54 protein-coding genes and 1 pseudogene (1 of these 55 cut by a window edge) are annotated in these 55,591 nt (G+C 69.8%); 28 read left to right on the top strand and 27 right to left on the bottom strand.

Annotated elements, in window-relative coordinates; all coding sequences use genetic code 11:
- The first annotated feature begins 4 nt into the window (after positions 1–4).
- Positions 5–796, top strand: a pseudogene (locus tag G5B31_RS00005) (IS5 family transposase).
- 793 nt (positions 797–1,589) lie between these two features.
- Here the strand turns inward: G5B31_RS00005 and G5B31_RS00010 are convergent.
- The 6 genes from G5B31_RS00010 to leuB all read right to left on the bottom strand — a co-directional run bounded on the left by G5B31_RS00010 (position 1,590) and on the right by leuB (position 7,224).
- On the bottom strand, positions 1,590–2,033 hold the full coding sequence (locus tag G5B31_RS00010; RefSeq protein WP_165012560.1) for a hypothetical protein: 444 nt from the start codon (positions 2,031–2,033) through the stop codon (positions 1,590–1,592).
- 11 nt (positions 2,034–2,044) lie between these two features.
- Entirely contained in the window at positions 2,045–2,860 is an 816-nt protein-coding gene (locus G5B31_RS00015; RefSeq protein WP_165012562.1) for a hypothetical protein, read from the bottom strand.
- Positions 2,857–3,633: a polysaccharide biosynthesis/export family protein gene (locus tag G5B31_RS00020; RefSeq protein ID WP_346763871.1), complete on the bottom strand. Its 777-nt coding sequence runs from the start codon at positions 3,631–3,633 to the stop codon at positions 2,857–2,859. Before G5B31_RS00020 ends, G5B31_RS00015 begins: the two co-directional genes overlap by 4 nt.
- Positions 3,634–4,127: 494 nt before the next feature.
- Positions 4,128–5,078: a DMT family transporter gene (locus G5B31_RS00025; RefSeq protein ID WP_165012566.1), complete on the bottom strand. Its 951-nt coding sequence runs from the start codon at positions 5,076–5,078 to the stop codon at positions 4,128–4,130.
- A gap of 95 nt (positions 5,079–5,173) precedes the next feature.
- Entirely contained in the window at positions 5,174–6,058 is an 885-nt protein-coding gene (locus tag G5B31_RS00030; RefSeq protein WP_165012568.1) for a DMT family transporter, read from the bottom strand.
- 59 nt (positions 6,059–6,117) lie between these two features.
- On the bottom strand, positions 6,118–7,224 hold the full coding sequence (gene leuB / locus G5B31_RS00035; RefSeq protein ID WP_165012570.1) for a 3-isopropylmalate dehydrogenase: 1,107 nt from the start codon (positions 7,222–7,224) through the stop codon (positions 6,118–6,120).
- A gap of 177 nt (positions 7,225–7,401) precedes the next feature.
- Here leuB and chrA point away from each other — a divergent pair, with 177 nt between their 5' ends.
- On the top strand, positions 7,402–8,613 hold the full coding sequence (gene chrA, locus G5B31_RS00040) for a chromate efflux transporter (protein WP_165012572.1): 1,212 nt from the start codon (positions 7,402–7,404) through the stop codon (positions 8,611–8,613).
- Here the strand turns inward: chrA and G5B31_RS00045 are convergent.
- The 5 genes from G5B31_RS00045 to leuC all read right to left on the bottom strand — a co-directional run bounded on the left by G5B31_RS00045 (position 8,605) and on the right by leuC (position 13,336).
- Complete coding sequence (locus tag G5B31_RS00045) at positions 8,605–9,648, bottom strand: endonuclease/exonuclease/phosphatase family protein (protein ID WP_205911796.1); 1,044 nt, start codon at positions 9,646–9,648, stop codon at positions 8,605–8,607. The two genes, chrA and G5B31_RS00045, sit on opposite strands and share 9 nt — an antisense overlap.
- Positions 9,645–10,469, bottom strand: coding sequence for a hypothetical protein (locus tag G5B31_RS00050; protein WP_165012576.1), 825 nt, complete (start codon positions 10,467–10,469; stop codon positions 9,645–9,647). Before G5B31_RS00050 ends, G5B31_RS00045 begins: the two co-directional genes overlap by 4 nt.
- 428 nt (positions 10,470–10,897) lie before the next feature.
- Positions 10,898–11,503, bottom strand: a complete 606-nt coding sequence (gene leuD / locus G5B31_RS00055; RefSeq protein ID WP_165012578.1) for a 3-isopropylmalate dehydratase small subunit — start codon at positions 11,501–11,503, stop codon at positions 10,898–10,900.
- A gap of 30 nt (positions 11,504–11,533) precedes the next feature.
- Positions 11,534–11,914, bottom strand: a complete 381-nt coding sequence (locus G5B31_RS00060) for a hypothetical protein (protein ID WP_165012580.1) — start codon at positions 11,912–11,914, stop codon at positions 11,534–11,536.
- 3 nt (positions 11,915–11,917) lie between these two features.
- The gene (leuC, locus tag G5B31_RS00065; RefSeq protein ID WP_165012582.1) at positions 11,918–13,336 is read right to left on the bottom strand and encodes a 3-isopropylmalate dehydratase large subunit; all 1,419 of its coding nucleotides are present in this window, start codon (positions 13,334–13,336) and stop codon (positions 11,918–11,920) included.
- A 620-nt stretch (positions 13,337–13,956) separates the two neighbouring features.
- On the opposite strand from leuC, the gene rsfS reads away from it, so the two are divergent.
- Together rsfS and rlmH are read left to right on the top strand one after the other, a co-directional pair.
- Positions 13,957–14,400 (top strand): ribosome silencing factor, encoded by a 444-nt coding sequence (rsfS, locus tag G5B31_RS00070; RefSeq protein WP_165012584.1) that lies wholly within the window; start codon positions 13,957–13,959, stop codon positions 14,398–14,400.
- Entirely contained in the window at positions 14,400–14,870 is a 471-nt protein-coding gene (gene rlmH, locus G5B31_RS00075) for a 23S rRNA (pseudouridine(1915)-N(3))-methyltransferase RlmH (protein ID WP_165012586.1), read from the top strand. The genes rsfS and rlmH overlap by 1 nt, the downstream gene beginning before the upstream one ends.
- 29 nt (positions 14,871–14,899) lie before the next feature.
- Here the strand turns inward: rlmH and G5B31_RS00080 are convergent, their stop codons facing one another.
- On the bottom strand, positions 14,900–16,825 hold the full coding sequence (locus G5B31_RS00080; protein WP_165012587.1) for a lytic transglycosylase domain-containing protein: 1,926 nt from the start codon (positions 16,823–16,825) through the stop codon (positions 14,900–14,902).
- A 165-nt stretch (positions 16,826–16,990) separates the two neighbouring features.
- Between G5B31_RS00080 and dapA the strand changes: the two genes are divergently transcribed.
- The 7 genes from dapA (at position 16,991) to gdhA (ending at position 24,194) form a co-directional block, all read left to right on the top strand.
- Entirely contained in the window at positions 16,991–17,866 is an 876-nt protein-coding gene (gene dapA / locus G5B31_RS00085; RefSeq protein ID WP_165012588.1) for a 4-hydroxy-tetrahydrodipicolinate synthase, read from the top strand.
- Positions 17,863–18,738, top strand: a complete 876-nt coding sequence (locus tag G5B31_RS00090) for a DMT family transporter (RefSeq protein WP_276616091.1) — start codon at positions 17,863–17,865, stop codon at positions 18,736–18,738. The genes dapA and G5B31_RS00090 overlap by 4 nt, the downstream gene beginning before the upstream one ends.
- 312 nt (positions 18,739–19,050) lie before the next feature.
- Positions 19,051–19,524 carry an SsrA-binding protein SmpB gene (smpB, locus tag G5B31_RS00095; RefSeq protein WP_165012590.1) on the top strand — a complete coding sequence of 158 codons (474 nt, stop codon included), beginning with the start codon at positions 19,051–19,053 and terminating at the stop codon, positions 19,522–19,524.
- Positions 19,525–19,937: 413 nt separating this feature from the next.
- Entirely contained in the window at positions 19,938–20,210 is a 273-nt protein-coding gene (locus G5B31_RS00100) for a hypothetical protein (RefSeq protein ID WP_165012591.1), read from the top strand.
- A 124-nt stretch (positions 20,211–20,334) separates the two neighbouring features.
- Entirely contained in the window at positions 20,335–21,201 is an 867-nt protein-coding gene (gene sseA, locus G5B31_RS00105; RefSeq protein ID WP_165012592.1) for a 3-mercaptopyruvate sulfurtransferase, read from the top strand.
- A gap of 9 nt (positions 21,202–21,210) precedes the next feature.
- Positions 21,211–22,389: an amino acid aminotransferase gene (locus G5B31_RS00110; RefSeq protein ID WP_165013698.1), complete on the top strand. Its 1,179-nt coding sequence runs from the start codon at positions 21,211–21,213 to the stop codon at positions 22,387–22,389.
- Between the two features lie 443 nt (positions 22,390–22,832).
- Positions 22,833–24,194, top strand: coding sequence for an NADP-specific glutamate dehydrogenase (gene gdhA / locus G5B31_RS00115; RefSeq protein WP_165013699.1), 1,362 nt, complete (start codon positions 22,833–22,835; stop codon positions 24,192–24,194).
- Between the two features lie 297 nt (positions 24,195–24,491).
- Here gdhA and G5B31_RS00120 read toward each other — a convergent pair whose 3' ends face one another.
- Together G5B31_RS00120 and G5B31_RS00125 are read right to left on the bottom strand one after the other, a co-directional pair.
- Complete coding sequence (locus tag G5B31_RS00120; RefSeq protein WP_165013701.1) at positions 24,492–25,817, bottom strand: ammonium transporter; 1,326 nt, start codon at positions 25,815–25,817, stop codon at positions 24,492–24,494.
- A gap of 22 nt (positions 25,818–25,839) precedes the next feature.
- On the bottom strand, positions 25,840–26,178 hold the full coding sequence (locus G5B31_RS00125) for a P-II family nitrogen regulator (protein ID WP_165012593.1): 339 nt from the start codon (positions 26,176–26,178) through the stop codon (positions 25,840–25,842).
- A 275-nt stretch (positions 26,179–26,453) separates the two neighbouring features.
- Between G5B31_RS00125 and G5B31_RS00130 the strand changes: the two genes are divergently transcribed.
- Positions 26,454–28,661, top strand: a complete 2,208-nt coding sequence (locus G5B31_RS00130) for a transglycosylase domain-containing protein (RefSeq protein ID WP_165012594.1) — start codon at positions 26,454–26,456, stop codon at positions 28,659–28,661.
- 292 nt (positions 28,662–28,953) lie between these two features.
- Here the strand turns inward: G5B31_RS00130 and G5B31_RS00135 are convergent, their stop codons facing one another.
- Complete coding sequence (locus tag G5B31_RS00135) at positions 28,954–29,556, bottom strand: phospholipid-binding protein MlaC (RefSeq protein ID WP_165012595.1); 603 nt, start codon at positions 29,554–29,556, stop codon at positions 28,954–28,956.
- The gene (locus G5B31_RS00140) at positions 29,546–30,259 is read right to left on the bottom strand and encodes a VacJ family lipoprotein (RefSeq protein WP_165012597.1); all 714 of its coding nucleotides are present in this window, start codon (positions 30,257–30,259) and stop codon (positions 29,546–29,548) included. The genes G5B31_RS00135 and G5B31_RS00140 overlap by 11 nt, the downstream gene beginning before the upstream one ends.
- Before the next feature lie 264 nt (positions 30,260–30,523).
- On the opposite strand from G5B31_RS00140, the gene G5B31_RS00145 reads away from it, so the two are divergent.
- From G5B31_RS00145 to G5B31_RS00175, 7 genes are all read left to right on the top strand, one after another.
- The gene (locus tag G5B31_RS00145; protein WP_165012599.1) at positions 30,524–32,260 is read left to right on the top strand and encodes a type I secretion system permease/ATPase; all 1,737 of its coding nucleotides are present in this window, start codon (positions 30,524–30,526) and stop codon (positions 32,258–32,260) included.
- Positions 32,257–33,558 (top strand): HlyD family type I secretion periplasmic adaptor subunit, encoded by a 1,302-nt coding sequence (locus G5B31_RS00150; protein ID WP_165012601.1) that lies wholly within the window; start codon positions 32,257–32,259, stop codon positions 33,556–33,558. Before G5B31_RS00145 ends, G5B31_RS00150 begins: the two co-directional genes overlap by 4 nt.
- Positions 33,559–33,914: 356 nt before the next feature.
- Positions 33,915–34,376, top strand: coding sequence for a RidA family protein (locus tag G5B31_RS00155; RefSeq protein WP_165012603.1), 462 nt, complete (start codon positions 33,915–33,917; stop codon positions 34,374–34,376).
- A complete protein-coding gene (locus G5B31_RS00160; RefSeq protein ID WP_165012605.1) occupies positions 34,376–35,146 on the top strand; it encodes a glycerophosphodiester phosphodiesterase family protein in 771 nt (256 codons plus the stop codon). Before G5B31_RS00155 ends, G5B31_RS00160 begins: the two co-directional genes overlap by 1 nt.
- 7 nt (positions 35,147–35,153) lie before the next feature.
- Entirely contained in the window at positions 35,154–36,308 is a 1,155-nt protein-coding gene (locus G5B31_RS00165; RefSeq protein WP_165012607.1) for a GNAT family N-acetyltransferase, read from the top strand.
- Between the two features lie 68 nt (positions 36,309–36,376).
- A complete protein-coding gene (locus G5B31_RS00170) occupies positions 36,377–36,985 on the top strand; it encodes a glutathione S-transferase family protein (RefSeq protein WP_165012609.1) in 609 nt (202 codons plus the stop codon).
- Positions 36,982–37,347: a 4a-hydroxytetrahydrobiopterin dehydratase gene (locus G5B31_RS00175; RefSeq protein WP_165012611.1), complete on the top strand. Its 366-nt coding sequence runs from the start codon at positions 36,982–36,984 to the stop codon at positions 37,345–37,347. The genes G5B31_RS00170 and G5B31_RS00175 overlap by 4 nt, the downstream gene beginning before the upstream one ends.
- Before the next feature lie 273 nt (positions 37,348–37,620).
- Here the strand turns inward: G5B31_RS00175 and G5B31_RS00180 are convergent, their stop codons facing one another.
- Entirely contained in the window at positions 37,621–38,109 is a 489-nt protein-coding gene (locus G5B31_RS00180) for a peroxiredoxin (RefSeq protein ID WP_165012613.1), read from the bottom strand.
- A gap of 89 nt (positions 38,110–38,198) precedes the next feature.
- Between G5B31_RS00180 and G5B31_RS00185 the strand changes: the two genes are divergently transcribed.
- From G5B31_RS00185 to G5B31_RS00200, 4 genes are all read left to right on the top strand, one after another.
- Positions 38,199–39,401 carry an NAD(P)/FAD-dependent oxidoreductase gene (locus G5B31_RS00185; protein ID WP_165012615.1) on the top strand — a complete coding sequence of 401 codons (1,203 nt, stop codon included), beginning with the start codon at positions 38,199–38,201 and terminating at the stop codon, positions 39,399–39,401.
- Positions 39,398–39,961: a 16S rRNA (guanine(966)-N(2))-methyltransferase RsmD gene (gene rsmD / locus G5B31_RS00190; protein ID WP_165012617.1), complete on the top strand. Its 564-nt coding sequence runs from the start codon at positions 39,398–39,400 to the stop codon at positions 39,959–39,961. The genes G5B31_RS00185 and rsmD overlap by 4 nt, the downstream gene beginning before the upstream one ends.
- Positions 39,958–40,620 carry an HAD family phosphatase gene (locus G5B31_RS00195; RefSeq protein WP_165012619.1) on the top strand — a complete coding sequence of 221 codons (663 nt, stop codon included), beginning with the start codon at positions 39,958–39,960 and terminating at the stop codon, positions 40,618–40,620. Before rsmD ends, G5B31_RS00195 begins: the two co-directional genes overlap by 4 nt.
- Positions 40,621–40,751: 131 nt before the next feature.
- A complete protein-coding gene (locus G5B31_RS00200) occupies positions 40,752–42,770 on the top strand; it encodes an NADPH-dependent 2,4-dienoyl-CoA reductase (protein ID WP_165012621.1) in 2,019 nt (672 codons plus the stop codon).
- Positions 42,771–42,830: 60 nt separating this feature from the next.
- Here the strand turns inward: G5B31_RS00200 and G5B31_RS00205 are convergent, their stop codons facing one another.
- Both G5B31_RS00205 and G5B31_RS00210 read right to left on the bottom strand, forming a co-directional pair.
- Positions 42,831–43,088: an EF-hand domain-containing protein gene (locus G5B31_RS00205; RefSeq protein ID WP_165012623.1), complete on the bottom strand. Its 258-nt coding sequence runs from the start codon at positions 43,086–43,088 to the stop codon at positions 42,831–42,833.
- 276 nt (positions 43,089–43,364) lie between these two features.
- Positions 43,365–43,661 (bottom strand): hypothetical protein, encoded by a 297-nt coding sequence (locus G5B31_RS00210; protein WP_165012625.1) that lies wholly within the window; start codon positions 43,659–43,661, stop codon positions 43,365–43,367.
- A 295-nt stretch (positions 43,662–43,956) separates the two neighbouring features.
- Here G5B31_RS00210 and G5B31_RS00215 point away from each other — a divergent pair, with 295 nt between their 5' ends.
- On the top strand, positions 43,957–44,862 hold the full coding sequence (locus G5B31_RS00215) for a LysR family transcriptional regulator (RefSeq protein WP_165012627.1): 906 nt from the start codon (positions 43,957–43,959) through the stop codon (positions 44,860–44,862).
- 73 nt (positions 44,863–44,935) lie between these two features.
- Here G5B31_RS00215 and G5B31_RS00220 read toward each other — a convergent pair whose 3' ends face one another.
- Genes G5B31_RS00220 through G5B31_RS00230 form a run of 3 tightly spaced genes read right to left on the bottom strand, consistent with a single transcriptional unit; the run spans position 44,936 to position 47,329 of the window.
- Positions 44,936–45,871: an OmpA family protein gene (locus G5B31_RS00220; RefSeq protein ID WP_346763863.1), complete on the bottom strand. Its 936-nt coding sequence runs from the start codon at positions 45,869–45,871 to the stop codon at positions 44,936–44,938.
- Positions 45,872–45,890: 19 nt separating this feature from the next.
- Positions 45,891–46,598: a GNAT family N-acetyltransferase gene (locus tag G5B31_RS00225; RefSeq protein WP_394352109.1), complete on the bottom strand. Its 708-nt coding sequence runs from the start codon at positions 46,596–46,598 to the stop codon at positions 45,891–45,893.
- Between the two features lie 2 nt (positions 46,599–46,600).
- The gene (locus G5B31_RS00230; RefSeq protein ID WP_165012631.1) at positions 46,601–47,329 is read right to left on the bottom strand and encodes a molybdopterin-binding protein; all 729 of its coding nucleotides are present in this window, start codon (positions 47,327–47,329) and stop codon (positions 46,601–46,603) included.
- A gap of 116 nt (positions 47,330–47,445) precedes the next feature.
- On the opposite strand from G5B31_RS00230, the gene map reads away from it, so the two are divergent.
- The 3 genes from map (at position 47,446) to G5B31_RS00245 (ending at position 50,307) form a co-directional block, all read left to right on the top strand.
- Positions 47,446–48,255, top strand: a complete 810-nt coding sequence (map, locus tag G5B31_RS00235; RefSeq protein WP_165012633.1) for a type I methionyl aminopeptidase — start codon at positions 47,446–47,448, stop codon at positions 48,253–48,255.
- Between the two features lie 214 nt (positions 48,256–48,469).
- On the top strand, positions 48,470–49,258 hold the full coding sequence (locus G5B31_RS00240) for a ThuA domain-containing protein (protein ID WP_165012635.1): 789 nt from the start codon (positions 48,470–48,472) through the stop codon (positions 49,256–49,258).
- Positions 49,255–50,307, top strand: coding sequence for a Gfo/Idh/MocA family protein (locus G5B31_RS00245; RefSeq protein ID WP_165012637.1), 1,053 nt, complete (start codon positions 49,255–49,257; stop codon positions 50,305–50,307). Before G5B31_RS00240 ends, G5B31_RS00245 begins: the two co-directional genes overlap by 4 nt.
- Positions 50,308–50,573: 266 nt before the next feature.
- Here G5B31_RS00245 and G5B31_RS00250 read toward each other — a convergent pair whose 3' ends face one another.
- The 4 genes from G5B31_RS00250 to G5B31_RS00265 form a co-directional block, all read right to left on the bottom strand.
- Complete coding sequence (locus G5B31_RS00250; RefSeq protein WP_240904221.1) at positions 50,574–50,948, bottom strand: hypothetical protein; 375 nt, start codon at positions 50,946–50,948, stop codon at positions 50,574–50,576.
- A 17-nt stretch (positions 50,949–50,965) separates the two neighbouring features.
- Positions 50,966–51,739: a DUF6478 family protein gene (locus G5B31_RS00255; protein ID WP_205911756.1), complete on the bottom strand. Its 774-nt coding sequence runs from the start codon at positions 51,737–51,739 to the stop codon at positions 50,966–50,968.
- Positions 51,740–51,863: 124 nt separating this feature from the next.
- Positions 51,864–52,436 (bottom strand): hypothetical protein, encoded by a 573-nt coding sequence (locus G5B31_RS00260; RefSeq protein WP_165012641.1) that lies wholly within the window; start codon positions 52,434–52,436, stop codon positions 51,864–51,866.
- Positions 52,437–52,513: 77 nt separating this feature from the next.
- Entirely contained in the window at positions 52,514–52,651 is a 138-nt protein-coding gene (locus tag G5B31_RS00265; RefSeq protein WP_165012643.1) for a hypothetical protein, read from the bottom strand.
- A gap of 167 nt (positions 52,652–52,818) precedes the next feature.
- Here G5B31_RS00265 and pheT point away from each other — a divergent pair, with 167 nt between their 5' ends.
- Positions 52,819–55,239 (top strand): phenylalanine--tRNA ligase subunit beta, encoded by a 2,421-nt coding sequence (gene pheT / locus G5B31_RS00270; RefSeq protein ID WP_165012645.1) that lies wholly within the window; start codon positions 52,819–52,821, stop codon positions 55,237–55,239.
- Positions 55,240–55,303: 64 nt separating this feature from the next.
- Here pheT and G5B31_RS21440 read toward each other — a convergent pair whose 3' ends face one another.
- Positions 55,304–55,591, bottom strand: partial view of a Hint domain-containing protein gene (locus tag G5B31_RS21440; protein ID WP_165012647.1) — the final stretch only. Its footprint extends 2,379 nt past the window's final position; 288 of the gene's 2,667 nt are visible here — the last part of the coding sequence; the start codon falls outside the window, past its right edge — the gene reads right to left on this strand; the stop codon is at positions 55,304–55,306.

Raw genomic sequence — 55,591 nt, forward strand, 5'->3', positions numbered from 1 at the left:
GATCATGTCGGCAGGGTTTTGGCTTTCGGACCAGGCATGGGCGGCGATTGAGCCGCTGTTGCCGAAGAACCAGCCGGGGGCGCGGCGGGTGGATGACCGCCGCGTCATCAGCGGCATCATTCACGTGCTGCGGATCGGGTGCCGTTGGGAAGATTGCCCGCCCGCCTACGGCCCTTCGACGACGATCTACAATCGCTTCAACCGCTGGAGCCATCGCGGCCTTTGGGGGCGCATCTTCGCCACCCTCGCGGCCCAGTCGGAGCTACCCGGGGATCTAAGCATCGACTCGACCGCCGTGCGCGCCCACCGCTCCGCTCACGGCGGAAAAGGGGGGCGCAAGTTCAGGCCATCGGGCGCTCGCGTGGCGGGCCGACCACCAAAATCCACGCCCTGACAGATAGTTGCGGGCGGGCGGTGGCCTTTGCCCTTAGCCCGGGGAACCATGCCGACATCTCGGAAGCCCCCGCGCTTCTGGACAAATCACCCGCGCCTACCCGCCTTCTGGCCGACAAGGGCTATGACGCGAATAGCCTGCGTGACCGCCTTGCGGCAACTGAAACAGAGGCCGTCATCCCCTCGACCAGATCGCGCAAAACGCCTATCCCCTACGATACCGAGGCATATCGCGACAGGAATCTGATCGAGCGCGTTCGCCTGTTCTCTCGAACCGGTGGCGTTCACAGGCTCACTCTGCCGACTCAAAGACTGGCGGCGCATCGCAACCCGCTACGACAAACTCGCCATCAACTTCGCATCAGCCGTCGCAATCGCAGCAACCGTCATCTGGTGGACTTGATTGAGTCTGGAGCCTAGGCGGTGACGGGCTGCTGGTCCCGGATTATCGGTTCAACGACAGGATGGCTGGCTTTGCCCGAACGACGCTCGACGCCTTCGTCACGGAATGGTGTGAAGTCGGCAAGATGCCTCGAAAGCGAAGAGAAGTGGATCATACACCCATTTCGATCGTTGCACGCGCGAACAGGGTGCGGGTTTCGCGTCTTCTGATGGCCGCCAGGGTTGTCGGGAAGGGCTTGTATCTGGATCGCAGGAAATGTGGTTTGGCGGGGGTCTTCGTCGAAAATTCCGATGCTGTGACATTGGTGAAATGCGCCGGATCCTTGTCTGGTCTCGAAGGGGCAGATCCAACTGCAGTTCGATGTGACGCGGATCACGCTGCCTGATGGCTTGATCATCACCGGTCAGTCGAGCTTCCTGATCAACGGCGTACTGCGGAAGGGTCGCCAATACGGCGCTGGCGATGGATGTGGACGGCTATCGGATCGTCGAGGCGGTTATTATGGATGACACGGGCAGCCGGGTGAAACCTGCCGCCCCATGGCCGGGGCTCATGCGTCTGAGAACCGGCTGGAAATCTGGCGAGGGAAGACCGAGATGGCTACATCGTGCTGGAACGGTCGTGCGGTGATACGTTAGATTGGAAATCTGGCAGCAGAACCGTTCTGAATTGCGAAGGAAATCCTCACGCGATCGCGGGCCTCGGCCAGGGATTCGGGCAAGTCGAACACCCGGCGGTAGAGTTTAAGCCGTGTGGTCCTCTCGACACGAGCCGGAGGATCGTTTCGTGGCAGTCAACTGCGTTGGGTGGCCACCGGAGGCCGGGGCGTGACGGCGCGGTCGAATGTGGGACGGTCTACCGGCAAGAGGCGGGGGGCTTCGCCGGACTCGCGATCCGTTGCGGAGCGGAGCGGGGGATGGATGACGGTAAGGATCTCGCCCCGGTGGGACATGCCCCAAAGCAGGCGATGCGGTTTCCCGGAGAGGATGTCGAACGCATAGGTGACGCGGAGCGGACGGAAGTCGCCAGGGGCCAGCCTCTCGCCGGCGTCTTCGGCCACGGGGAAGGGCAGGCAGGAGAAGGCGAAGCGGCTGCGCAACCGGCGCAGCGAGCTTTTCTCGTGGATATCGACGCGGAATTGGCCGAAATGACCGGTCAGCCGGAAGGCCGCATCGGCGGTCTGCTCGGGAAGTCCGGCGAGAGTCGCGTCCGGTTTGCCGGGGAGGGAGATGCCCATAGGACAGACCTCTATTGCAGGGCGGACAGGCCCAGGCGGGCCGTCATCAGAAGGCCGCGGGGCCCGGCGGCGGTTTCGGCATCGGTTGCATGACGAAACTCCACCGGCCTGAACGGCAGCCGCAGCATTTGCCCGTTCCGCGCCAGAAGAAGCTGCGTCAGCGGCTCGAATGGGAACTGGCCGTAAAGCGGCGGGGGTGCGGGGCCGTCGCCCGGCACCGGCAGCGGCACGACGGCCCGCCCGGCGAATACCGTCAGGGAGTCGCAATCGCCCGGCCTGTCGAAGGTGAGGGGGGGTCTTTCCTCCGGCCCGGTCAGGACCGGCAGCGACAGGGCGTCTTCCCAGGGGAGCGTGGCCACGGCGAGCAGTGGCCTTCGCCCGTGGTCCCCGGCGGCCCGGCACAGCATGAAGGCGGTATAGGTGGTGATCTTGCCGTCGCGCAGAAGGATGGTGGTCGGGTCGACCACGACCGCGACGGACCCGCGGCAACGCCGGAGGGCCATATGGATCAGGCCATCCCATCCTTCTTCCCCGCCCGCAGCAGGATGGACCAGAAGCGCCGTGCGGATATGGCGCCCCTTCCGGGCCTGATGGGTCCTGACGAACTGCCGCAGCCTGTCGGCCAGCACCGGCCCGGCGGCGAAGCCTTCGGCTGAGACCATGATGATGCGGGTGGCCCCCGCCAGAATGGCCTCTTCGGCGGCCCATTCGATCAGGGCGCGGTCATGGAACCGCGCCATCTCCGGTATACCTCTCACCTCTCCGGTGCCGGGCTTGCCGAGGGGCAGGACGACATCCAGCCCGTCCTGACGGGACGGCCCGCTCATTTGCCCATCGCATTCACGTCGTCGGCCGACGTTGCGACGCCGGTAACGGTGGCGATGACCTTCTGGGCGTTGCGGATCGGCGCCTCGCTGACATAGACGGTGTCGGCATGGCGCATCCGGAAGGTGCGGGCGGCGAAGATGCCGGCCGGGGTGGAAAGGTCGAAGCGGATGACCAGCCTTTCCGTGTCCACCCCGCCCCGTTCGGTGGAGCGGAAGACGAAGACGCCTTTCGCATTGGCGATGTTGCCGTTCAGGCCGCCGGCATCGCCCAGCAGGTCGATCAGCCGGTAGTCGTGGCGCGGCACGGGAATGCGGGTCTGGCCGCCGGTGGCGCCGAGGACGGTGATGGTGCGGTCGTCCCGGATAAAGGTGATGCGGTCGCCGGGGCGCAACGCGATGTCTTGGACCGGATCGGCGACGATCAGCGACAGGCGCGCCTCGCCGCTGGTCCGGCCACGATCAACGCGGATGACCGTCTCTTCCAGCGGTGCGGCCACCCCGCCCGCCCGCGCCAGCATAGCTGTAAGGCGCATGGTATCGACTTCGATCGGGTAGACGCCCTGCGCGGTGACCGCCCCCAGCAGGCTGATGCTTGCGCCCGATCCCGGCACGCGCTCCAGTGTGATCTGCGGGTTGGGGGTCTGGGGCTCCAATGCGGTCAGGATGTTCAGGCGCACCTGCTCGATGCTGCGGCCGGAGGCGCGGATATGGCCGACATAAGGCACGAAGATTTCGCCCGACTGCAATACCTGCAGCTGCGGTATCTGGAATATCCGGTTTCCGGTGGTGGCGAAGAGACGCGGTAGTGATACGGGACGGGCTACCGTTCACTGCGGCAACAATCATTTCTGCTTAAGTCCTAGTAAGTATAGGCGGCTTTTGCGCCGATAGTTACAAGATCAGAGGCCGAATGATCACGGTTGCGGGACGCAGCTCATTATGAGCGGCGGCGGCGACATTAACGGGCCACGCATCCAATCAGCTTCTCGGCAACTTCTTAGCCCAAAATAGGTGGCTTTTGCTGAAAGCGGGCCCCGAGGCCCATGCAGCTTCCGGGCATCCCGTCCACCCTTATTGGGCCGGAAGCAGCGGCCCCAGAAGTCCGACCTCTTCCTCCCTTCCGGCCGGAAGCGGGCCCCGAGGCCCATCCGACTTCCAGGCGCCCCGTCTCCCCTCCCTCGGCTGAAAGCAGCGGACCCGGAGATCAGGCTTCCACCCTCCCTCCAGCCGGAAGCGGCCCCCCGAAGCCGACCCAACCTCCGCCCCCCTACCCTTCCCTCTGCCGGAAGCGGCGGGCCCAGAGGCCGGTGCGGGGGAGGGTGCCGACGTCCAGCCGCGAGCGGTTCTCCAACACCGGGCGGTTCTTCGACACTTTGCCCTCGCGCAGCACGATGTAGATGCCGCTGGCGATGATCACTCCGGCGCCGACCGCCGTCCAGCGGTCGATCTCCTCGGAGAACAGCAGCCAGCCGTAGAACACCGCCCAGAGGATCTGCGAATACTGCATCGGCGCGACGATCACCGCCGGCGCGGCGCGGTAGGCCAGGATCAGCAGGAAGGCGCCGCACATGCCGAGGACGGCGACCACGCCGTTCAGCGCCAGATGCTCCACCGGCATCGGCCGGTAGACGAAGGGCATCACCAGCGCCATCGACAGCACCGAGACCAGCATCGGATACATCATCAGCACCACCGAGCGTTCGTCCTTGCCGATCTTCCTGATGATGATCGCCGACAGCGCCCCCATCACCGCCGCGCCCAGGCCGGCCAGATGGCCCAGCGACAAGGGCTCCGCCCCCGGGCGCAGCACGATCAGCACGCCGGTCAGCCCTGCCATCACGGCAAGGCCGCGGTGCAGGCCGACCTTCTCGCCCAGCATCGGGATCGACAGCAGGGTGATCACCAGCGGCGTGGCGAAGAGCATGGCGTAGCATTGCGCCATCGGCAGCACCGAGAAGGCGTAGAACCCCATCGCCCCGGTCGCCACCCCGGTCAGGGATCGGGCCAGCGACCACCAGGGATGCCGCGGCACCAGGGTGCCGTCGGTCTTGTCCGACAGGAGCAGGAGCGAGACCACGGGAAAGCTGAGCAGGCCGGAGAAGAAGATGATCTGGAACGAGGTGTAATGGCGGCCGAGCAGCTTCACCACCACGTCATGGGTGGAATACAGCCCGAAGGCCGCGACCGCGATCAGCGCGCCGCGCAGGATTGGAGACATGTCGCATCGGTCCGGGCGGGGGCGCCGCCGGGCGCCCGTGTTAGCGGAAACACTCTGGCGCGGAGGCCCGGCGAAGGCAAGGGGCGGCCGGGCGCTCAGGCGCTTTCCGGCTTGGCCGCCACCGGCGGGCGGTCCTGCCGGGCGACCACCATCACCCCGGCAACGGCGATCAGCACCATGCCGAGGAAGGTGCCGCGGCCCATCTCCTCGCCGAACATCAGGGTGCCGAACAGCCCGGCCCAGGCGATCTGCGAATATTGCATCGGCGCCACCACGATGGCGGGCGCCCGGCGATAGGCGGCCAGGATGGTCAGCATCCCCGCCATCAGCACCACGGCCATGGCGGCGGCGATGCCCAGGTCGCGGATCGGCATCGGCCGGTAGACGAAGGGCATCGCGGCGGCGACGGTCAGGAACAGCGCCACCTGGGGCCAGATCAGCATCACCGCCGTGCGCTCCACCGCGCCGGTCTTGCGGATGATGACGTAGTTCATCGCCCCCACCAGCGCCCCGGTCAGCGCCATGGCATGGCCCAGGTTCAGCGGCGTGGCGGTGGGGTCCAGCGCGATCACCACTCCGGCCAGGCCCAGAAGGATCGCTAGGCCGCGCTGCGGGTCCAGCCGCTCGCGCAGCACCGGCACGGCCAGCAGCGCGATGAACAGCGGCATGGTGAAGAAGATCACATAGGCCTCGGCCAGCGGCAGCAGGGTGAAGGCGGTGACGCCGCAGACGAAGTTCAGGATGGTGCCCAGCGACCGCAGCGCCATCAGCCCGGGCCGGACGGGGCGCAGCGATCCGGTGCCGCGGTCCAGGAGCGCATAGATCAAGAGCAGCGGCATGGTCATCAGCCCGGCGGCGGCGATGATCTGCAGCGGGTGATAGGCCCCGCCCAGCAGCTTGGCCGAAACGTCGTAGGCCGAATAGGCGCCGAAGGCCAGAAGGCCGAGGCCCGCGCCGGTCAGGGTGGAGGGAAGCGCCATGATGGCAGGTCCGGGCGGGAAGGGGCGGCGCGGGATTGCGCCGCCGATAGGGACAGGGGTCAGAGGCTGGCGTCCAGCGCCGCGACGATGGCGTCGCCCATGGCCGCGGTGCCGATGGGGGTGCCGCCTTCCGGGCCCAGCAGGTCGGCGGTGCGCAGCCCGTCGGCCAGCACCTTCTCGACCGCCTTCTCGACCCGCGCCGCCTCGTCGCCGAGGTCGAAGCTGTAGCGCAGCGCCATGGCGAAGCTCAGGATGCAGGCGATCGGGTTGGCCTTGCCCTGCCCGGCGATGTCGGGGGCAGAGCCGTGGACGGGTTCATACATCGCCTTCGGCCGGCCGTTCGCCATCGGTGCGCCCAGGGACGCCGAGGGCAGCATCCCCAGAGAGCCGGTCAGCATGGCGGCGGCGTCGGAGAGAAGGTCGCCGAACAGGTTGTCGGTGACGATCACGTCGAACTGCTTCGGCCAGCGGCACAACTGCATCGCGCCGGCGTCGGCATACATGTGGCTCAGCTCCACATCCGGGTAGTCCTTGTCATGGACCTCCTGCACCACCTCGCGCCAGAGGATGCCGGATTCCATCACATTGGCCTTCTCCATCGAGCAGACCTTGTTCGACCGCCGCCGCGCCAACTCGAAGGCCGAACGCGCCACCCGGGCGATTTCGCTTTCGGTATAGCGTTGGGTGTTGATCCCCACCCGCTCGTTGCCTTCCTTGAAGATGCCGCGCGGCTCGCCGAAATAGACGCCGGAGGTCAGTTCGCGCACGATCATGATGTCGAGGCCGGCGACGACATCGCGCTTCAGCGACGAGAAATCGGCCAGCGCATCGAAGCATTGCGCCGGGCGCAGGTTGGAGAACAGGTCCATCTCCTTGCGCAGGCGCAGCAGGCCGCGCTCGGGCTTCACGCTGAAGTCCAGCTTGTCGTATTTCGGCCCGCCGACAGCGCCGAGCAACACCGCATCCACCTCCTGCGCCTTCGCCATGGTGGCGTCGGTCAGCGGGGTGCCGTGGGCGTCATAGGCGGCCCCGCCGACGAGGTCGTCCGACACGTCGAAGCCGATGCCGCGCTTCGCCTCCATCCAGCCGATGATCTTCTTCACCTCGGCCATGACTTCGGGGCCGATGCCGTCGCCGGCGAGGATCAGGAGGGAGCGGTTGGCCATGGCGGAATCCTGCGTGAAATAAGGGTCGCGGCTGGCCTAGCCAAAGGCCGGGGCGCGGTCAAGGGCGGGCCGGAAGGGGCCGCGGATGGCAAGGGCATTTGGCCTCCGGTGCAGACTGTCATACAGAAGAAGCCGGCCGGCTGTATCGGAGCCGGGTCGAGGCCCCGGGGGGACAGGATGACGGATCGGACACAGGCGACCGAAGCGCCAGAGGGAACACCGGGCGAGGTGTTCTCGGCCTTCCTGAAGCTGGGGCTGACCAGCTTCGGCGGTCCCATCGCCCATCTCGGCTATTTCCGCGACGAGCTGGTGGTGCGGCGCGGATGGCTGGACGACGGCGCCTATGCCGATCTGGTGGCGCTGTGCCAGTTCCTGCCCGGCCCGACCTCCAGCCAGGTCGGCTTCGCCCTGGGGATGATGCGCGCGGGCTGGCCGGGGGCGCTGGCGGCCTTCGCCGGCTTCACCCTGCCCTCGGCGCTGGCGCTTCTGGTTTTCGCCATGACCGCGGCCGGCCTTTCCGGCCCGGTCGGAAACGGCGCGCTGCACGGATTGAAGATCGTCGCGGTGGCCATCGTGGCGCAGGCGGTCCTGGGCATGGCCCGGACGCTCTGCCCGGACCGGGAGCGCGCGGCGATTGCCGCCGCCGCGGTGGCGGTGCTGGCCTTCGCCCCCGGCGCCTTCGGCATGGCGGGGGCGATCCTGCTGGGCGCGGTCCTGGGCTTGGCCCTGGGGCGCGGAACCACAGCGCCGGTCGGGGGGCATGTCCTCCTGCCCGTCTCGCGCGGCATCGGCCTCGGCGCCCTGGCCGCCTTCCTGGGCCTGCTGGTCCTGCTGCCGCTGGCCGCGCCCTACAGTCAGGGATTGGCCGTGGTCGACGGCTTCTACCGGGCGGGGTCGCTGGTCTTCGGCGGCGGGCATGTCGTGCTGCCGCTTCTGCAGGCCGAGGTGGTCGCGCCGGGCTGGGTCACGGCCGACGACTTCCTGTCCGGCTACGGCGCGGCGCAGGCGGTGCCCGGCCCGCTTTTCACCTTCGCCGCCTATCTGGGCGCGGTCTCGGGGCCTGCGCCGAACGGCGTGGCCGGAGCGGTGCTGGCGCTGGTCTCCATCTTCCTGCCGGGCTTCCTGATCCTGACCGCCGCCCTGCCGTTCTGGGACCGCTTCCGCGCCCTGCCCCGGGCGCAATCGCTGATGCAGGGGGCGAATGCCGCCGTCGTCGGCATCCTCGCCGCCGCGCTCTATGCGCCGGTCTTCACCAGCGCCATCGGGGACCTGCGGGATTTCGCCCTTGCGGTGGCAGGTTTCGTCCTGCTCACGGCCTGGAAGGCGCCGCCCTGGGCGGTGGTGATCGTCTCGGCCCTCGGCGGCGTGGCGCTGAAGCTGCTAGGGTGACGGTTCCACCTCCACCCAGACCGGTGCGTGGCGGGAGGCGCGGGCGAGGGTTTCGGCGAAAGGGTCCCCGGCGGGCGGCCAAAGGACTCCGCTTGCGGTGACGTGCAGACCGGCCGAGGGCAGGACGTAATCCACCCGCAGCCCGCCGAAATCGTAAAGCGCGGTGTCCAGCGCCGGATCGCCCTTTTGCGCGGGCTCCGCCCGTCCGTGGGTGCCCTTTGGCTGCGGGTCCTGCACCGCCGGATGGGCCAGCAGGGCGGAAATCCCGGCGGTCAGCCCGTCGCCATCGGCCGGATCGAGGTTGGCGTCGCCCAGCAGGACGAAGGGCGCCGACGGCGGCGCCATCGGCAGGGCGCCGTCCAGCAGGCGGGTCCAGAACACCGCCTCGTCATGGTTGCGGCGGCCGTTCCTGTCCTCCGGCCCGTCGAAGACCGGCGGCGTGGCGTGGAAGGCCAGCAGATGCAGCGGGCCGGAAGCGGTGGCCACCGCCACATCCCAATGGCCGGTGGTCGAAAGCCGCAGCGCCGCCCGCACCTCCGGCGCGGTGCCGGGCGGGATCAGGGTCCCCGGCAGGTCGGCCCAGAGGAAGGCCGAGAAATCCCGCGCCTCCCCGACCGGCAGGCGCGACAGGATCGCCATGCCGCCCTCGCCCGAGAAGCGGCCCCAGCCCTGGGCATCCTCGGGCTCGCCCAGCCGGCCGTCGCCGTCAAGGTCCAGCCCCGCCTGCATCCCGGTGTTGGGACGCAGCGCGAAGAGATGCGGATAGGGCCGGCCGATCTGTGCCAGCCGGTCCTGCAGCAGGCCAAGCGCCACCAGCCCGCGGTCGTAATCCACCGCGGTCAGCAGCAGAACGTCGGCGTCCAGCGCGGCGATGACCTGCAGCGCGGCCTCGACCTGCGGGTCGTCGCCCTTCAGGATGTCGCGGGCCAGCAGGCCGGGGCCTTCGCGGGTCAGCCCGCTGTTCCAGGTGGCGATGCGCAGGGTCTCGGCCGCCGCGGGGGCGGCGAGGGCCAGGGCAACCGCGGCGGCGATCACTCGGCCGGGATGACGGCCCCGGACAGGGCGCCGTTGCGGGCGCGCTTTTCCTGGATCATCAGGGCGATGCGCCCCATGGCAATGCCCCGCATCAGAAGGCTGGCCGGAAGGAAGGCCCATGCTGTCATCGTCCAGATCAGGGTTTGCGGCGAGGTAAGGGTCAGCGGCTCGAAGCCGATGGAGGCAAGGCTGACCACGGCGGGGATCAGGAAGGGCAGCAGCACGCCAAGCGCCAGGTTGGCCCGCGCGTCGCGCTCCAGCCGGTCGACCACGTCGCCGCCCGCCGTCGGCTCGAAGGTCGGCAGGTTGACCCAGACGTTGAAGGCCTGCGCCCGGTCGGGCCAGCCGCGCAGCTTGAAGATCAGCACGAAGAAGGCCAGCGACAGCAGGGACAGGATATAGGCGGTGCCCGCGGCGGTGCGGACGGCGATCACCTGGCTGTCCGAGGCGCCCTCGGCCATCATCAGCGTGGCAAGGCGGACCGGCGAATAGGGGAAGTCCAGCGCCTGTCCGACCAGCACCGCCACCGCCTCGAACAGCCGCGGGAAGGCGGCGTCGCTGCCCTTGGCCGAGGCGACGATGGAAAGGGTCAGCACGATGGCGCAGAGCATCAGGAAGCGGACGCGGTTGAACGGCGGGGCGTCGCGGAACTCGACCAGGCTGGGATAGGTGGCGTTGTATTCGGCGAAGGTCAGCGCCCCTGCGAAAAGGGCGACGAGGGCGACCATCTGCTTGGTATCGGCGCCGATCCCCGGCAGGATCACCGAGGGCGTGGCGACAAGCACCATAACCAGAAACGCGCGCACTGCGGCGCCGGTCATCCGGGAAACCACTGCCCTTGCACCCTCGATATGGACGGACGCGATGCGATGCCGCGCCCTTGTTCCAACGATGTCCCGCACATTGTGGCGGATTGCCTCAATCTTGCCCAATTTGTGCCTTCTTTCGCCGATCCCCGCAACCGTCGCTTGAGGTAAACAGCGGCGGCGTGGCGCTTTCAGGGCAAAGGTGTTGCAGGATTGAAGCAAAGTCACGCCTGTTCCGGGCAGGATTCGGGCAAAGCCGTGGCGGGACGCAACATATTGCGGTTGCCGGATTTTTCGCCACAAGGCGGAAACGGAAGGCGGCGGGTGCAAGGGGGTTTGCGGCGGAGACGGCCGATCCGAGGCGCCCGGATTCGACCGGACCAGGATTTACCGGACCGATGGACAATCCCCGGCGAAGGCGCGGACCTTCGCCGGGGAAAGGCTCAGGCCCAGGGGCGCAGGGTGGCGTTCTTTGCCTCGAAAGCGTCGATGGAGGCCGCCTTCTCGAGCGTCAGGCCGATGTCGTCCAGCCCGTTCAGCAGGCAGTGCTTCTTGAACGGATCGACCTCGAACCGGAACGCGGTGCCGTCCGAGGCGGTGACGGTCTGGTTCTCCAGGTCCACCGTCAGCCGGGCGTTCTCGCCCTTCCGCGCGTCGTCCATCAGGTGATCCACCGCCTCCTGCGGCAGCACCACCGGCAGGATGCCGTTCTTGAAGCAGTTGTTGAAGAAGATGTCCGCGAAACTGGTCGAGATCACGCAGCGGATGCCGAAATCCAGCAGCGCCCAGGGCGCATGTTCGCGCGACGACCCGCAGCCGAAGTTGTCGCCGGCGACGATGATCTCGGCCTTGCGGTAGGCCGGCTGGTTCAGCACGAAATCCGGGATCTCCTGCCCGTCCTGAGTATAGCGCATCTCGTCGAACAGGTTCTTGCCGAGACCCGAGCGCTGGATCGTCTTCAGGAACTGTTTCGGGATGATCATGTCGGTGTCGATGTTGACCAGCGGCATGGGCGCCGCGATGCCGGTCAGGGTGGTGAACTTGTCCATTTCAGGTCTCCTGGAACCGCGCGAAGGCGGTCAATTCCTTTGGAAAGAGTAGCTCAATGTGCCGTCTGCCCAGACCATCGCGGCCATGCCGCCATCCTTCGGCCAGTCGATCCGCTGCGATTGCAGAGCGGCGGCCTGGATGTCCTCGGCAAATCCCTGTGCAGCCATGAAGACCCGCAGGTCGTCGGCCGAGACCGTCGCCGCGAAGAACCGCGTTGCGACGCCGTTGCTGACGTTGGTCCGGCAGGTCGAGATGCGAACGCTTTCCGGCAACTCGTTGGTCTCGCGCACGAAGTGGCGGCAGAACTTGTCGATGGGGTTGATGCCGAAGGCATAGAGCGCCACCGCCACCACGGCCAGAAGGCCGAGGATCAGCGCAATGACGCGCAGCGGTGTCACCCTGATCGCCATGGGTCAGACACTTTCCGCCATCATCTCCCGCACATCCGTCAGATGCCCGGTGATCGCCGCCGCCGCGGCCATGCCGGGGCTGACCAGATGGGTGCGGCCGCCGCGGCCCTGACGGCCCTCGAAGTTGCGGTTGCTGGTCGCGGCGCAGCGTTCGCCCGGCGACAGCTGGTCGGGGTTCATGGCAAGGCACATCGAGCAGCCGGCCAGCCGCCATTCGAAACCGGCGTCGATGAAGATCTGCGCCAGACCTTCCTCTTCCGCCTGCGCGCGCACGAGGCCCGAGCCCGGCACCACCATCGCCCGCATCCCCGGGGCGATCTTCTTGCCCTTCAGGATCGCCGCCGCCGCCCGCAGGTCCTCGATCCTTCCGTTGGTGCAGGAGCCGATGAACACCGTGTCGATCTTGATGTCGGTCAGCTTCATGCCCGGGGTCAGGCCCATGTAGTCCAGGCTGCGCCGCGCCGCCTCGACCTTGCCGCCGGTGAAATCCTCGGGCGAGGGCACCACGGCGGTGATCGGCAGCACGTCCTCGGGGCTGGTGCCCCAGGTCACCACCGGGGCGATGTCCTCGCCGCGGATGGTGACGACCTTGTCGAAATGCGCGCCCTCGTCGGTGAAGAGGGTCTTCCAGTAGGCCAGCGCGGCCTCCCATTTCGCGCCCTTCGGCGCGTGCGGGCGGCCCATGACATAGGCGAAGGTCTTCTCGTCCGGCGCGATCAGGCCGGCGCGGGCGCCGCCCTCGATCGCCATGTTGCAGACGGTCATCCGGCCTTCCATCGACAGCTCGCGGATCGCCTGGCCGCAATATTCGATGACATAGCCGGTGCCGCCGGCGGTGCCGGTCTCGCCGATCACGCTCAGCGTGATGTCCTTGGCGGTGACGCCGGGGCGCAGCGACCCGGTGATCTCCACCTTCATGTTCTTCGACTTCTTCTGGATCAGCGTCTGGGTGGCCAGCACATGCTCCACCTCCGAGGTGCCGATGCCATGCGCCAGCGCGCCGAAGGCGCCATGCGTCGCAGTATGGCTGTCGCCGCAGACCACGGTCATCCCCGGCAGGGTCCAGCCCTGCTCCGGCCCGACGATGTGGACGATGCCCTGGCGGATGTCCGACACCGGATAATAGTTGATGCCGAAGTCCTTGGCGTTCTTGTCCAGCGCCTCGACCTGGATGCGCGATTCCTCGTTGTCGATATGGGTCTCGCGCCCCGCGGTGGTGGGGACGTTGTGGTCCGGCACCGCGATGGTCTTCTCCGGCGCGCGGACCTTGCGGCCGGTCATGCGCAGGCCCTCGAAGGCCTGCGGGCTGGTGACCTCATGCACCAGATGGCGGTCGATATACAGCAGGCAGGTGCCGTCATCGGAGCGATGGACGACGTGATCGTCCCAGATCTTGTCGTAGAGCGTGTGGGGAGCGGACATGGAAAGGGTCCTTGGCTGTGGCCGTGCGGCCTTGGGGCTTTGGGAAAGGGATGCGCGGAGGGGCGCCCGCGCGGGCGGCGGCCGGGGGCTTAAAGTCGGGCCGAGATCGACCGGGTTTCACGGGCGAAGCGCCAAGGCAGGCGCGCGCGGTCGGCCATGTCGAAGAAGCGGATCATGGCGGTGAGATACGCCTTTCGCGCCCGCGGTTCAAGCGGAGTCCCCGGCGAGCCAAAGGTGCGGCTGCCGCCGCATTCCTTTTCGTGGCGGCTAACCGAGTCTCCTGCGGCTACCGTCGCCTGATGGGGGCATTCTGCCCCCAACCCCCCTGAGGATATTTGTTGTCCAGAAAGAGGAGCAGGTCTTTTTCCTCTTTCTGGACTCAAATATCCCCGCCGGAGGCACCTCCGAGCCGGTTGCGCCTGAAAGGCGCAGAGGCGAGACAAAAGGAATGCGGCGCAAGCCGCTCAATATGGCAACCGCGGTCGCGGGGCGCGCGCGCTCCCTTGCATCCCCGCCGATTCGGCGATATTCGCCCGCGCTTCCCGGAGATGTTGAGATTGCCGCCTTCGGGCGCTACCCTGATCCGGCAAGACCCTGCGCCGGGGCCGGATCGGCGCGCCATGCGGAGGACCCTAGTCCTGTCTCACTCTGACCCAACGACCGGCCTGCCGGTCGGCCCGCGCGAGGGGCGCCCCGCCCCCGCCGACTATACCTCGGAACAGGTCCTGGCCGCCGTGCTGGCCTCGGTCGACGACGACAAGGCCGAAGAGGTCGTGCAGATCGACCTGCGCGGGCGGTCGGACGTGGCGGATTACATGGTGATCTGCTCGGGCCGGTCGAACCGGCAGGTGGCGGCGATCTCGGAAAAGCTGGCGGACCGGCTGAAGCAGCAGTTCCGCATCAACGCCAAGATGGAAGGCAAGGAGACCGGCGACTGGGTGCTGATCGACTCGGGCGACGTGATCGTCCATGTCTTCCGGCCCGAGGTGCGCGACTTCTACCAGCTCGAGAAGATGTGGATGCCGGCCGGGCAGGCCGCCGCGCGGCCCGCGTCGCAGGGCTGATGCGGCTGCACCTCTGCGCCGTCGGCCGGCTGCGGGCGGGGCCGGAGCGGGCGCTGGTGGACGACTACCTCGACCGTCTGGGCAAGACCGGGCGGCCACTGGGGCTCGGCCCGGTGGCGGAACACGAGGTGGAAGACCGGCGCGGCGGCGGCATGGCCGCGGAGGCGGAGCTGCTGGCCCGCACAGTGCCCGCCGGGGCGTCACTCTGCGTGCTGGACGAGCGCGGGCGGGCGATGACCTCGCCGGAATTCGCCGCGCAGCTGGCGCGCTGGCGCGACGGCGGGCGGCAGGACGCGGCCTTCGTCATCGGCGGGGCGGACGGGATCGACCCTTCCTTTCGGGCGCGGGCCGACCTGGCGGTCAGCTTCGGGGCGATGGTCTGGCCGCACATGCTGGTGCGGGTGATGCTGGCCGAACAGCTCTATCGCGCCGCGACCATCCTGGCGGGATCGCCCTATCATCGGGTGTGAGGCGCGATTTTTCGTCGAAAAATCGTCCCCTACCCCTTCAACTCCGCCGTGATCCGCACCGGGCCGACCTGGCCCTTCAGCTTGGCCCGGTAGATCACCACCCCCTCGACCACGCGCATGACATAGGTGCGGGTCTCGGCGAAGGGGATGGTCTCCACCCAGTCCACCACGTCCACCGCCTCCTGCCGCGGGTCGCCGAATTCCTCGATCCAGCGCTTCGGCCGGTTCGGCCCGGCGTTGTAGCCGCTGGCGATAAGGGCGATGGACGGCCCGAAGTCCTGCACCATCCTTGCCAGATAGGCCGAGCCGATGGTGACGTTGTAGGCCGGGTCGGCGATCAGCTTGCCGGCCTCGAACTCCAGCCCCAGCTCCTTCGCCACCAGCTTCGCGGTGGAGGGCAGCACCTGCATCAGCCCGCGCGCATCGGCGTGGGACCGCGCCGCCGGGTCGAACTCGCTTTCCCGGCGCGAGATCGCCAGCGCCAGCGCCCGGCTGACCGACAACCCGTCGGGCACCATCCCCGGCACCGGGTAATAGGCGCGCGGGATGATCACGCCGCGCTCGGCCGCGGCCTTGCCGACCAGCACGGCGATATGCGGCTCGTCCAGCTCCAGCGCCAAGTCGGCCAGCTGCGCCAGCCCGGCGGCATCCTGGGTTTCGGCCAGATGCAGCAGGAAGCGCTTGGCCAGCGTCCGGTCGCCGGCCTTCGACAGCAGCAGCGCCGCCTCCAGCACCGAGGATTTTGCAAATCCCGCCCCGCGCCAGTCGGCCGGGCGGCTGTCGTCCAACAGGAACGGGTCCAGCGCCTGCCCCAGCCTTTCGGCGGCCAGCAGCCCGTAATAGGCGGTCTGGTGCCGCGCGGCGGCCTTGTAGTGTTCGGCGGCCTTCTCGTTCCGCCCCGCCGCCTCTTCCGCCCGGCCCAGCCAGTATTCCGCCCGCGCGACCGAGATCGGGGTGGAGACCCCGGCCTTCAGATGGCCGAAATGGCGCAGCGCGGTCTCCGCATCGCCCAGCTTGCGCAGGGCGATGAAGCCGGCAAGGAATTCCAGGTCGGCATAAGCCGCGCCCGCGGTCAGGCCGTGGCGGGAGGCGACGCGATAGGCGTCCTTCGGCCGCTCCTTCCGCATCAGCCAGCGCGCCATCAGCGCCCTCCGGTCGGCCCAGAGTTCGGGGCGGCCCAGGCCGTCGGCGGGGGTGTCCAGCAGCAGTTGCACCGCGTCGTCATAGGCGTCGCGCCGCATCCGCCAGAGGAAACGCTCATAGGCGAGGCCGGGGTCGGCCTTCAGCCCCGGCGGCACCGCCTCGATCAGCGCGGTGGTGCCGTTCTGGTCGGCGCGCAGGCCGATCCTTGCCGCCGCCAGCCGCTGCCAGTCCGGCCCCACCCGCGGCAGCATCCGCAGCGCCTCGGCCCGGCGGCCCTGCCACAACAGGTTGTCCAGCCGCAGCTGGTGGACCCGGGCCAGCGCCTCGGGCTCCAGCAGCAGCAGCGCGGTTTCCTCCTCGGCGGTGAAGGACAGTTCGGCCCAGGCCCGCATCGCCTCGGTCTCGGCCAGGTCGTGCCGGCCGTTGGCCTTCAGCGCCTGGACCAGCGCGATGGCGCCCTTCGCGGTCTGCGGCAGGTCGTTGCCGAAATAGGCGATGACGCGCGACGGCGTGGTCGACCGTGCGGCGGCCTCCTCGCCCTTTTCCTTCAGCATCGGCAGGCCGGGCCAGTCGGCGCGGCGCGACAGGAAGTCCTCGTAGTCGCCGAGGCTGCCTTTGCCGTCGCGCAGCTTCTGCCACAGGATCACGTCGCGCCCCACCCCCGCAGGGGCGGCGGCCAGCGCGGCGTCCCAGTCCTTCGCCGCCGCCAGCCGCAGCGCCGATTGCATCGGCTGCACTTCGTCGGCCAGCGCCGGCGGCGCAAACAGGCAGAGGCAGAGAAGGAGGCGGGGGATCAGCAACCGGGGCGACATGGCCCGAATCTGCCAAAGCCGCCCGCCCGCCACAAGCCACGAAGCCGTCATCCGGCCGGGGACGGGCGAACACCCGCGCCCCGCTTGGCAAGGGCGGTGAGGGCGGATAAGGAGGGCGCGTTTCCCAACCGGCCGAATCCCGGCCCATCCACAGGAGTGCGCGCCATGTTCAAGGGGTCGATCCCTGCCCTGGTCACGCCGTTCAAGGACGGCAAGGTGGACATGGACGCGCTGAAGAAGCTGGTGGACTGGCAGATCGCCGAGGGTTCCACCGCGCTGGTGCCGGTGGGGACCACGGGCGAAAGCCCGACGCTGAGCCATGACGAACACCATGCGGTGGTCGAGGCGGTGGTGAAATTCGCCGCCGGCCGGGTGCCGGTGATCGCCGGCACCGGATCGAACAGCACGGACGAGGCCATCGACCTGATCCGCCACGCCGAGGGCGCCGGCGCCGATGCCGCGCTGGTGGTGACGCCCTATTACAACAAGCCGACGCAGGCCGGGCTGATCGCGCATTTCACCGCGATCCACGACGCCTCGAACCTGCCGATCATCATCTACAACATTCCCGGCCGCTCGGTGGTGGACATGTCGCCGGCGACGATGGGCGAACTGGCGAAGCTGCCGCGGATCATCGGCGTCAAGGATGCCACCGGCGACCTGAGCCGGGTGCCGAAGACCCGCATCACCTGCGGCAAGGAGTTCGTCCAGCTGTCGGGCGAGGATGCCACCGCGCTCGGCTTCAACGCCCATGGCGGGGTGGGCTGCATCTCGGTCACCGCCAACGTGGCGCCGCGGCTCTGCGCCGAGTTCCAGGAGGCGACGCTGGCCGGCGACTACCGCAAGGCGCTGGACTACCAGGACCGGCTGATGCCGCTGCACGACGCCATCTTCGCCGAGCCGGGGCTGGTGGGGGCGAAATACGGCCTGTCGCTGCTGGGGCGTTGCACGGAAGAGGTGCGCCTGCCCCATGTCGGCCTGACCGAGGGGGTGAAGGAGAAGATCCGCGCCGCCATGCGCCACGCGGGCCTGCTGAACTGACCGCGCTTCCCGGCCTCGACCACCGGAGCGGCAACCGGCGCGGCGCGGTGCTGATGACCGCGGCCATGGCCGGTTTCGCCATCGAGGACCTCTGCCTGAAGGCCGTCGCCCGCGAGGTGCCGGTGGGACAGGTGATGGTGATCATGGGTCTGGCCGGGATGGCCGTCTTCGGGCTGATGTCGCGCCGCGCCGGCGAGGCCGCCCTGCCCCGCGCCGTGCTGTCGCGCGCCATGCTGCTGCGCTCGGGCTGCGAGATCGCCGGGCGGCTGTTCCATGCGCTGGCCATTGCGCTGACCACGCTGTCGGCGACCTCGGCGATCTTGCAGGCTACGCCGCTGGTGGTGATCGCCGGGGCGGCGGTGCTGTTCGGCGAGAAGGTGCCGCTGTCGCGCTGGCTGGCGGTGGGGGTCGGCTTTCTCGGCGTGCTGATGATCCTGAAGCCGGGGCTTGCGGGCTTTTCCGCGCTGTCGCTGCTGGCGGTGGCGGGAACCATCGGCTTCGCCGGGCGCGACCTCGCCACCCGGGCTGCGCCTAAGGGGCTGTCGAACCGGCAGCTCGGCACGCTCGGCTTCGCCATGCTGGGGCTGGCGGGGGCGCTGATCCTGGGCTGGACCGGCGGGGCGCATTGGCCCGACGCCGGCGGGGCGGCGCTGATCGCCGCCACCACCGGCTTCGGCATTGCCGGCTACCACGCGCTGACCGCGGCGATGCGGACCGGCGAGGTCTCGGCCGTCACCCCCTTCCGCTACACGCGGCTGGTCTTCGCCCTGATCCTCGGCGCGCTGGTCTTCGCCGAGCGGCCGGATGCCGCGACGCTGGCGGGGGCGGCATTGATCGTGGCCGCGGGGCTGTTCGGGCTGACCCGGCGGTAGGGCCGACGGAGGTTTGCCCCGGATGGTCCGGGCGGGGACAGGCGAGGCATTGCCTCGCCCCCGCCCGTGCGGAAGGTTTCATCCGGAAACGCCGGCAGCACATCCCCCGAGAGGCCAGCGCCCGCCCGGGCGGGCGAGAAGCGCCCGCCAGGGGGCGGGCGGGCGCTGGCCGGGCCATTGAGGCCCGGCCGGTCCGGTTGACATGGCGCGCCAAGGCGAAGGCACCCGCCTTCGCCAAGTCAGCCGGGCGAGGCTTTCCCGGCGGTAGCCGCACTGGACAGGGCGGCCGCCGCCGCCTATCTGGAAGCGACCATGGTCCAGAAATCCGATCCCAATTCGAAGCTGATCGCCGAGAACCGGCGGGCGCGTTTCGATTACCACATCGAATCCGACCTGGAGGCCGGGATCGTCCTGCAGGGCTCCGAGGTGAAAAGCCTGCGCCAGGGCGGGGCCAACATCGGCGAGAGCTATGCCTCGGTCGAGAACGGCGAGCTGTGGCTGATCAACGGCTATATCGCGCCCTACCTGCAGGCCAAGACCTGGGGGCACGAGGAACGCCGGCGGCGCAAGCTGCTGGTCAGCCGCAAGGAACTGGCGCGGCTGTGGTCGGCCACCGCGCGCGAGGGGATGACCATCGTGCCGATCCGGATGTATTTCAACGACCGCGGCATGGTGAAGCTGAAGCTGGGCATCGCCAAGGGCAAGAAGCTGTCCGACAAGCGCGAGACCTCGGCCAAGCGCGACTGGGACCGGCAGAAGGCCCGGCTGCTGAAGCAGGGCGGGTAAGGCGGCCGCGGTGGGGTGAACCCCATTGCCTCGGGCGGGAACAGGCGAGGCACTGCCTCGCCCCGCCCGTGCGCAGCGGTTGCAGCCGGAGACGGCCGTAACACCAGACCCCGGGAGGCCAGCGCCCGACCGGGCGGGCGAGAAGCGCCCGCCGAGGGGCGGGCGGGCGCTGGCCGGGCCATTGAGGCCCGGCCGGTCCGGCTGAAATGGTGCGCTGTGGCGAAGGCGATGGCCTTCGCCAAGGAGGCTGCCCGCCCCTAACCCCTCCTGACCCCACGTTAACCTTTCTTAACGGGGCTTCCCGGCGGGGGAAGGATGCGGCAGCATTCCCCTGCCCCCGGCGCGCGGCCTGCGCGATACAGGGGGTGTGTGAACCGGCCGGAGAACCGGGCGGAACAGGGAAAGGTGGCACTATGGAACTGATCATCCAGCTGATCGCGGGCGCGATCGGCGGCAATGCCGCAGGGGCGGCGGCGAAGAACCTCAGCCTCGGCACGCTGGGCAACTCCATCGCCGGGATCGTCGGCGGCGGCATCGGCGGGCAGATCCTCTCGGCGCTCGGCGCCGGCGGCGGGGCCGAGGGGCTGGACCTGGGCGCGATCGTGCAGAGCGTGGCAGGCGGCGGTGTCGGCGGCGCGGTGCTGCTGGCCATCGTCGGCGCGGTCAAGAAGGCCGTCGCCAAGTAAGCGGCCGGCAACGGCATCCCGGGGGGCCCCGCGCGCAAGCCGGGGCCCCTTTCCTTCGGGCCGCCACCTTGCACTTCGCCCCCGGCCCGCGCTAGGACGGGAGCAGTTGCAGAAGGCCCGCGCGATGACCCCATCCCCTGCCGACGACCCGAAGACGCTGGTTTCCACCGACTGGCTGGCCCGCCACCTGAAGGACCCCGATCTGCGGGTGCTGGATGCCAGCTGGTTCCTGCCCGCCTCGAGCCGCGACGCCCGGGCGGAATACGAGGCCGGCCATATCCCCGGCGCCCGCTTCTTCGACATCGAGGAAATCTCCGACCAGCGCTCGGACCTGCCGCACATGGCGCCGCCGGTCGAGAAGTTCATGTCCCGCCTGCGCGCCATGGGCGTGGGCGACGGGCATCAGGTGGTGGTCTACGACGGCTCGGGCCTGTTCTCGGCCGCGCGGGTCTGGTGGACCTTCCGGCTGATGGGCAAGACCGATGTCGCCGTGCTGGACGGCGGCTTCCCCAAGTGGAAGGCCGAGGGGCGCGAGGTCGAGGACCTGCCGCCGGTGGTGCGCGACCGCCACATGACCGTCTCGCGCCAGGCGGGGCTGGTGAAGGACGTCACGCAAGTCGCCCATGCCGCCAAGCTGGGGCTGGCCGAGGTGCTGGACGCCCGCTCCCCCGCCCGCTTCGCCGGGGCGGAGCCGGAGCCGCGGCCCGGCCTGCGCGCCGGCCATATCCCGGGGTCGAAGAACATCCCCTTCGGAACCCTGCTGAACCCCGACGGCACCATGAAGGACCCTGCAGCCCTGCGCGCGGTGTTTCAGGCCGCGGGGGTGGACCTGTCGCTGCCCGCCATCACCAGCTGCGGCTCGGGCGTCACCGCCGCGATCCTCGCGCTGGCGCTGGAGCGGATCGGCCACCGGGACTGGGCGCTCTATGACGGCTCCTGGGCCGAATGGGGCATGTATGAGGACCTGCCGGTCGCGACCGGCGCCGCCTGAGGACGCATGATGCTGGAAAGCCTGAACCCGCAGCCGCAGGACAAGATCCTGGCGCTGATCGCGATGTTCCGCGACGACCCGAGGACCGACAAGATCGACCTCGGCGTCGGCGTCTACAAGGACGCCACCGGCCTGACCCCGGTGATGCGCGCCGTGAAGGCCGCCGAGAAGAAGCTGTGGGAGGTGGAGACCACCAAGACCTACACCGGGCTGGCGGGCGAGCCGGCCTACAATGCCGCCATGGTGGGGCTGATCCTGGGCGAGGGGTTCTCCGACCGCGCGGCCTCGGTCGCCACGCCCGGGGGGACGGGGGCGATCCGGCAGGCGCTGGAGCTGATCCGCATGGCCGCGCCCAAGGCGAAGGTCTGGATGTCGAACCCGACCTGGCCGAACCATCCTTCCATCGTGAAATACCTCGGGATGCCGGCCGCGGAATACCGCTACTTCGACGCCGCCACCCGCGGGGTGGATTTCGCCGGGCTGATGGCGGACCTGGATGGCGTGGCCGCGGGCGATGCGGTGCTGCTGCACGGCTGCTGCCACAACCCGACCGGGGCGAACCTGTCGCAGGACCAGTGGGACCAGGTGATCGCGCTCTTGCAACGGAAGGGCGCGGTGCCGCTGGTCGACCTCGCCTACCAGGGCTTCGGCGACGGGCTGGACGCGGATGCGGAAGCCACCCGCAAGGTCGCGGCCGCCTTCCCCGAGGTGCTGATCGCCGCCTCCTGCTCGAAGAACTTCGGTATCTACCGGGAACGCACCGGCATCCTGATCGCCCTGACCAGCCCCGACCGCAAGGCCGTGGTGCAGGGCAACCTGAACTTCCTGAACCGGCAGAACTATTCCTTCCCGCCCGACCACGGCGCCCGGCTGGTGACGATGATCCTGGAGGACCCCGCCCTGACGGCCGACTGGAAGGCCGAGCTGGAGGAGGTGCGGCAGAACATGCTGTCCCTGCGCAAGCAGCTGGCGGACGAGTTGCGCCGCGCCACCAACTCCGACCGCTTCGACTTCGTGGCGGACCACCGCGGCATGTTCAGCCGCCTCGGCCTGACCGAGGAACAGGTCGTCACCCTGCGCGAGAAGCACGGCATCTACATGGTCGGCGACAGCCGCATCAACATCGCCGGGCTGAACGCCGGGACGGTGCCGGTGCTGGCCGCCGCCATCGCGCAGGTCGCGGGGTAAGCCCGGTCGGGGCGCGGACAGGCCTTCATCGCGGGTCCTGGGCACATTCCCATCAATGTGATTGCCGCGGGCGGGAGAAGGCGAGGCACTGCCTCGCCCCGCCCGTGCGGACGGGTTCACCCGGAAACGGCGGCAGCCCTGAACTCCGAGAGGCCAGCGTCCGCCCGGGCGGGCGAGAAGCGCCCGCCGAGGGGCGGGCGGGCGCTGGCCGGGTCATTGAGGCCCGGCCGAACAAGGGGAAGCGGTGCGCTGTGGCGAAGGCGATGGCCTTCGCCAGACAGGACGCGGACTTTCGGCACCCCTCGTCGCAGCGTCGATCCTCTCTGCGGCAGATTGCCCGACCTTTCGGCATTTTGCCTGTTTTCTGCGCAATCACCCTTCAAACCGCCTGAAAATTCCCCTAACCCCGCCCCGTTGGAATGGAATCGGGGATGAAGGGCCGCATGATGCAACTGGACGAAAAGCTTGAACCGATCCTCGCCGAGGTCATGCGCCGCAACGCCGGCGAGCCCGAATTCCATCAGGCGGTGCGCGAGGTGCTGGAATCCCTCGGCCGCGTCATCGCCAAGCGCCCCGATTTCGCCGACGACGCGCTGATCGAGCGCATCTGCGAACCCGAACGCCAGATCATCTTCCGGGTGCCGTGGATCGATGACCAGAACAAGGTCCGCATCAACCGCGCCTTCCGGGTGCAGTTCAACTCGGCTCTCGGCCCCTACAAGGGCGGCATCCGCTTCCACCCCTCGGTGAACGTGGGGATCATCAAGTTCCTGGGCTTCGAGCAGACCTTCAAGAACGCCCTGACCGGGATGCCGATCGGCGGCGGCAAGGGCGGGTCTGACTTCGACCCCAAGGGCAAGTCCGACCGCGAGATCATGCGCTTCTGCCAGTCGTTCATGACCGAACTGCACCGCCATATCGGCGAATACACCGACGTGCCTGCCGGCGACATCGGCGTCGGCGGGCGCGAGATCGGCTATATGTTCGGCCAATACAAGCGCCTGACCAACCGCTACGAGGCCGGCGTGCTGACCGGCAAGGCGCTGTTCTACGGCGGCTCGCGCGCGCGAACCGAGGCGACGGGCTACGGCAACACCTATTTCGTCGAGTCGATGCTGAAGACCCGCGGCACCAGCTTCGACGGCAAGAAGGTGGTCGTCTCCGGCTCGGGCAACGTGGCGATCTATTCGCTGGAAAAGGTGCAGGAGTTCGGCGGCACGGTGGTGGCCATGTCCGACAGCTCGGGCTACATCGTCGACGAGAACGGCATCGACCTGAAGCTGATGCAGGAGATCAAGGAAATCCGCCGCGCCCGGATCTCGGAATACCTGCGCCTGAAGGGCGAGGGCAAGGGCGTCTGGTTCGTCAAGGCCGGCGACGGCTCGATCTGGGACGTGGCCTGCGACGTGGCGATGCCCTCGGCGACGCAGAACGAACTGACCGGCAAGGACGCCAAGGCGCTGGTGAAGAACGGGGTGATCGCGGTGGGCGAAGGGGCGAACATGCCCACCACCCCGGACGCCACCCGCATCTTCCAGGACGCCGGGGTGATGTTCGCCCCCGGCAAGGCGGCGAATGCAGGCGGCGTGGCGACCTCGGCGCTGGAGATGCAGCAGAACGCCAGCCGCGACTCCTGGTCCTTCGAGCAGACCGAGGCGCGCCTCGCCTCGATCATGCGCAACATCCACGACACCTGCGCCGCTACGGCCGAGGAATACGGCGCCCCGGGCGACTATGTGCTGGGGGCCAACATCGCCGGCTTCGTCCGCGTGGCCGAGGCGATGCGGGCGCTCGGGGTGATCTGACCCGCCTGCCGGCAAGAACAGGGGCCCGCGGCTGACCGCGGGCCCTTTGGTTTTCACGGATCACGGCTTGGCCGGGCGGGAACAGGCGAGGCACTGCCTCGTCCCCGCCCGTGCGGACGGGTTCACCCGGAAACGCTGGTGGCACGAGATCCCGAGAGGCCAGCGCCCGACCCGGCGGGCGAGAAGCGCCCGCCGAGGGCGGGGCGGGCGCTGGCCGGGTGCTTTGGGCACCCGGCCGGTCTTGGGTGAACCGTTGCACTGTGGCGAAGGCACACGCCTTCGCCAGACAGCCGGCGCCTACCCGTGATAGGCGCTTTCGCCGTGCGAGGTCAGGTCCAGCCCCTCGCGCTCGGCATCCACCGGGACGCGCAGGCCGATCACCGCGTCCACCAGCTTGTAGAGGATGGCCGAGGCGACGCCGCACCAGACCACGGTGATCGCCACCGCAAGGATCTGCGTCCAGACCTGCGCGCCCATGGTCACGCCCTCGGCATAGCCCTGCCCGCCGAAGCCGGCCGAGGCGAGGATGCCGGTGCCCACGGCACCGATGATCCCGGCGACGCCGTGGATGCCGAAGACATCCAGGCTGTCGTCGTAGCCCGCCTTCACCTTGACCACGGCGACGAACCAGTAGGCCACCAGCGAGGCCACCGCCCCCAGCAGGATCGCCCCCACCGGGCCGACCGCGCCCGCCGCCGGCGTCACCGCCACCAGCCCGGCGATGATGCCCGAGGCCGCGCCGAGGGCCGAGGCCTTGCCGCGCGCCAGTTTCTCGACCAGGAGCCAGGCCACCACCGCGCCCGCCGTCGCGGTCATGGTGTTGATCACCGCCAGCGTCGCCAGCGTTCCCGCGCCAAGCGCCGAGCCGGCGTTGAAGCCGAACCAGCCGACCCACAGCATCCCCGCGCCCGCCACCGCCAGCGGCAGCGAATGCGGCGCCATGTTGTCCTTGCCGTAGCCGGTGCGCTTGCCCAGCAGGATCGCCCCCACCAGACCGGCGATCCCGGCGTTGATGTGCACCACCGTGCCGCCGGCGAAGTCCAGCACGCCCCAACCGAAGAACAACCCGTTGGCGTCCCAGGCCATGTGGGCGATGGGGAAATAGACGAAGGTCACCCACAGCACCGAGAAGGCCACCACCGCGCCGAACCTCATCCGCTCGGCGAAGGCGCCGACGATCAGAGCCGGGGTGATGGCGGCGAAGGTCATCTGGAAGGCGATGAACAGGTATTCCGGGATGGTGCCGGATTCGGAGGTGGCGGTAACCCCTTTCAGGAACAGTTTGCCGAAGCCGCCGAAATAAGGGCTGTCCGAGCCGCCGAAGGCGAAGGAATAGCCGTAGACCACCCAGACGATCATCACCGTCGCGGCGACGGCGGTGACCTGCACCAGCACCGACAGCATGTTCTTGGCCCGCACGAGGCCGCCATAGAACAGCGCCAGGCCGGGCAGGATCATGAACATCACCAGCACCGTCGCCACGATCATCCAGGCGGTGTCGCCGCTGTCCAGGGCCGAGGCCGGGGCCTCGACCACCTCTTCCGCCACCTCCTGCGCCCAGGCGGGCAGCCCGGCCATCAGCGCCGGGGCCAGGGCCACCAGGCCCGAAAGTCTTTTCTTCATGTCCATCTGTCCCTCCGGCGCCTCAGAGCGCGTCGTCATCGGTTTCGCCGGTGCGCACCCGCACCGCATGTTCCACGTCGAGGACGAAGATCTTCCCGTCGCCGATCTTGTCGGTCTTCGCGGTGGTGCGGATCGTCGCCACCACCTGCTCGGCCAGGGCATCGGCCACCACGATCTCCAGCCGGATCTTCGGCACGAAGTTCACCGCATATTCGGCGCCGCGATAGATCTCGGTATGGCCGGATTGCAGGCCGAAGCCCTTGATTTCAGTCACCATCATGCCGCGCACGCCGATCGCGGTCAGCGCCTCGCGCACCTCGTCCAGCTTGAACGGCTTGATTGCCGCGATGATCAGTTTCACATCCTTCCCCTTCTTCCCTGCGGGACCCGGGGGTGGGCCCTTGCGGCCAAGCAGGCGGCATTTCGCAGTTGCAGCACAAGCGGACGCCGGGGCCGTGCCGCCCCGCAGCGGGCAAGGGCACGGATTTTCGGCAGTCCGCCGCGCCGCTGCCCGATCCTTGGGCGGCCGGCGCACGCGAATCGGCGCGCGGGGCGGCGTCCCGCCCTTCGCTTCCCGGCAAAAGCAGGTTATGGTCCGCGCCAATCAGATCGCGCAGCAGGCGGACAGGCAGGCCAATGGTGACAGGTAAGGGGGGCGGCAGGCCCCTGGTGGCAGACAGGCGCTATCCCCGCGCGGGCGCATCGGCACAGCCGCCCGCCCGCAAATCCCCGCCGCCGAAGAAACCGCGCAAGCCGCAGCGCCCGCGCCGCCAGCACGGGCTGGTCGTCTCGGTGGTGCTGTTCTTCTGGCGGGCGATCTGGGCGGTGCTCTGGCGCGTCACCGCCGTCGGCGCGCTGATCCTGGGCGCGGTGGTCCTGTATTTCTACGCCCAGCTGCCGCCGATGACCGACCTGCTGGACGGCCGCGCCCGCGGCTCCGTCACCATGCTGGACCGCAACGGCGAGGTCTTCGCCTGGCGGGGCGAGACCTTCGGCGGCCAGATCACCGCCGACACGGTGTCGAAATACCTGCACGACGCCGTGGTGGCGACCGAGGACAAGCGCTTCTACTGGCATTTCGGCATCTCGCCCCGCGGCATCGCCTCTGCCATCCGCATCAACCTGTCCGAGGGCCGCGGCGCCTTCGAGGGCAACGGCGGCTCCACCATCACCCAGCAGGTGGCGAAGCTGCTGTGCCTCGGCGTGACCTACGATCCGCAGCTCTGGAAGACCGAGGCCGAATACGAGAAGGACTGCCGCGCCGGCGGGATGTGGCGCAAGATCAAGGAAGTGCCCTTCTCCATGGCAATGGAGCTGAAATATTCCAAGGAAGACATCCTGACGATCTACTTCAACCGCGCCTATCTCGGCGCCGGCGCCCGCGGCTTCGAGGCGGCGGCGCAGCGCTATTTCGGCAAGTCGGCGGCCAATGTCACGGCACCCGAGGCGGCGATGCTGGCGGGGCTGCTGAAGGCCCCTTCGACCTATGCCCCCACCTCGAACATGGACCGCGCCCGCGACCGGGCGGCGGTGGTGATCGGGCTGATGGAGGAACAGGGCTACCTGACCAGGCAGGAGGCCGACGAGGCCCGCGCCAACCCCGCGCAGCTGTCCAAGGCCGCGCGGCAGAAGATGGGCGGCTTCTTCGCCGACTGGGTGATGGAGACGACGCCCGACTACCTGGCCCGCGACACCACCGAGGACGTGATCATCCAGACCACGCTGGACCAGAAGATGCAGGCCCAGGCCGAAGAGGCGCTGAAATGGGTGTTCGAGAACAAGGTGAAGGAGGGCTCCAAGGCCCAGGCCGCCATTGTGGTGATGAGCGCGGACGGCGCCGTCCGCGCCATGGTCGGCGGCCGCGACCTGCCGCAGGCGGGGGACTTCAACCGCGCGACGCAGGCGCTGCGGCAGACCGGATCGGCCTTCAAGCCCTTCATCTATGCCGTGGCGATGGACCTCGGCTACAGCCCCATGGACTATGTCGACGACAGTCCCTGGTCGATCAACGTCCCCGGCTCGGGCCTCTATGCGCCGAAGAACTACGACGGCAAGTTCAAGGGCATGATCACCCTGACCCAGGCCCTGGCCGAAAGCCGCAACATCCCGGCGGTGAAGATCCAGGAGCTGGTGGGCCGCGATCTGGTGAAGCAGGTGGCGACCCAGTTCGGCGTGGCGCAGAACCTGGCGGACGGGCCGGCGCTGGCCCTCGGCGCCAGCGAGTCGACGCTGATCGAGATGACCGGCGCCTATGCCGGCATCCTGAACGGCGGCTCCTCGGTCACGCCCTATGGCCTCGTGGCGCTGAAGTTGAAGCACGAGGACGAAGAGCTGTTCGGCCAGGGCGGCGGCATCGGCGAGCGGGTGATCACCGAAAGGGCGGCACATGCGCTGATCTACATGATGACCCAGGTGATCGAGGTGGGCACCGGCACCCGCGCCCGGCTGGACGGGCGCGAGGCGGCGGGCAAGACCGGCACGACGAACTCGGCCCGCGACGCCTGGTTCGTCGGCTTCACCGCCGATTACGTGGTGGGGGTCTGGCTCGGCTACGACGACAACAAGCCGCTGACCGGGGTGACCGGCGGCGGGCTGCCGGCCGAAATCTGGCACGAGGTGATGGTGCGCATCAACGAAGGCGTGGAGACGAAGCCGCTGCCGAAGGAAATCCCGCCCAACACCGTCACCCCCGCAATGGGCGGCTACGAAGGCACCTACGACCCCAACGATTTCGTCCAGCCCGAGGACGTGCCCTATTTCGACGGCTCCAACCCCAACCAGCCCGGGATGACCGAGGACGACCTGGCCGAGCAGATCCTGAACGAGGTTCTGGGGACCAATTGAGGGGGCAGTCTACCGGCGCCTCCCACTGACCGGGGCATCCCCGGGCGGGATCAGGCGAGGCACTGCCTCGCCCCCGCCCGTGCGCAGCATGTCAAACGGAAACGGTTGCAGCCTTGAACCCCGAGAGGCCAGCGCCCGACCCGGCGGGCGAGAAGCGCCCGCCGAGGGCGGGGCGGGCGCTGGCCGGGCCATTGAGGCCCGGCCGGGACAAGGGGAAACGTTGCGCTGTGGCGAAGGCACGCGCCTTCGCCATAGAACCCACGGAAAAGAGGGCGGGGCTCACCCTCCCGACTCAGCTATTCTTCAGATCCTCGATCAGCGCGTCCAGGTTGCCCTTCCGCTTGTCCAGCATCGCGCCGATCTCGGTGCGTTCGCTGGCCAGCATGTTCACGCCCTCGATGATGATGTTGAAGAACAGGCTCTTGCCCGCCTTGTCCGACACATGCCAGCGCACCTCGAACGGCGCCTCGCCCTTCAGGTGGGCGGTCGAGATCACCTCATAATAGCTTTTCAGCGGATGGGCGTCGGTCACTTCGATCCGCCCCCCGATGAACTCGCGGAAGCGGCGGCCGTATTTGCGGCTGATGTAGACCTGGAATGCCTTGGTGAAAGCCTTCATCTGCGCGTTCGAGGCCGAGCGCGCCGCCACGCCGAGGGCCGAGCGCGCGATGGTCGGCACGTCGGCATAGCGGGCGAACAGCTTCTCGAACTCAGGGAACATCGCCGACTCGGACTTGCCCGAGTTGATCACCCGGTTTATGTCGGCCACCGCCTTGTCGATCAGCGCGCGGGCCTGGTCGACGTTCAGCGCCAGCGCCGGCAGGGCCGAGACGGCCAGCCCGGCCCCCAGGGCCAGGCCGAAGCTGCGGCGGGTCAGGATCGTGTCACTCGGCATAGGGGTCCTCGTAGGGGTCGATGAAATCATCCGCTGCGGCGCCTTCGCCCCCGGCATCGGCGCCGCGCGACAGCTCGAACCGGCGGTTCTGCAGATACAGCAGCCGCGCCTGCGCATAGCTGTCGGCGCTTTCATATAGGATCGAATCCACGGTGTTGGAATAGCGGCCCCGGTCACGCAATCGTGCAAGGACCTTGGCCACGGTCACCGCCGTGGCATCCTTGCCCTTGGCCACCCGGTTCACCGGATTCAGCCCCAGGTCCACCGCCAGCCCCACCGCATCGCGCATGGTGGAGGGGCCGAAGCCCGGCAATTCGACATAGGGCCCCTCGCCGACGCCCCAGACATGCAGCGTCTCGCCGAAATCGGTGCTGTCGCGCGGCAGGCCCGCCTCGGTCGCCACGTCCATCAGCCCGCCGAGGCCGAAGACCACGTTGACGCCGAAGCGCAGGAAGTTGGTGGTGGCCGGGCCGATCCGCCCCTGCAGCAGGTGGTTGGCCATGTCGCCCGGCAGGTCCAGCGTGTCGGCGACGTTGGACACGCCCTGCCGCACCGGCTCGGGCACCACGCCGTAGGCCTTGGCGCCGGGGCGCAGGATCACGGTGTCCAGCCCCTTGTTCAGCCCGTGGACGGCGCGGTTCATCGGCTCCAGCGGGTCGTTGATCCCGGTCGGCTGCGGGGCCGGGCCGCAGGCCGCCAGCATCAGCGCCGCCGTTAAGGCAAGCGAAACCCGATGCCGTGCAAAAAGGAATGGAAAACGCACGGCCTACTCCCTAACGTCCGCCCGATCGGTTCCTCGGCGCGGGCGCCCCTTCCCGGGCCTCCCGCACCCGACTCCCTTTAGGGGCAGGGCCGGGGCAAGACAACCTCCCGCCCCCCGATTTCCGGCCAGGGTGGCGGGAAGCGGCCACAGGCTGCAACAGGGCCGTGAACGGGGCCGGTCGGGCCGTGAAAGGACGCGCCTTCGATGCGACAAGCGGACAGCGCAGCGGGACGGAAGGAGATGCTGGCGGTGCGGCGGCGGTCGAACCGGGCGCTGGCGGCGGCCTTCCTCTTCTCGGTCTTCGTCAACCTGCTGATGCTGACCTCGCCGCTCTACATGCTGCAGGTCTACGACCGGGTGCTGGTCTCGCGGTCCGAGGCGACGCTGCTGGCGCTGTCGGTGCTGGTCGCCTTCCTGTTCCTGGCGATGGGGCTGCTGGACCATGCCCGCAACCGGGTGATGGTGCGGGTCGGCGCGCGGATGCAGGCCGACCTCGACCGCCGGGTGCTGTCGGCCGCCTTCCGCCGGCTGACCGCCGCCCCGCAGGATGCCGCCGCCCATTCCGCGCAGCGCGACCTGGAGACGGTGGCGCGGGTCTGGTCCTCGCCCGCGCTGATGGCGCTGTTCGACCTGCCCTGGACGCCGCTGTTCGCCGGCGCGCTGTTCGTTTTCCACCCCTGGCTGGGCTGGACCGCCATCGCCGGCATGGCGGTGCTGGTCGCGGTGACGCTGCTGAACCAGCGCGCGACCGAGACGGCGGTGAACGAGGCGGTGACGCTCGGCCTGCGCGCCGACCGCCAGGCCGAGAACCTGAAGGCCGAATCCGAACTGGTCCGCGCCCTGGGCATGACCGGCGCCGCCTTCGCCCGCTGGCAGGGGCTGCGCGGCCGGGCGTCGGAGCGGGCGCTGGCCACCGCCGACACCGCGGGCAGCTTCGCCGTGCTGACGCGGACCTTCCGGCTGTTCCTGCAATCGGCCATCCTCGGCGTCGGCGCCTGGCTGGTGCTGAGGAACGAACTGACCGCGGGGGCGATGATCGCCGGCTCCATCCTGATGGGCCGCGCCCTGCAGCCGATCGAGGTTGCGGTCGGCCAGTGGTCCACCCTGACCCGCGCCCGCCAGGCGAAAGCCCGGCTGGAAGGGCTGCTGTCGCAGGCGCCCGAACCCGCGCCGCGCACCGCCCTGCCCCGCCCCGCGGCCCGGCTGGAGGTGCGCAACCTGTCGCTGGTGGTGCCGGGCGAGGGCAAGCCGGTGCTGCGCGGCGTCTCCTTCACGCTGGAGCCGGGGCAGGCGCTCGGGGTGATCGGGCCTTCCGGCTCGGGCAAGTCTTCGCTGGCGCGGGCGCTGATCGGGGTCTGGCCGCCCGCCGCCGGACAGGTCCGGCTGGATGGCGCGACGCTGGATCAGTATGATCCCGACACGCTCGGCCGCTGCATCGGCTATCTGCCGCAAAGGGTGACGCTGTTCGACGGCACCATCGCGGCCAACATCGCCCGGCTGGACGCCGAGGCCGATCCGGCGGCCATTGTCGCCGCCGCGCAATCCGCCGCCGCGCATGAACTGATCAAGGCGCTGCCGCAGGGCTACGACACCGAGGTCGCCACCATGGGCGGCCGCCTCTCCGGCGGGCAGGTCCAGCGCGTCGGCATGGCCCGGGCGCTTTACGGCGACCCGGTGCTCCTGGTGCTGGACGAGCCGAACTCCAATCTCGACAACGACGGCTCCATGGCGCTGAACGCCTCGATCCGCGCCGCCAAGGAGAAGGGCCGCGCCGTGCTGATCATGGCCCACCGCCCCGCCGCGATCCAGGAATGCGACCTGCTGCTGGTGCTGAACGACGGTGCCGCCGCCGCCTTCGGCCCCCGCGACCAGGTGCTGCGCGGCATGGTGAGGAACGCGGGGGAGATCGCCCGCTCCGCCGCGCCCGGAGGTGTGGCATGACCGCCCACCCGTTCTGGTCGATCCGCGGCCCGGTCCTGCTGGGCCTGGCGACGCTCGCCCTGCTGGTCGGCGGCTTCGGGGCCTGGGCCACGCTGACCGAACTCTCGGGCGCGGTGGTCGCCCCCGGCCGCATCGAGGTGGAGCTGAACCGCCAGGTGGTCCAGCACCCCGACGGCGGCGTGGTGGCCGAGATCGGCGTGATCGAAGGCGCCACCGTCGCCGCCGGCGAGGTGCTGGTCCGGCTGGACGGCACGCTGCTGCGCTCGGACCGTGCGGTGCTGCAGGGGCAGCTGAACGAATTCTCCGCCCGCCGCGCCCGCCTGCTGGCCGAGCGTGACGGGCTGGAGGCGCCGGCCTTCCCTGCCGAGCTGGCCGCGCTGGCCGCCGGCGACCCGACGGTGGCCGAACTGATCGACGGCCAGGAGCGGCTGTTCGCCGCCCGGCTGGAGACCTTCGTCACCACCAACGAGCAGTTTCGCCGCCGCATCGGCCAGATCGCCTCGCAGGTCGAGGGGGTGGAGGCGCAGCAGGCCGCGCTGGACACCCAGCTGCGGCTGATCGGGGACGAGCTGGCGAACCAGCAGGCGCTGCTGGCCAAGGGGCTGGCGCAGGCCTCCACCGTGCTGGCGCTGGAACGCGAACAGGCCCGCCTCCTGGGCCAGCAGGGCGAGCTGACCGCCAGCCGCGGCCAGTCCGAGGAACGGATCACCGAGATCGAGCTGGAGATCAGCCGCCTGGCCAGCACCCGCATCGAGGAGGCCGAGGCCGGGCTGCGCGAGATCGGCCCGGCGATGATGGAACTGGCCGAGAAGCTGCGGGCGGTGGACGAGCGCATCGCCCGCCTGGACATCCGCGCGCCGGTGGCGGGGGTGGTCCTCGGCCTGACGGTGACGACGCCGCGCGCGGTGATCCGCCCGGCCGACCCGGTGCTCTACATCGTGCCGCAGGACCGGCCGCTGGTGATCGCCGCGCAGGTGGCGCCGATCCATGTCGACCAGGTCCATGTCGGCCAGCCGGTGGAACTGGTGTTCTCGGCCTTCTCTTCCCGCGATACGCCGCATCTGAACGGCAGGGTCTCGGTGGTCTCGGCCGATGCCTTCACCGACCAAGCCACCCATGCCTCCTATTACCGGGCCGAGATCCTGCTGGACGAGGGCGAAATCGCCCGGCTGGACGGCAAGCCCCTGCTGCCGGGGATGCCGGTGGATGCCTTCATCCAGACCGAGGCGCGGACGCCGATGGCCTATCTGCTGAAACCCTTCACCGATTATTTCTCGAAGGCGTTCCGGGAGAGCTGAGAGGGGCCGTTTGTCCTCGGGGGACGGTGTCCATCCCGCCGCTCCCTCGATATCCGCGGGCGGGAGAAGGCGAGGCACTGCCTCGCCCCCGCCCGTGCGCAGCGGTTGCACCCGGAGACGCTGGCAGCCCTGAACCCGGAGAGGCCAGCGCCCGCCCGGGCGGGCGTGAAGCGCCCGCCGAGGGGCGGGCGGGCGCTGGCCGGGCCTTTGGGGCCCGGCCGGGACAAGGGGGAAGCGTTGCGCTGTGGCGAAGGCACCGGCCTTCGCCAAGGGATCGGGAAAGTCCCGCCATCCCCTCCCGCCTTGCCGCCCCCGCCCCGCCCCGCTAGGCTCCGCGCCAACCAGAGGAGTCCGCCATGTCCCAGATCGAATCCCGCCTCGCCGAACTCGGCGTCACCCTGCCCGACGCGCCCGCCCCGGCGGCGAACTACGTGCCCTTCGTGGTGGTCGGCACCCTCGTCCACATCTCCGGCCAGATTTCCCAAGGCCCCGACGGCCTGATCAAGGGCCGCCTCGGCGCCGATCTCAGCGTCGAACAGGGGGCCGAGGCCGCCAAGCGCTGCGCCATCTCGCTGCTGGCGCAGCTGAAGAAGGCCTGCGGCGGCGACCTGTCGCGGCTGGTGCGGGCGGTGAAGCTGACCGGCTTCGTCAATTCCACCGCCGATTTCACCGACCAGCCCAAGGTGATCAACGGCGCCTCCGACTTCCTGGTCGCCGCGCTCGGCGATGCCGGCCGCCATGCCCGCTCGGCGGTCTCGGCCGCCTCGCTGCCCCTCGGCGTCGCGGTCGAGATCGAGGGCATCTTCGAGATCCGCTGATGCGCGTCCCGCTGCCGCCCGGCCTGCTGCACCGCCCCATCGCCCATCGCGCCCTGCACGACCGCGCGGCGGGGCGGATCGAGAACTCCCCCGCCGCGATCCGGGCCGCCATCGACCATGGCTATGCCATCGAGATCGACCTGCAACTGTCGCAGGACGGCGTGCCGATGGTGTTCCACGACGAGGACCTGGAGCGGCTGACCGGCGAGACCGGCCCCGTGGCCGCCCGCCCCGCCGCCGCGCTGCGGGCGATCCGGCTGGCGGGCGGCGGCGACGGCATCCCGACGCTGGAGGAGGTGCTGGCGCTGGTCGGCGGGCGGGTGCCGCTGTTGATCGAGCTGAAGGACCAGTCGCTGGTCATGGGCCCGACCGACGGCCGGCTGGAGGCCGCCACCGCCGCGGCGCTGCAAGGCTACGGGGGCGAGGTGGCGCTGATGTCCTTCAACCCGGCCTGCATCCATCACCTCGCCCGGCTGGCGCCGGAGATTCCCCGCGGGATCACCACCGCCGCCTACGACCCGGAAAGCTGGCACCCGATGCCGCCGGAGATGTGCGCGCATTTCCGCGCCATCCCGGACTACGATCCCACCCTGTCCAGCTTCGTCAGCCACGAGGCCGCCGACCTGTCCTCCCCCCGCGTCGCCGAGTTGAAGGCGCAGGGCGCGGCGATCCTGTGCTGGACCATCCGCTCCGCCGCCGAGGAGGCGCTGGCCCGCAGGGTGGCGCAGAACGTCACCTTCGAAGGCTACCTGCCGCCGCTTGCGGCCTGACGCCGGCATGGAAACCGCCCTCCACGAGTCGCTGACCGAGATCGCCCCCGCCGACTGGGACGCGATGGCCGCGCCCGAACAGGCCACGGGGCGGCCGGAGGACCCCTTCACCACCCATCGCTTCCTGTCGGCGCTGGAACGCTCCGGCTCCACCGGCAAGGGCACCGGCTGGCTGCCGCGGCCGTTGGTGCTGCACCACGACGGCCGCCCCGCCGCCGCGCTGCCGCTTTACGTCAAGACCCACAGCCAAGGCGAATACATCTTCGACCACGGCTGGGCCGATGCCTGGGAAAGGGCCGGCGGGCGCTACTATCCGAAATTGCAGGCCGCCGTGCCCTTCACCCCGGTCCCCGGCCGCCGCTTTCTGGGGCCGCCGGAGCTGCGCCGGGACCTCGCCTCCGCCGCCATCGGGCTGACGGGGGGCAACCACCTCTCCTCGCTGCATGTCACCTTCTGCACCGGCGAGGAGGCGGCGGCGCTGGCGGGGCACGAGGGGCTGCTGCACCGCGTCACCCAGCAATACCACTGGCAGAACCGGGGCTACGGCAGCTTTGCCGATTTCCTCGCCGACCTCTCCAGCCGCAAGCGCAAGACCATCCGCAAGGAGCGGGAAACCGCGCTGGCCTCGGGCCTGACCGTCCGCGCCCTGACCGGCGACGGGATCGAGCCCGCGCATTGGGATGCGTTCTGGGCCTTCTACCAGGACACCGGCAGCCGCAAATGGGGCCGCCCCTACCTGACCCGCGCCGCCTTCGACGCCTTCCACGCCACCATGCGCGACGACATGCTGCTGGTGCTGGCCTTCAACGGCGAGCGCCCGGTGGCGGGGGCGCTGAACTTCATCGGCCGCTCGGCGCTTTACGGCCGTTACTGGGGCGCCATCGAGGACCACCCCTGCCTGCATTTCGAGCTGTGCTACTATCAGGCCATCGACTGGGCCATCGCCCATGGGTTGCAGCGGGTGGAGGCCGGCGCGCAGGGCGAGCACAAGCTGGCCCGGGGCTACCTGCCGGTGGAGACCCATTCGCTGCACTGGATCGCCGATCCCGGCTTCCGCACCGCGGTGGCGGAATATCTGGAGCGGGAGCGGCTGGCGGTCGGCGAGGAGATCGAGGTCCTCACCGCTTACGGGCCTTTCCGCCGCTCGGGGGCGGAACCGTAGCGGCGGGGGTTTCACACCCCCGTGGAGTATTTGTGCCAAGATGAAGGGCGAAGAATCGGAGGAGCCGGATGCTGACCTTCTACACCAACCCGATGAGCCGCGGCCGCATCGCCCGGGTGATGCTGGAGGAAATCGGCGAGCCCTACGAGACCGTGGTGCTGGACTACGGCACCACCATGAAGGCGCCGGACTACCTGGCGGTGAACCCGATGGGCAAGGTGCCGGCGGTGGTGCATGACGGCGCCGTGGTCACCGAATGCGCCGCGATCTGCACCTATCTGGCGATGGCCTTCCCGGAGAAGGGCCTGATGGCCGAGGACAAGGCCGCCTTCTTCCGCTGGATGTTCTTCGCCGCCGGGCCGCTGGAGCAGGCGGTGGTCAACACCTCCTTCGGCTGGAAGGCCACCAGGCCGGAAGACCGCGGCCGCATCGGCTATGGCACGCTGGAGGATGTGGTCCGCACCCTGGCCGGGCATCTGACGGTGCAGGACTACATCGCCGACAACCGCTTCACCGCGGCGGATGTCTATGTCGGCAGCCAGATCGGCTGGGGCCTGCAGTTCGGAACGCTGCCCGCCGATCCCGCGTTCATCTCCTACTGGAACCGCATCAAGGACCGCCCCGCACGGGCAGCGGCGGATGCGAAGGACAATGCGCTGATGGAGAAGAAGCCATGACCGACCGCATCCCCCAGGACGAACGCGCCGCCGCGCTGGCCCCGCTGGGCGAGACCGGCTGGGCCGCCGTGCCCGGCCGCGACGCCATCCGCAAGATCTGGAAGTTCCGCAGCTTCTCGGAAGCCTGGGGCTTCATGTCCCGCGCCGCGCTGAGGGCCGAGAAGCTGAACCACCACCCGGAATGGTCGAACACCTACAACGTGGTGGACGTGACCCTGACCACGCATTCCTGCGAGGGGCTGTCCCCGCTGGACATCCAGCTGGCCGGTTTCATGGACAAGATCGCCCCCGGTGCCGAGGTCCAGCGCGACCATGGCGAGCCGGTCTCCTGCCTCTGCGAGTTGCATCACCGCAAGGCGTAACCTCAGCGAATTTGCATTCAGCGCGGGACGGTCCACCGCTTGGTCGGGCGGGAGCAGGCGAGGCATTGCCTCGCCCCCGCCCGTGCGTGGCATATCACCCGGAGACACTGGCAGCACGAGACCGGGAGATGCCAGCGCCCGACCCGGCGGGCGAGAAGCGCCCGCCGGGGGCGGGTCGGGCGCTGGCCGGGCCTTTGGGGCCCGGCCGGGCAAGGGGAACCCGCATCGCGTGGCGAAGGCACGCGCCTTCGCCAGATCAGGCCCCGTAGCCCATCAAAGCTGCTTCAGCAGCGTCTCGCCGCCCGAAATCTCGCAGGTGCCGGGGCTTTCCTCCAGGTTCAGCTGCTTGACCACCCCGTCCTCGGCATAGAGCGAATAGCGTTTGGAGCGGTCGATGAGCCCGATGGCGGGGGCGGAGAATTCCATCCCGATCGCCTTGGTGAACGACGAATCCGCGTCCCCCAGCATGGTGATCCCGGCATCGGCGGCGCCGGTCGACTCGCCCCAGGCCTTCATCACGAAGCCGTCGTTGACCGAAACGCAGATCACCTCGTCCACGCCCTTCCCGGCCAGCTCGTCGCGCACCCGCATGAAGCTGGGCACATGGGCGGTGGTGCAGGTGCCGGTATAGGCCCCCGGCAGGCCGAAGATCACCACCTTGCGGCCCTTCAGCTTGTCCGCCAGCGCCACCTGTTCCGGCCCGTCGGCCCCGACCCGCTGGAGGGTGGCGTCCGGCAGCTTGTCCCCTACGGCAATCGTCATTTTCGTCATCCTTTCCTGTTCGTCGCGTTGCACGCGGCATCCTCTCGGTTATAGGCTCGCCCGGCGGGTTTGCCAGAGGGGGAATGCGGATGCGGGTAGTGATCGTCGGGGCCGGACAGGCGGGGGCCGCGCTGGCCGCGAAGCTGCGCGCGCTCGGCCATCAGGGGCCCATCACGATGATCGGCGAGGAGCCGGCGCCGCCCTACCAGCGCCCGCCGCTGTCCAAGGCCTATCTGCTGGGCGAGATGGAGGAAGAACGGCTCTGGCTGCGCGCTCCTGATTTCTATGCGGAAAACGGCATCGAGCTGCGGTTGGGCCGGCCCGTCGCCGGAATCGACCGGGCGGCGAAGACGGTGACGGTGAACGGCGAAGCGATCCCCTACGATCACCTCGCGCTGACCACCGGCTCCACCCCCCGCCGCCTGCCCGCCAGCATCGGCGGAGAGCTGCCGGGCGTCTACACCGTCCGCACGCTCGCCGATGTCGATGCCATGCGGGCGGAGTTCCAGCCGGGCCGCCGGGTGATCATCGTCGGCGGCGGCTATATCGGGCTGGAAGCCGCGGCGGTGGCCTGCAAGCTGGGGCTGAAGGCCACCGTGCTGGAAATGGCGCCGCGCATCCTGCAGCGGGTGGCCTCGCCCGAAACCTCGGCCTTCGTCGCCGCGCTGCACCGCGGGCATGGGGTGGAGATCCTGGAAGAGACCGGGCTCGACCGCCTGCTGGGCGAGGCCCGCGTCACCGGGGTGCGGCTGCGGGACGGGCGAGAGCTGCCGGCGGATTTCGTCGTCGTCGGCGTCGGGATTTCCCCGAACGACCGGCTGGCGGCCGAGGCCGGGCTGACCCTCGACAACGGCATCGCCACCGATGCCGAAGGACGCACCTCGGACCCGGCGATCTGGTCGGCGGGGGACTGCGCCTCATTTCCGTATCGCGGCGGGCGGATCCGGCTGGAATCGGTGGGCAATGCCATCGACCAGGCCGAGGCGGTGGCCGCCAACATGCTGGGCGCCGGCCAGCCCTACGAGGCGAAGCCCTGGTTCTGGTCCGACCAGTTCGACCTGAAGCTGCAGATCGCCGGGCTGAACACCGGCTACGACCATATCGTCACCCGCAAGGCCGAGGGCGAGGCGGTGTCGTTCTGGTATTACCGCGGCGCGGAGCTGCTGGCGGTGGACGCGATGAACGACCCCCGCGCCTATATGGTCGGCAAGCGGCTGATCGAGGGCGGGAAAAGCCCGGCGCCGGAGGTCCTGGCCTCCACTCCCGACCTCAAGGCGCTTTTGAAGGCATGAGGATCATCGGCGGGGCGCGGCGCGGGCTTCTGCTGGCCGATGTCGGTGCGGGCGACCCGGAGGCGCATCTGCGCCCGACCTCGGACCGGGTGCGCGAGGCGATCTTCAACCTGCTGGTGAACGGCGGCTACGGCGATCCCGTCACCGGCGCGCGGGTGCTGGACCTGTTCGCCGGCACCGGCGCGCTCGGGCTGGAGGCGCTGTCGCGCGGCGCCGCCCGGGTGGCCTTCGTCGACGACGGGGGGAAGGCGCGGGCACTGTTGCGCGCGAACATCGAGAAGATGCAGGCCATGGGCAGCACCGATGTCTGGCGCCGCGACGCCACCCGGCTCGGCCCCAACCGCGGGCCGGGCTATGGCCTCGTGTTCCTCGACCCGCCCTATGGCAAGGGGCTGGGAGAGGCCGCGCTGGCCTCGGCGCTGGCAGGCGGCTGGCTCTCCCCCGGCGCGCTGGTGGTCTGGGAGGAAGGCAGCGCCCCCGCCGCGCCGCCGGGCTTCGCGCCGCTGGACCAGCGCAGATATGGCGACACCCTCGTCACGCTCCTGAGGGCGCCGGAATGACCCCGAAGGCGGTGATCTTCGACTGCGACGGGGTGCTGGTCGACAGTGAAGGCCCGACCTTCGACCTGCTGATCGAGGATCTGGCGCGGCACGGGCTGGCGCTGACCCGGCACCAGTTGGAGACCGACTATATCGGCGGCACGGTGGAAATGCTGGCGGTGAAGGCCCGGGCGGCGGGGGCGCGGCTGCCCGAGGGCTGGGTCGCCGATTTCTACGCCCGGATGTATGCGATGCTGGAACAGGGCACGGCCCTGATGCCCGGCGTGCCCGCGGTGCTGGACGCGCTGGACGCCGCCGGCATCCCCTATGCCGTCGGCTCCAACGGCTCGCCCGAGAAGATGCGGATCAGCCTCGGCCAGCACGGCCTGCTCCCGCGCTTCCGCGCCCTGCTCTCCGGGCAGGCCATCGGCAAACCGAAGCCCGCGCCCGACCTGTTCCTCGCCGCCGCGGCCGCCTGCGGGGCCGCGCCCGCCGACTGCGTGGTGATCGAGGACAGCCCCACCGGCGCCCGCGCCGCCATCGCCGCCGGCATCCCCTGCCGCGGCTATGCGCCCCACGGGCCGGGCACCCCGCCCGCAAGCCGGATGCAGGCCCTCGGCATCCCCCTCTTCCACGATATGCACGACCTGCCCGGCCTTCTCGGCCTCCCCGGCCTCTGATTTCATCTGTCTCCAAATATCCCACGGGGGTCCGGGGGTGTGAAACCCCCGGCCTCGGCTTCCCCCATGACGCCGCGTTGCGGATGACTTCCCCCGCGCCCTTCGCCATTCTCCCGCAGAGGGAGACCGCCATGACCAGCTATCCGCACCTTCTTTCCCCGCTGACGCTCGGCCCGAAACGCTTGCGCAACCGCAGCCTGATGGGGTCGATGCACACGGGGCTGGAGGAGACCGGCGACTGGTCGCGCGTCGCCGCCTTCTACGCCGCCCGCGCCCGGGGCGGGGCCGGGCTGATCGTCACCGGCGGCATGGCCCCCAATGCCGAGGGCGGGGTCTTCCCCGGCGCCGCCGGGTTGTTCACCGACAGGGACATCGCCAACCACCGCCGCGTCACCGATGCCGTCCATGCCGAGGGCGGCCATATCGCCATGCAGATCCTGCACGCCGGCCGCTACGCCTATTCAAAGGACTGCGTCGCCCCCTCGGCGATCAAGTCGCCGATCTCACCCTTTCCGCCGAGGGAGCTGGACGAGGAGGGGATCGAGAAGCAGATCGCCGACATCGCCACCGCCGCCGCCCGTGCCGTCGAGGCGGGCTATGACGGGGTGGAGGTGATGGGGTCCGAGGGCTATTTCCTCAACCAGTTCCTGGTGACCCACACCAACCGCCGCAGCGACCGCTGGGGCGGGGCTTACGAGAACCGGATGCGGCTGCCGGTCGAGGTGGTGCGCCGGGTCCGTGCCGCGATGGGGCCGGAGCCGATCCTGATCTTCCGGCTGTCGCTGATCGACCTGGTGCCGGACGGGTCCAGCTGGGACGAAGTTCTCACCCTCGCCCGCGCCGTTCAGGCCGAAGGGGCCTCGCTGCTCAACACCGGCATCGGCTGGCACGAGGCGCGGGTGCCGACCATCGCCACCTCGGTCCCCCGCGCCGCCTTCGCCGACCTGACCGCAAGGCTGCGGCCGGAGGTCTCTATCCCGGTGATCGCCTCGAACCGCATCAACACGCCCGAGGTGGCGGAGCGGCTGCTGGCGGAAGGCGCGGCCGACATGGTGTCGATGGCGCGGCCCTGGCTGGCGGATGCCGATTTCATCGCCAAGGCCGCGGCGGGCCGGTCCGGGGACATCGCCCCCTGCATCGCCTGCAACCAGGCCTGTCTGGACCACACTTTCTCGGGCAAGCTGACCTCCTGTCTGGTCAACCCGCGCGCCTGCCACGAGACGGAACTGCCGCTGGACACCGCCGCCGCGCCGAAACGCATCGCCGTGGTCGGTGCCGGCCCGGCAGGGATGGCCGCCGCGATCACTGCCGCCGGGCGGGGACACAGCGTCACATTGTTCGAGGCCTCCGCCCGCCCCGGCGGCCAGCTGCACCTTGCCGCCACCATCCCGGGGAAAGAGGAATTCCAGGGCCTACTCGGCTGGTTCACCCGGCAGCTCGACCATCCCCGGATCGACCTGCGCCTGAACGAAGCCGCCACCGAGGAGAGCCTGCAAGGCTACGACGAGGTGATCCTCGCCACCGGCGTCACCCCGCGTGATCCGGGCATCCCCGCCACCCCGGGCGCCCCAGTGCTGTCCTACATCGAAGTGCTGCAAGGCGCGCCGGTCGGACCGCGCGTCGCCATCGTCGGCGCGGGCGGCATCGGCTTCGACGTGGCGGAGTTCCTGACCCACCAGGGCACCAGCCCGACGCTGGACCGCGCCCTCTGGCGGCGGGAATGGGGCGTCGCCCCGCCCTGGACCGCCCGCGGCGGGCTGGCCGAGCCGCAGCCGGAACCGCCGGCGCGGCAGGTCTGGCTGCTCCAGCGCAAGCCGGAGAAACCCGGCCGCAAGCTGGGCCGCACCACCGGCTGGATCCACCGCGCCACCCTGGCCGCCAAGGGCGTGCAGATGATCGGCGGGGTGAATTACGATCGCATCGACGAAAAGGGCCTGCACATCAGCCACGGCCCGGCGCGCGACAGGGCCGAGACGCTTGCCGTCGATACGGTCGTGCTCTGTGCAGGCCAGAACCCCGCGCGCAGTCTTTCGGAGAGGCTCGCTGCGGCGGGGATCGCGCATCACCTGATCGGCGGGGCGGATGTCGCGGCCGAACTGGACGCCAAGCGCGCCATCGACCAGGCCACCCGCCTCGCCGCCCGTCTCTGAGACCAGCCCCTGCCGCGCTGCCCGGGGGGAAGCCGGGCCGGACGCGGCAGGGAGCGGTCCTCAGCCCTCGACGGGCTTCAGAACACCGTTGTCCCAGGCCGCCTGCAGTTCGGCCGCATCGACCGCGCCGTCGGTGTTGGTGTCGATGGCGGTGAAGCCGTCCTCGGTCAGGTCGGTCCAGACCGCCTGCAGCTCGGCCAGCGACCAGTTGCCGCTGGCATCTGCGTCCTCGACCGCCGGAGGCGTGCTGCCGGCCGTCTGCGCCATCGCGGCGGAGGCCAGCACCAGCGGCAGGAGAAGCGGAATCGTGCGTTTCATCGGATCATCCTTTCGTTCGATCTTCTGCAAGGCCGGCGCGCCCTCATCGGCCCGCCGCCCTGGCCATCAGTTGAACCCTTCCGCCCGTCCCGTCCAGCACGGCAGCCGACCGGCGGAATTCCCCCGCCGACGCGCGGCTTTCCCCCGGCCGGAAGCTGCCTGCGGTCGCCGGTTTCCCTTGCGCCGCCGATGCCGCCCGCCGGATCGGCGAAGAGGGGCCCGAACGCAAAGGGGCCGGGCAAGACTGCCCGGCCCCCGAACCCTTTCGCGGCAGCCTCAGCCGCCGGTGTTGGCCTCGTTCTGCTTGTCCTCGGCCTCGCCATGGACGTTGTCCTTCAGGACGTCGGTGGTGTCCCAGGCGATCCGCAGTTCCTCATCGGTGATGCTGCCATCCGCATCGGTGTCGATGATCTTGATGTCGTCGTCGGACAGGTCGACCCAGACCACCCGAAGCTCGTCGGCCGAATAGACGCCGTCGCCGTTGGTGTCGGCCACCACGGGGATGGCTTCCTGCGCCAAGGCCGGCGCGGCAAGCAGGCCCAAGGCGAACAGGGACATCGAGAAGAGTTTCATCACAGAGTCCTTTCCGTATCTGTTGCATCTGCAGGCGGCCGTTGCAGCGGCGGCCCGTCGCTCAGGTGCTTTCCGCCAAGCCGGGCCCGATCCGGGGCCGGCGGCCTGGAGGAAATGCGCGGACAGAACCATCGCCTGTCAGAATCGTTCCCGCCACCGTCCCCGCCATCGGCGTTTCTCCGCCTCGAACGATCCGCCACATTTCCCCGGATAGGACGCGCCCTCGCCGCGTTCCTGCCCGATTTGGCCGCCAATACACGGGGATGACCTGGTATCTGCTTGCTTGGGGAGAGACATGGACCGACTGACCGAAATGGAAGCCTTCGCCACCGTGGTGGATCAGGGCGGCTTCACGGACGCGGCCAAGAAGATGGGCATCTCGAAATCTGCCGTTTCGAAGCATGTCTCCGCCCTGGAAGCCCGCCTCGGCGCGCGGCTCTTGAACCGCACCACCCGCCGCGTCTCGCCGACCGAGATCGGCCTGGCCTATTACGACCGCGCCCGCCGGGTGCTGAACGACGCCGGCGAGGCCGATGCGCTGGTCACCTCGATGCAGTCGGCGCCCTCGGGCCTGCTCAGGATTTCCGTCGCCACCGATTTCGGGGTGAATCTGCTGTCGCCGATCCTGGGGGATTTCCTGCTGGAATATCCCGAGATCACCGTCAACATGGTGCTGAACAACCGCTATGTCGAACTGATCTCCGAAGGCTTCGACATGGCGATCCGGGTGGGAGAGCTGGAGGATTCCAGCCTGCGCGCCCGCAAGCTGACCGAGACGACGCGGCGGATGATCGGCTCCCCGGCCTATTTCCAGAAATTCGGCCGGCCGATGAAGATCGACGACCTGAACGAGCACAAGCTTCTGCATTATTCCAACCAGGCCAACGGCAATGTCTGGAAGGTCACCGCGCCTTCGGGCGAGAAGCGGCAGGTGCGGTCGAACGGCTGGCTGACGGTGAACGACGGGCAGAGCCTCTTGAATGCCGCGGTCTCGGGCCTCGGCATCGCCTATCTGCCCAGCTTCCTTTACGCCGACGCCATGCGCGAGGGACTGATCGAAGAGGCGATTCCCGGCCTGCCGACCGAGGTCCTGGGCATCTATGCCGTCTATCCGCCGGGCCGGTTCACCCAGCCCAAGGTGCGCGCCTTCATCGACTTCCTCGCCCGCCGCTTCATCGACAAGGGGCCGGACAACTGGTGATCCGAACTTGCCCCCGGTCCTCCCTCGGGCCGGGCTTGCCTGGCCGCGGTCCTGCCCCCGCCCGGACCGCGGCTTACTGGGTCGAGGCCATCACGGCCTCGACCCGTCTGTTTTTCCGCCGGCCCTCTTCGGTCAGGTTGGTCGCCCGCGGCGCCAGCGGGCCGACGCCCTCGGCGCTGACCTGCCCGGCCGCGACGCCACGGTCCAGCAGCGCCTGCCGCACCGCCTGGGCGCGTTTCTTCGACAGGGCGATGTTCGCCTCCAGCCCGCCGGAATTATCGGTATGTCCGACCAGGGCCACCCGCCGCGCCGGGTCGGCCGCCAGCCACTCGGCCAGCGCGGTCAGTGAAGGGGTGTCGCCCGATTCCAGCGCCGAGGAGCCGGAGGCGAAGACCAGGTCCTCCAGCACCACCGCCCCCTCGGCCTCCAGCGCCGCGCCCAGGTCGCCGGGCGGCGGGGCGGCGGGCGCGGGGGCCGGCGCGACCGCCGGCACCGGATCGGGTTCGGCCGCAGCGGGCACGGCATCCGCCATCGGCTCCGGCGCGACGCGGGTCAGCTGGACGAAGCCGTAGCCGGGCGAGCGGCTGACCAGCAGGTTCACCACCTCCTCGCCCTTTTCGGCGGCGATGAAGCGGAAGTCGCCCAGGTCGACATGCATCCCCGGCTCCGGCATCACCTCGATGACGAAGCGGAAGTCGAAGCCGCCGCATCCCTTGGTCTCGCAGTCGAACAGGATGTCGTAGCCCTGCGCCAGCAGCTGTTCGCGCAACGGCCCGGCCAGTTCGGCCAGCGAAAGACGCGGCGCGTCCAGCTGCCAGGCCCGGCGATCCAGCGCGCCGGTGACCCGGCGGACCGGCAGCGCCCCCGCGGCGAAGGGGCCGGTCGGCAGTTCGACGCTGGCCGGGTTCTCGCTGGCCGCCTGCTGCCCCGCCACCGGCGCGGGCAGGGTGAGGTCCAGCGCGAAGGCCGGACCGGACAACAGGAGAAGCAGGGGAAGACAGCGATACACGGCGGACCTTCGCAACGGCTCAGCCCTTGCGATAGTGGTAACGCCCCGCCTCGGCCATGCCCGCCCGGGCATAAAGCGCGCGGGCGGCGGCGTTCCGCTCGGTCACCACCAGCGACAGGATCTCTGCGCCCTGCCCGGCCGCCCAGTTGGCCGCGGCGCGCAGGAGATGGCCGCCCATGCCCTGCCGCCTTTGCCCCGGGCGCACCTCCAGCGCGTGCAGCATGGCGATGCCGCCGTGCACCGCCACGAAGGCCGCGCCCGCGGGCCGGTCGCCGCCGCGGCCGAGGATCGCCGTGCGCGGCCCGCCGGTGCGCGCCATCACCTCCACCCGGGCCGGGCCGATGCCGCCCTCGGCCCAAAGCGCGCGGACGGTCTCCAGCGGCGGCCAGTGCGGGAAGGCGGCGAGGAAGGGCACCTCGCCCGCCAGCGCCGGAACCGGGGCGGCATAGGCGACCACGGGGTCATGCAGCCGGAATCCGCGCACTGCCAGCGCCGCATCCAGCGCCATGTCGGCGGCGCTTCGGTCGGGGTGGATGGCGAACAGCGGCTCCGGCATCGCGGCAAGCGCGGCCTCCAGATCGCCCTCGGTGAACGCCCCCTCCACCGTGGCGGCCGAGACCCTTTGCCCGCCGCCCCCGCCCTGCCGCAGGGTGAAGGGGCCAAGCCGCGTCCGGCCCGCCGCGGGCCATGTCGCCTCCATCACCTCGGCGAGGGTGGCCGGGGACAGGCTCACTGTGGCTCTCCGAACAGCCGCACCAGTTGCATCATCGCCGCGTCCAGCCGGGCCGGATCGGTGCCGCGGATCACCAGATTGGTGCCGAAGGCGCCGTTCAGGTTGAACGGGTAGGAGCCCATCGACAGGTCGGGATATTCCGCCGCCAGCTTGCCGAATTCCGCCGCGATCTCGCCCTCGCCGCGCAGCACCCGCAGCGACTGCGACAGCAGCGGCGCGCCGCCGGTCAGCGTCGGCAGGATGCCGGCCAGCATCGCCTCGAAGATCTTCGGCACCCCGGCCATGACATGGACATTGCCGATGGAGAAGCCCGGCGCCACCGAGACCGGGTTGTCGATCAGGGTCGCGCCCTCCGGGATGCGGGCCATGCGCTGGCGGGCCTCGTTAAAGGGCAGGCCCTGGCGGTCGTAATGCTCCTGCAGCAGCGCCATGGCATCGGCGCGCGGGCCGATCTGCGCCCCCATCGCCTCGGCCACCGCATCGGCGGTGATGTCGTCATGCGTCGGCCCGATGCCGCCGCTGGTGAAGACATGGTCATGGGCCGCCGACATCGCCCGCACCGCGGCGACGATGGCGGCATGGTCGTCGGCCACCACCCGCGCCTCGCGCAGGTCGATGCCGACGCGGGTCAGCTCCCCGGCCAGGTAATGCAGGTTGGAATCCCGCGTCCGGCCCGAGAGCAACTCGTCGCCGATCACCACCATCGCGCCCGTCGGATTACCCATCTGTCCGCCCCTCTTGCCGCCTGCGCCCCGGGTATATCGCCGGCGCCGCGGCAATCCAACCGCCCTCTGGCGTTTCACGGCCCTTCCGCCTATGTAGGGCCCGAAAGGACCCCGCCATGGAAGAGACCCGCGCCCGCATCACCCGCGAAGGCATCCGCATCTACGAGGATGCGGATTTCGCCGGCATGGCGAAGGCGGGGCGCTGCGCGGCCGAGATCCTGGACCTGGTGGCGCCGCTGGTGAAGCCGGGGGTGACCACCGGCGCGCTGGACGATTTCATCCGCGGAGAGATCGAGCGGCGCGGCGTGACCTCGGCCACCATCGGCTACAAGGGCTATCAGCACGCCAGCTGTATCAGCGTGAACCATGTGGTCTGCCACGGGATTCCGGGCGCCAAGCTGCTGGCCGAGGGCGACATCTTGAACATCGACGTGACGGTGATCGTCGACGGCTGGTATGGCGACACCTCGCGGATGTATGTGGCGGGCACGCTGCCGCGGAAGGCCGAGCGGCTGATCGAGGTGACGCACGAGGCGCTGATGCGCGGCATCGCGGCGGTGAAGCCCGGCGCCACCTTCGGCGACATCGGCCACGCCATCCAGTCCTATGCCGAGGCCAACCGGATGTCGGTGGTGCGCGACTTCTGCGGACACGGGCTGGGCCGGGTGTTCCACGCGCCGCCGAACGTGCTGCACTACGGCCGCCCCGGCACCGGCCCGGTGCTGGAGGAAGGCATGTTCTTCACCATCGAGCCGATGGTGAACCTTGGCCGGCCCGAGACCAAGGTGCTGGCCGACGACTGGACCGCGGTGACCCGCGACAAGTCGCTTTCGGCGCAATACGAGCATTCGGTGGGGGTCACGGCCACGGGCTGCGAGATCTTCACCCTCTCGCCCGCCGGCAAGTTCTTCCGCACCTGGGAATAGGCCGGGGAACACATCGCACTCCGGTCGGTTCGAGGCAGGCCCCCGCCCTCCCCTTCCCGTGCAGACCCGTCTCATCGTGTCATCCCCCGCCCCTCGCCCTGTCATCCCTGCGAAAGCACCGGGTCCCGCATCGCCCGCCTTCCCTATCGACCCGTCTTCCAAACCGCTTTGACTCCCGCTACCCTTGCCCCGCAACCACAAGAGGAATCGGCCCATGTCCAGGATCCGCGTCACCGTCTGGGGCGAGAACGTCCATGAACGGAAATCCGCCGTGGTCCGCGGCGTCTACCCGCAGGGGATGCACCAATGCATCGCCGATGCGCTGAACGCCGCCGGCGGGATCGAGGCCGGCACCGCCACGCTGGACCAGCCCGACCACGGCCTGCCGCCCGGCCGGCTGGAGGAAACCGATGTGCTGATCTGGTGGGGCCATGCCGCCCATGGCGAGGTCCGCGACGAGATCGTCGAGCGGGTGACGCAGGCCGTCTGGTCCGGCATGGGGGCGATCTTCCTGCATTCCGCCCATTTCTCCAAGCCGTTCAAGCGCTTGATGGGAACCCCCTGCAACCTGACCTGGCGCGAGGCCGGCGAACGCGAGCGTCTTTGGCTGACCTCGCGCAGCCATCCCATCGCCGCCGGCCTGCCCGACCATTTCGAGCTGGAGCACGAGGAGATGTATGGCGAGCCCTTCGGCATCCCCGACCCGATGGAGACCGTCTTCGTCTCCTGGTTCCAGGGCGGCGAGGTGTTCCGCTCGGGCGTGACCTACAAGCGCGGCGCCGGCAAGGTGTTCTACTTCCGCCCCGGGCACGAGACCTATCCGACCTATCACGACGCCAACATCCAGCGGGTGATCGCCAATGCCGTCCGCTGGGCGCACAATCCGGCGCCGCGGCTGGCCGATCCCTCCGCCGCCCCCAACATCCCGGTTGAAACCGCTTTGGAGCCGATCACCGAGCGCGGACCGAAGCTGCACGCCGCCGGAGAGGAAGGCTACAGATGACCGTCCGCCTGCTGATCCTCGGCACCGGCGGCATGGCCAATACCCAGGCCGGGGCCTTTGCCGCGATCCCCGGCGTGAGCCTTGTCGCGGGCGTCGATCCGCGGCCCGAGCAGTTGGCCGCCTTCGCCGCGAAGCACGGGCTGCCGCGGACCTTCGCCAGCCTGCAGGAGGCGCTGGACTGGGGCGAGTTCGACGCGGCGACCAACGTCACCCCCGACGCGGCGCATCACGCCACCACCCTGCCGCTGCTGGCCGCGGGCAGGCATGTGCTGTGCGAGAAGCCGCTGGCGACCAATGCCCCGGACGCCGAGGAGATGGCACGGGCCGCCGCCGCCGCAGGAGTGGTCGCCATGGTCAACCTGACCTACCGCAACGTCCCGGCGCTGCAGCAGGCCGCGCTGATGGTGCGCGAGGGCGTGCTCGGCCCGGTCCGGCATTTCGAGGCCAGCTACCTGCAAAGCTGGCTGACCCAGCCGGCCTGGGGCGACTGGAAGACGGAACCGCAATGGCTCTGGCGGCTTTCCACCGCGCATGGGTCGAAGGGGGTGCTCGGCGATGTCGGCATCCATATCCTCGACTTCGCCACCTTCGTCGCCGGCGAGGAGGCGGTGGAGGTCTCGGCCCGGCTGGCCACCTTCGACAAGGCCCCGGGCGGGCGGATCGGCGATTATGCGCTGGATGCCAACGACAGCGCGACGATGCAGCTGCGGCTGGCGGGCGGGGCGCTCGGCGTGGTCCACGCTACGCGCTTCGCCAGCGGCCACCTGAACGACCTGCGGCTGCGCATCTACGGCGAGCGGGGCGGGCTGGAGGTGCGGTTCGAGGGCGCGGTGTCGTCGCTGTCCGCCTGTCTCGGCCCGGACATGCCGGCGGCGGCCTGGCGCCCGGTCGATTGCCCGCCGGTCCCCACCGTCTACCAGCGCTTCATCGACGCGATCCGGGGCGAGCGGCTGGCGGAACCCGGCTTCGCCCGCGGGGCGGCGCTGCAAAGGCTCCTGGACGCCGCCGAGGAAAGCGCCAAGGCCGAGGGGCGGGCGGTAAGGCTCTGAACGGTATTCGCTTTTGAAAATCCACGATCCGGCCGGGCGGGAGAAGGCGAGGCGCTGCCTCGCCCCGCCCGTGCGAACGAGGTCAACCGGAGACATTGGTCACGCTAAACCCGAGAGGCCAGCGCCCGACCCCGGCGGGCGAGAAGCGCCCGCCGGGTCGGGGCGAGCGCTGGCCGGGCCTTTGGGGCCCGGCCGGACAAGGGGAAGCGTTGCGCTGTGGCGAAGACACACGCCTTCGCCAAGGAGACCGGAGAACCCGCCCGCCCCTACCCCATAGTCTCCAGGCAATGCCGGCGGAAGGCGCGTTTCAGCATGTCCAGTTCGGCGCGCAGCAGGTCGATCTCGGCGCGCAGGTCGTCTTCCATGGCGACGCCGGTGATGATGGTGAAATGCGCCAGGGTGTCGTCGCCGCGGCGGATCAGGAAGGTCTGCACCCCCTCGCTCAGCACCTCCGGCGGGATCGGCACCCGGACCTGGAAGTCGCCCTCGCGCCCGGGCACCGCCGCCACGGTCACGCCGGACAGCTTGCGTTCCTGATGCAGCACCTCCAGCTGCGGCACGGCGGCGCCCGCCCCCGAACCGGCCCCCGTCAGCACGCCTTCCCAGACCCCGGCGCGGATGCGCGTCTGAACCAGCTTCATCCCCTCGGCCATGGCCCTTACAACTCCGCTCTCGGCCTGCGGCTGACGGTCACGTCGCGCAGGATGATCTGGTTCATCTCCGGCCCCTCGAAGATCAGGTCCAGCCACAGCTTCTCGACCCGCTTCTCGTTCACCTTGGTATAGGCGAGGTCGAATTCCACCATCACCTCTTCCTCGTTCAGCGGCAGTTCGCGCACGATCTGCTCGACGTTCGGCCCGTGCTTCACGTTCAGCCGGGCGAAGATCTCCAGCGGCTTCTCCATCTCGACGATGGCGTCCAGCCGGATCAGGTGGCGCAGCTTCAGGCCCTGCGCGGCCTCGGGCGGCAGGTCGAGCACCAGCGACAGGAAGCTGCCGTCGAACCTGAACACGTCCATGCGGAAGCCGAAGGGGGCCACGTCGGCCTCGCGCGTGTTGCGGATCTGGCGCACCGTCAGCTCGGACCTGCGGCAGTCGTGGAAGATGGTGGCGCCGTCGCAGACTTGCGCCCGGGCGGGGACCGAGGACATGCCGGGCAGCGGGATCTGGCCCTTCCACAGGTCGGGACGCCAGGCCCAGTCGGTGCCCATCGGCTTGCGGATCGCGGTGACGCCGATCACCGGCAGGGCAAGGCGGTATTCGGCCTGGTGGATCACCCGGTCCAGCTCGCGCCGCAGCTGGCGTGCACGGGAGCGGAGCGCGCGCAGCCCCTCCAACCCCATCTTCGGCGCCTCTTCCGCCGCCTTGCCCCAGCGGGCCAGCGCACGCCGGAAGACCAGCCGGTCCAGCACCTTGTCCAACTGCCCCGCCATCGTTTCCCCGACCCGCAGTCTTTCCGTTACACATTCCGCACTGTTGCCGGCGCGGAAACGATTCCCATATCACCGAAAACGTGTTGACAAGCCAACCCATTCCCCGGGGCATGAGGCAATTATTTCACGGGCTTGCGGCGTTCGCCCGCTTGATCCCGGTGATCGCCCGCTCCAGGATCTCCCGGCCCTCCTCCAGCGGCAGGCCGCCCTGCGCCGGCGGGCTGACCGAGACCATCACCAGCCGCCCCTTCAGCCCGATGGCCGCGCGCCAGTAGGGGCCGGTCGCGCGGTCCTCCAGCCGGATCAGGAAGGCGCCGTCCCAGACCAGCGTCTCGCGCACGGCAACCGACCCGGCCTTGCCGTCGCGGGCCAGCGCGGCACGGCCGGCGGGGCTGCGGGCCCAGTCGGTCAGCGCCCGGGCGCCGGCCTTCAGGATGGCGGAGGAGCCTTCGCCCCCCACGCTGACGGTCAGCACCGCGGCGGGGACGGGGCGGTCGGCGGCACAGCGCCCGGCGATCACCAGCGCGCTTCGGCCGTCGTCATGGCTGGCGCGCGGGTCGATGCAATAGCCTGCGGGCACCGCGACCGTCAGCGCCCCGCCCAGGACGGGGGTGACGGCAGCCCCCCCGCCCCCCGGCGCGACGCAGGCCGCCAGCAGAAACAGCACCGGAAACGCCCTGCCGATCCAGATTGCCATGGCTTGCAACGGCCCTCCCGCAAACTCCCGCTGCCGGGATAAAGGGCCGGAGGGATCAGGGCAAGCGGAAGCCGCGCTCAGCCCTCGGGCAGGCCGAGCGCGAACAGCACCGGCGACCCCGCCCAGAGCATCAGGAAGGTCATCGCCATCAGCAGGCACAGCCGCCAGCGCGGCATACCGCGGGGGCGGTCGGGGATTTGCAGCCAGTCGTCCATGCCCTCTCCTACCATGGCTTGCCGGGACATGCGCCCCCCGGGCCGGGCAACAGCGCGTTTCCCCCTGCGCACAGGTTTCGCCCCAGGGATGTGCGGCCTGCCCGGGCCTTCCCCTTTCCCTGCCCATGCGCTAATGCGTTTTCCCGTTGATCAAGGGACTGCCGCAGATGAAATTCACCCTCTCCTGGCTCCGCGACCATCTGGAGACCGAGGCCCCGGTCGAGGCGATCGCCGAGGCGCTGACCGACCTCGGGCTGGAGGTCGAGGGGATCGAGGACCCCGCCGCCAGCCTGGGCGCCTTCCGCATCTGCAAGGTGATCGAGGCGGTGCAGCACCCCAACGCCGACCGGCTGCGGGTCTGCCGGGTGGCGACCTATCCCGACGGCCCCGGCGGGCGGATGGAAGAGGTGCAGGTGGTCTGCGGCGCGCCCAATGCGCGCACCGGGCTGGTGGGCGTCTTCGCGCCGGTGGGCACCCATGTGCCGGGGACGGGCGTGGACCTGAAGCCGGGCAACATCCGCGGCGTGGACAGCAACGGAATGCTCTGTTCGGAACGCGAGATGATGCTGTCGGACGACCACACCGGCATCATCGACCTGCCCGAGGATGCGCCGCTTGGCGAACGCTTCATCGACTACAAGGGCCTGAACGACCCGGTGATCGAGATCAAGGTGACGCCGAACCGCCCCGATGCCCTTGGCATCCACGGCATCGCCCGCGACCTTGCGGCGCGCGGGCTGGGGCGGCTGATCCCGCCGCAGGTGCCGATGATCGAGGGCGCCTTCCCCTCGCCGATCCGGGTGGAGATCGACCCGGCGCTGAAGGAGAAGGGTTGCCCGCATTTCGCCGGCCGGCTGATCCGCGGCGTGAAGAACGGCCCCTCGCCCGACTGGCTGCAGGCCCGGCTGAAGGCGATCGGGCTGCGGCCGATCTCGGCCCTGGTCGACATCACCAACTTCTTCACCTATGGCTGGAACCGCCCGCTGCACGTCTTCGACGCCGACAAGGTGATGGGCGGCGTCCTGCGCGTCCATCCCGCCAAGGGCGGCGAAGAGTTCCTGGCGCTGGACGGCAAGACCTATACCCTTTCCGCCGGCCAGATGGCGATTTCGGACGACGCCGGAGTGGCATCGCTGGCCGGGATCATGGGCGGCGAGCATTCGGGCTGCACCGAAGCCACGGTGAACGTCTTCCTCGAATCCGCCTGGTGGGACCCGATCACCGTCGCCGCCACCGGCCGGGCGCTGAAGATCAACTCCGACGCCCGCTATCGGTTCGAGCGCGGGGCGGACCCGGCCTTCACCCTGCCGGGCCTCGACATGGCGACGCAGATGATCCTCGACCTCTGCGGCGGCGAGGCCTCGGCGGTGGCGCAGGACGGCGCGCCCCTGGACACCAGACGCAGCTACCGGCTGAACCCGGCGCGGGTGGTTTCGCTGGTCGGCATGGACATCCCCGAGGCCGAGCAGCGCCAGACGCTGACCGCGCTCGGCTTCCGCATGGCCGGCAACGAGGCGACGCCGCCCAGCTGGCGGCCCGACATCCTGGGCGAGGCCGATCTGGTGGAAGAAGTGGCGCGGATCGCCAGCCTGACCCGGCTGAAGGGCGCGCCCCTGCGGCGGGCCGAGCCGGGGGTGCCGAAGCCGATCCTGACGCCCTTGCAGCAGCGGGAGAAGGCGGCGCGGCGGCAGATCGCGGCGCTCGGCTACAACGAATGCGTGACCTACAGCTTCATCGACGCCCGCGCCGCTGCCCTGTTCGGCGGCGGGACCGAGGCGGTCCGGGTGGAGAACCCGATCTCGTCCGAGATGACGCATCTGCGCCCCGACCTGCTGCCCGGCCTGCTGGCGGCGGCGGCGCGCAACCAGGCGCGCGGCTTCATGGACCTGGCGCTGTTCGAGGTCGGCCCCGCCTTCCAGGGCGGCGAACCCGGGGAGCAGCACCTGCAGGCCGCCGGCCTGCTGGTCAGCGCCGCGGCGGCGCGCGATCCGCACGGGTCGCGCCGGATGGTGGACGTCTTCGACGCCAAGGCAGATGCCGAGGCGGTGCTGGCCGCGCTCGGCGCGCCGGCGAAGGTGCAGATCACCCGCAAGGCGGCGGGCTGGTGGCATCCCGGCCGGTCGGGCGTGATCGGGCTGGGGCCGAACGTGCTGGCCACCTTCGGCGAGGTGCATCCGCGGGTGCTGGCGGCGATGGATGTGAAGGGGCCGGCGGTGGCCTTCACCGTGCTGGTGGCCAACGTGCCGCAGCCCAAGGTCAAGACCCCCACCCGCCCGGCGCTGGCGATCAGCGACCTTCAGGCGGTGGAACGCGATTTCGCCTTCGTGGTGGATGCGCGGGTCGAGGCGCTGACCGCGGTGAACGCCGCGCAGGGCGCCGACAAGGCGCTGATCGAAAGCGTCCGCGTCTTCGACCAGTTCACCGGCGAGAAGGCCGAGGCGCAGATGGGGGCGGGCAAGAAGTCCATCGCCTTGACCGTGCGGCTGCAACCCGGCGAGAAGACCCTGACCGATGCAGAGATCGAGGCGGTCTCGGCGAAGATCGTCGAGAAGGTGGCCAAGGCCACCGGCGGGGTGCTGCGGGGCTGACCTCCTCGCCGACTTCGTCGCTCGTCGGAGCGAGGAGGAGCCGAAGGCGAACGACGCGCCGCGATCAGGCCGCCAGCAGCAGCTTCGCCTCGAACTTCTTCAACGTCGGGCGGGCGGCCGGGTAGCGGCCGCCGGATGCCAGCGCCGGGAACAGCGCGAACAACTCGTCCCGCGCGGCATCGTCCATGCCGGCCAGCGTGCGGTCGCCGGGCTGGAAGCTCTCGCTCCAGGTGCCGTCGGACAGCACCACCTCGTGCCGGTCGAACAGCAGGTGGACATAGGTCACGCTGCGGTCCGCCGCATGGCTGACGCCCGGCAGATGGGTCAGGTGCTCGGCCTGCACCAGCACCTC

Source organism: Rhodobacter sp. SGA-6-6, from assembly GCF_011043545.1.
GTDB lineage: Bacteria > Pseudomonadota > Alphaproteobacteria > Rhodobacterales > Rhodobacteraceae > Pseudogemmobacter.

Bases quoted from the DNA above. Each gene is read 5' to 3' on its own strand.
- G5B31_RS00260 (WP_165012641.1), bottom strand. From the start codon at position 52,436: ATGGCAATCTGGATCGGCAGGGCGTTTCCGGTGCTGTTTCTGCTGGCG.
- rlmH (WP_165012586.1), top strand. From the start codon at position 14,400: ATGCGGCTGCACCTCTGCGCCGTCGGCCGGCTGCGGGCGGGGCCGGAG.
- sseA (WP_165012592.1), top strand. From the start codon at position 20,335: ATGACCCCATCCCCTGCCGACGACCCGAAGACGCTGGTTTCCACCGAC.
- G5B31_RS00195 (WP_165012619.1), top strand. From the start codon at position 39,958: ATGACCCCGAAGGCGGTGATCTTCGACTGCGACGGGGTGCTGGTCGAC.
- map (WP_165012633.1), top strand. From the start codon at position 47,446: ATGGAAGAGACCCGCGCCCGCATCACCCGCGAAGGCATCCGCATCTAC.
- G5B31_RS00165 (WP_165012607.1), top strand. From the start codon at position 35,154: ATGGAAACCGCCCTCCACGAGTCGCTGACCGAGATCGCCCCCGCCGAC.
- G5B31_RS00030 (WP_165012568.1), bottom strand. From the start codon at position 6,058: ATGGCGCTTCCCTCCACCCTGACCGGCGCGGGCCTCGGCCTTCTGGCC.
- smpB (WP_165012590.1), top strand. From the start codon at position 19,051: ATGGTCCAGAAATCCGATCCCAATTCGAAGCTGATCGCCGAGAACCGG.
- G5B31_RS00170 (WP_165012609.1), top strand. From the start codon at position 36,377: ATGCTGACCTTCTACACCAACCCGATGAGCCGCGGCCGCATCGCCCGG.
- G5B31_RS00200 (WP_165012621.1), top strand. From the start codon at position 40,752: ATGACCAGCTATCCGCACCTTCTTTCCCCGCTGACGCTCGGCCCGAAA.
- G5B31_RS00060 (WP_165012580.1), bottom strand. From the start codon at position 11,914: ATGGCGATCAGGGTGACACCGCTGCGCGTCATTGCGCTGATCCTCGGC.
- rsmD (WP_165012617.1), top strand. From the start codon at position 39,398: ATGAGGATCATCGGCGGGGCGCGGCGCGGGCTTCTGCTGGCCGATGTC.
- G5B31_RS00135 (WP_165012595.1), bottom strand. From the start codon at position 29,556: ATGCCGAGTGACACGATCCTGACCCGCCGCAGCTTCGGCCTGGCCCTG.
- G5B31_RS00255 (WP_205911756.1), bottom strand. From the start codon at position 51,739: ATGGCGGGGCAGTTGGACAAGGTGCTGGACCGGCTGGTCTTCCGGCGT.
- G5B31_RS00145 (WP_165012599.1), top strand. From the start codon at position 30,524: ATGCGACAAGCGGACAGCGCAGCGGGACGGAAGGAGATGCTGGCGGTG.
- G5B31_RS00210 (WP_165012625.1), bottom strand. From the start codon at position 43,661: ATGAAACTCTTCTCGATGTCCCTGTTCGCCTTGGGCCTGCTTGCCGCG.
- G5B31_RS00160 (WP_165012605.1), top strand. From the start codon at position 34,376: ATGCGCGTCCCGCTGCCGCCCGGCCTGCTGCACCGCCCCATCGCCCAT.
- G5B31_RS00010 (WP_165012560.1), bottom strand. From the start codon at position 2,033: ATGGGCATCTCCCTCCCCGGCAAACCGGACGCGACTCTCGCCGGACTT.
- G5B31_RS00120 (WP_165013701.1), bottom strand. From the start codon at position 25,817: ATGAAGAAAAGACTTTCGGGCCTGGTGGCCCTGGCCCCGGCGCTGATG.
- leuD (WP_165012578.1), bottom strand. From the start codon at position 11,503: ATGGACAAGTTCACCACCCTGACCGGCATCGCGGCGCCCATGCCGCTG.
- G5B31_RS00245 (WP_165012637.1), top strand. From the start codon at position 49,255: ATGACCGTCCGCCTGCTGATCCTCGGCACCGGCGGCATGGCCAATACC.
- dapA (WP_165012588.1), top strand. From the start codon at position 16,991: ATGTTCAAGGGGTCGATCCCTGCCCTGGTCACGCCGTTCAAGGACGGC.
- rsfS (WP_165012584.1), top strand. From the start codon at position 13,957: ATGCGGAGGACCCTAGTCCTGTCTCACTCTGACCCAACGACCGGCCTG.
- G5B31_RS00080 (WP_165012587.1), bottom strand. From the start codon at position 16,825: ATGTCGCCCCGGTTGCTGATCCCCCGCCTCCTTCTCTGCCTCTGCCTG.
- G5B31_RS00110 (WP_165013698.1), top strand. From the start codon at position 21,211: ATGCTGGAAAGCCTGAACCCGCAGCCGCAGGACAAGATCCTGGCGCTG.
- G5B31_RS00140 (WP_165012597.1), bottom strand. From the start codon at position 30,259: ATGCTGGCGGCCTGCGGCCCGGCCCCGCAGCCGACCGGGATCAACGAC.
- G5B31_RS00240 (WP_165012635.1), top strand. From the start codon at position 48,470: ATGTCCAGGATCCGCGTCACCGTCTGGGGCGAGAACGTCCATGAACGG.
- G5B31_RS00175 (WP_165012611.1), top strand. From the start codon at position 36,982: ATGACCGACCGCATCCCCCAGGACGAACGCGCCGCCGCGCTGGCCCCG.
- G5B31_RS00155 (WP_165012603.1), top strand. From the start codon at position 33,915: ATGTCCCAGATCGAATCCCGCCTCGCCGAACTCGGCGTCACCCTGCCC.
- gdhA (WP_165013699.1), top strand. From the start codon at position 22,833: ATGATGCAACTGGACGAAAAGCTTGAACCGATCCTCGCCGAGGTCATG.
- G5B31_RS00215 (WP_165012627.1), top strand. From the start codon at position 43,957: ATGGACCGACTGACCGAAATGGAAGCCTTCGCCACCGTGGTGGATCAG.
- G5B31_RS00100 (WP_165012591.1), top strand. From the start codon at position 19,938: ATGGAACTGATCATCCAGCTGATCGCGGGCGCGATCGGCGGCAATGCC.
- G5B31_RS00025 (WP_165012566.1), bottom strand. From the start codon at position 5,078: ATGTCTCCAATCCTGCGCGGCGCGCTGATCGCGGTCGCGGCCTTCGGG.
- G5B31_RS00150 (WP_165012601.1), top strand. From the start codon at position 32,257: ATGACCGCCCACCCGTTCTGGTCGATCCGCGGCCCGGTCCTGCTGGGC.
- G5B31_RS00265 (WP_165012643.1), bottom strand. From the start codon at position 52,651: ATGGACGACTGGCTGCAAATCCCCGACCGCCCCCGCGGTATGCCGCGC.
- G5B31_RS00180 (WP_165012613.1), bottom strand. From the start codon at position 38,109: ATGACGATTGCCGTAGGGGACAAGCTGCCGGACGCCACCCTCCAGCGG.
- G5B31_RS00250 (WP_240904221.1), bottom strand. From the start codon at position 50,948: ATGAAGCTGGTTCAGACGCGCATCCGCGCCGGGGTCTGGGAAGGCGTG.
- G5B31_RS00050 (WP_165012576.1), bottom strand. From the start codon at position 10,469: ATGACCGGCGCCGCAGTGCGCGCGTTTCTGGTTATGGTGCTTGTCGCC.
- G5B31_RS00185 (WP_165012615.1), top strand. From the start codon at position 38,199: ATGCGGGTAGTGATCGTCGGGGCCGGACAGGCGGGGGCCGCGCTGGCC.
- leuB (WP_165012570.1), bottom strand. From the start codon at position 7,224: ATGGCCAACCGCTCCCTCCTGATCCTCGCCGGCGACGGCATCGGCCCC.
- pheT (WP_165012645.1), top strand. From the start codon at position 52,819: ATGAAATTCACCCTCTCCTGGCTCCGCGACCATCTGGAGACCGAGGCC.
- G5B31_RS00205 (WP_165012623.1), bottom strand. From the start codon at position 43,088: ATGAAACGCACGATTCCGCTTCTCCTGCCGCTGGTGCTGGCCTCCGCC.
- chrA (WP_165012572.1), top strand. From the start codon at position 7,402: ATGACGGATCGGACACAGGCGACCGAAGCGCCAGAGGGAACACCGGGC.
- G5B31_RS00130 (WP_165012594.1), top strand. From the start codon at position 26,454: ATGGTGACAGGTAAGGGGGGCGGCAGGCCCCTGGTGGCAGACAGGCGC.
- G5B31_RS00015 (WP_165012562.1), bottom strand. From the start codon at position 2,860: ATGAGCGGGCCGTCCCGTCAGGACGGGCTGGATGTCGTCCTGCCCCTC.
- G5B31_RS00230 (WP_165012631.1), bottom strand. From the start codon at position 47,329: ATGGGTAATCCGACGGGCGCGATGGTGGTGATCGGCGACGAGTTGCTC.
- leuC (WP_165012582.1), bottom strand. From the start codon at position 13,336: ATGTCCGCTCCCCACACGCTCTACGACAAGATCTGGGACGATCACGTC.